The organism is Rufibacter immobilis (assembly GCF_003721565.1).
In the GTDB taxonomy this organism is placed as follows: Bacteria; Bacteroidota; Bacteroidia; order Cytophagales; family Hymenobacteraceae; genus Nibribacter; species Nibribacter immobilis.
The window spans coordinates 1-57,671 of record NZ_RJJE01000017.1; the positions used below are offsets into that span (position 1 = coordinate 1).

General features: G+C 52.5%; 45 protein-coding genes (1 of these 45 running past the window's edge). 28 read left to right on the plus strand and 17 right to left on the minus strand.

From position 1 onward, the window contains the following. Window positions 1-168: 168 nt before the first annotated feature. On the minus strand, window positions 169-1,521 hold the full coding sequence (gene purB, locus EFA69_RS12845) for an adenylosuccinate lyase (protein WP_123133533.1): 1,353 nt from the start codon (window positions 1,519-1,521) through the stop codon (window positions 169-171). Window positions 1,522-1,744: 223 nt separating this feature from the next. Here purB and EFA69_RS12850 point away from each other — a divergent pair, with 223 nt between their 5' ends. Continuing rightward, window positions 1,745-3,745, plus strand: a complete 2,001-nt coding sequence (locus EFA69_RS12850) for a biosynthetic peptidoglycan transglycosylase (RefSeq protein WP_123133534.1) — start codon at window positions 1,745-1,747, stop codon at window positions 3,743-3,745. Between the two features lie 269 nt (window positions 3,746-4,014). On the opposite strand, the gene EFA69_RS12855 is transcribed toward EFA69_RS12850, so the two are convergent. The 3 genes from EFA69_RS12855 to hemG form a co-directional block, all read right to left on the minus strand. Next, window positions 4,015-4,980: a TerC family protein gene (locus EFA69_RS12855; protein WP_123133535.1), complete on the minus strand. Its 966-nt coding sequence runs from the start codon at window positions 4,978-4,980 to the stop codon at window positions 4,015-4,017. Between the two features lie 192 nt (window positions 4,981-5,172). Next, window positions 5,173-5,904 (minus strand): polyprenol monophosphomannose synthase, encoded by a 732-nt coding sequence (locus EFA69_RS12860; protein WP_123133536.1) that lies wholly within the window; start codon window positions 5,902-5,904, stop codon window positions 5,173-5,175. A 24-nt stretch (window positions 5,905-5,928) separates the two neighbouring features. Further along, entirely contained in the window at window positions 5,929-7,269 is a 1,341-nt protein-coding gene (gene hemG, locus EFA69_RS12865) for a protoporphyrinogen oxidase (RefSeq protein ID WP_123133537.1), read from the minus strand. Window positions 7,270-7,442: 173 nt separating this feature from the next. Between hemG and EFA69_RS12870 the strand changes: the two genes are divergently transcribed. After that, window positions 7,443-7,937: a D-glycero-alpha-D-manno-heptose-1,7-bisphosphate 7-phosphatase gene (locus EFA69_RS12870; protein WP_317125632.1), complete on the plus strand. Its 495-nt coding sequence runs from the start codon at window positions 7,443-7,445 to the stop codon at window positions 7,935-7,937. A 408-nt stretch (window positions 7,938-8,345) separates the two neighbouring features. On the opposite strand, the gene EFA69_RS12875 is transcribed toward EFA69_RS12870, so the two are convergent. After that, window positions 8,346-9,746 carry a type III PLP-dependent enzyme domain-containing protein gene (locus EFA69_RS12875; RefSeq protein ID WP_123133538.1) on the minus strand — a complete coding sequence of 467 codons (1,401 nt, stop codon included), beginning with the start codon at window positions 9,744-9,746 and terminating at the stop codon, window positions 8,346-8,348. A gap of 85 nt (window positions 9,747-9,831) precedes the next feature. Between EFA69_RS12875 and EFA69_RS12880 the strand changes: the two genes are divergently transcribed. The 4 genes from EFA69_RS12880 to EFA69_RS12895 all read left to right on the plus strand — a co-directional run bounded on the left by EFA69_RS12880 (window position 9,832) and on the right by EFA69_RS12895 (window position 14,294). After that, the gene (locus tag EFA69_RS12880) at window positions 9,832-10,812 is read left to right on the plus strand and encodes an arginase (protein ID WP_123133539.1); all 981 of its coding nucleotides are present in this window, start codon (window positions 9,832-9,834) and stop codon (window positions 10,810-10,812) included. 5 nt (window positions 10,813-10,817) lie between these two features. Beyond that, on the plus strand, window positions 10,818-12,614 hold the full coding sequence (argS, locus tag EFA69_RS12885) for an arginine--tRNA ligase (protein WP_123133540.1): 1,797 nt from the start codon (window positions 10,818-10,820) through the stop codon (window positions 12,612-12,614). A 140-nt stretch (window positions 12,615-12,754) separates the two neighbouring features. Then, on the plus strand, window positions 12,755-13,345 hold the full coding sequence (locus EFA69_RS12890; protein ID WP_221175740.1) for a glutathione peroxidase: 591 nt from the start codon (window positions 12,755-12,757) through the stop codon (window positions 13,343-13,345). Between the two features lie 10 nt (window positions 13,346-13,355). Next, window positions 13,356-14,294: a 1,4-dihydroxy-2-naphthoate polyprenyltransferase gene (locus EFA69_RS12895; RefSeq protein WP_123133542.1), complete on the plus strand. Its 939-nt coding sequence runs from the start codon at window positions 13,356-13,358 to the stop codon at window positions 14,292-14,294. 83 nt (window positions 14,295-14,377) lie between these two features. On the opposite strand, the gene EFA69_RS12900 is transcribed toward EFA69_RS12895, so the two are convergent. Then, entirely contained in the window at window positions 14,378-15,661 is a 1,284-nt protein-coding gene (locus tag EFA69_RS12900) for a patatin-like phospholipase family protein (protein ID WP_123133543.1), read from the minus strand. A 444-nt stretch (window positions 15,662-16,105) separates the two neighbouring features. After that, window positions 16,106-17,602: a DEAD/DEAH box helicase gene (locus tag EFA69_RS12905; protein ID WP_245964573.1), complete on the minus strand. Its 1,497-nt coding sequence runs from the start codon at window positions 17,600-17,602 to the stop codon at window positions 16,106-16,108. Between the two features lie 599 nt (window positions 17,603-18,201). Here EFA69_RS12905 and EFA69_RS12910 point away from each other — a divergent pair. From EFA69_RS12910 to EFA69_RS12920, 3 genes are all read left to right on the plus strand, one after another. Continuing rightward, window positions 18,202-20,484 (plus strand): T9SS type A sorting domain-containing protein, encoded by a 2,283-nt coding sequence (locus EFA69_RS12910; protein WP_123133544.1) that lies wholly within the window; start codon window positions 18,202-18,204, stop codon window positions 20,482-20,484. 134 nt (window positions 20,485-20,618) lie between these two features. Beyond that, window positions 20,619-21,818: a CaiB/BaiF CoA transferase family protein gene (locus EFA69_RS12915; protein ID WP_123133545.1), complete on the plus strand. Its 1,200-nt coding sequence runs from the start codon at window positions 20,619-20,621 to the stop codon at window positions 21,816-21,818. A 102-nt stretch (window positions 21,819-21,920) separates the two neighbouring features. Continuing rightward, on the plus strand, window positions 21,921-22,610 hold the full coding sequence (locus EFA69_RS12920) for a hypothetical protein (protein ID WP_123133546.1): 690 nt from the start codon (window positions 21,921-21,923) through the stop codon (window positions 22,608-22,610). A 209-nt stretch (window positions 22,611-22,819) separates the two neighbouring features. Here EFA69_RS12920 and EFA69_RS12925 read toward each other — a convergent pair whose 3' ends face one another. Both EFA69_RS12925 and EFA69_RS12930 read right to left on the minus strand, forming a co-directional pair. Continuing rightward, the gene (locus EFA69_RS12925) at window positions 22,820-24,718 is read right to left on the minus strand and encodes an ABC-F family ATP-binding cassette domain-containing protein (protein ID WP_123133547.1); all 1,899 of its coding nucleotides are present in this window, start codon (window positions 24,716-24,718) and stop codon (window positions 22,820-22,822) included. A 137-nt stretch (window positions 24,719-24,855) separates the two neighbouring features. Further along, window positions 24,856-25,263: an SPW repeat domain-containing protein gene (locus tag EFA69_RS12930; protein ID WP_123133548.1), complete on the minus strand. Its 408-nt coding sequence runs from the start codon at window positions 25,261-25,263 to the stop codon at window positions 24,856-24,858. Window positions 25,264-25,421: 158 nt separating this feature from the next. Here EFA69_RS12930 and murI point away from each other — a divergent pair, with 158 nt between their 5' ends. The 4 genes from murI (at window position 25,422) to EFA69_RS12950 (ending at window position 28,938) form a co-directional block, all read left to right on the plus strand. Next, window positions 25,422-26,237, plus strand: coding sequence for a glutamate racemase (murI, locus tag EFA69_RS12935; RefSeq protein WP_123133549.1), 816 nt, complete (start codon window positions 25,422-25,424; stop codon window positions 26,235-26,237). An 88-nt stretch (window positions 26,238-26,325) separates the two neighbouring features. Then, on the plus strand, window positions 26,326-26,958 hold the full coding sequence (locus EFA69_RS12940; RefSeq protein WP_123133550.1) for a hypothetical protein: 633 nt from the start codon (window positions 26,326-26,328) through the stop codon (window positions 26,956-26,958). Window positions 26,959-27,062: 104 nt separating this feature from the next. Continuing rightward, complete coding sequence (locus tag EFA69_RS12945; RefSeq protein WP_123133551.1) at window positions 27,063-28,244, plus strand: glutathionylspermidine synthase family protein; 1,182 nt, start codon at window positions 27,063-27,065, stop codon at window positions 28,242-28,244. A 163-nt stretch (window positions 28,245-28,407) separates the two neighbouring features. Continuing rightward, window positions 28,408-28,938 carry a flavodoxin family protein gene (locus EFA69_RS12950; protein WP_123133552.1) on the plus strand — a complete coding sequence of 177 codons (531 nt, stop codon included), beginning with the start codon at window positions 28,408-28,410 and terminating at the stop codon, window positions 28,936-28,938. Here the strand turns inward: EFA69_RS12950 and EFA69_RS12955 are convergent. Beyond that, window positions 28,931-29,527, minus strand: a complete 597-nt coding sequence (locus EFA69_RS12955; protein WP_123133553.1) for a DUF1801 domain-containing protein — start codon at window positions 29,525-29,527, stop codon at window positions 28,931-28,933. The genes EFA69_RS12950 and EFA69_RS12955 overlap by 8 nt on opposite strands. 221 nt (window positions 29,528-29,748) lie before the next feature. On the opposite strand from EFA69_RS12955, the gene EFA69_RS12960 reads away from it, so the two are divergent. Then, complete coding sequence (locus tag EFA69_RS12960) at window positions 29,749-30,573, plus strand: sulfite exporter TauE/SafE family protein (protein WP_245964574.1); 825 nt, start codon at window positions 29,749-29,751, stop codon at window positions 30,571-30,573. A gap of 59 nt (window positions 30,574-30,632) precedes the next feature. Beyond that, window positions 30,633-32,045, plus strand: coding sequence for an MBL fold metallo-hydrolase (locus tag EFA69_RS12965; protein ID WP_123133555.1), 1,413 nt, complete (start codon window positions 30,633-30,635; stop codon window positions 32,043-32,045). A 71-nt stretch (window positions 32,046-32,116) separates the two neighbouring features. Here the strand turns inward: EFA69_RS12965 and EFA69_RS12970 are convergent, their stop codons facing one another. Next, window positions 32,117-32,551, minus strand: coding sequence for a DUF6640 family protein (locus tag EFA69_RS12970; protein ID WP_123133556.1), 435 nt, complete (start codon window positions 32,549-32,551; stop codon window positions 32,117-32,119). A gap of 206 nt (window positions 32,552-32,757) precedes the next feature. Between EFA69_RS12970 and EFA69_RS12975 the strand changes: the two genes are divergently transcribed. Together EFA69_RS12975 and EFA69_RS20310 are read left to right on the plus strand one after the other, a co-directional pair. Beyond that, entirely contained in the window at window positions 32,758-34,035 is a 1,278-nt protein-coding gene (locus EFA69_RS12975) for a replication-associated recombination protein A (protein ID WP_123133557.1), read from the plus strand. Between the two features lie 699 nt (window positions 34,036-34,734). Beyond that, on the plus strand, window positions 34,735-37,095 hold the full coding sequence (locus EFA69_RS20310; RefSeq protein WP_183906778.1) for a family 1 glycosylhydrolase: 2,361 nt from the start codon (window positions 34,735-34,737) through the stop codon (window positions 37,093-37,095). Between the two features lie 118 nt (window positions 37,096-37,213). On the opposite strand, the gene EFA69_RS12985 is transcribed toward EFA69_RS20310, so the two are convergent. Further along, a complete protein-coding gene (locus EFA69_RS12985) occupies window positions 37,214-37,798 on the minus strand; it encodes a hypothetical protein (protein WP_123133558.1) in 585 nt (194 codons plus the stop codon). A 185-nt stretch (window positions 37,799-37,983) separates the two neighbouring features. Here EFA69_RS12985 and sppA point away from each other — a divergent pair, with 185 nt between their 5' ends. Together sppA and EFA69_RS12995 are read left to right on the plus strand one after the other, a co-directional pair. Beyond that, the gene (gene sppA / locus EFA69_RS12990; protein ID WP_123133559.1) at window positions 37,984-39,756 is read left to right on the plus strand and encodes a signal peptide peptidase SppA; all 1,773 of its coding nucleotides are present in this window, start codon (window positions 37,984-37,986) and stop codon (window positions 39,754-39,756) included. A 180-nt stretch (window positions 39,757-39,936) separates the two neighbouring features. Then, window positions 39,937-40,755 carry a purine-nucleoside phosphorylase gene (locus tag EFA69_RS12995; RefSeq protein WP_123133560.1) on the plus strand — a complete coding sequence of 273 codons (819 nt, stop codon included), beginning with the start codon at window positions 39,937-39,939 and terminating at the stop codon, window positions 40,753-40,755. A gap of 560 nt (window positions 40,756-41,315) precedes the next feature. Here EFA69_RS12995 and EFA69_RS13000 read toward each other — a convergent pair. The 4 genes from EFA69_RS13000 to trxA form a co-directional block, all read right to left on the minus strand. Beyond that, window positions 41,316-42,161 (minus strand): DUF4249 domain-containing protein, encoded by an 846-nt coding sequence (locus EFA69_RS13000; protein WP_123133561.1) that lies wholly within the window; start codon window positions 42,159-42,161, stop codon window positions 41,316-41,318. Then, the gene (locus EFA69_RS13005) at window positions 42,161-44,512 is read right to left on the minus strand and encodes a TonB-dependent receptor (RefSeq protein WP_245964575.1); all 2,352 of its coding nucleotides are present in this window, start codon (window positions 44,510-44,512) and stop codon (window positions 42,161-42,163) included. The genes EFA69_RS13000 and EFA69_RS13005 overlap by 1 nt, the downstream gene beginning before the upstream one ends. A gap of 479 nt (window positions 44,513-44,991) precedes the next feature. Beyond that, window positions 44,992-46,857 (minus strand): M61 family metallopeptidase, encoded by a 1,866-nt coding sequence (locus EFA69_RS13015; protein WP_183906779.1) that lies wholly within the window; start codon window positions 46,855-46,857, stop codon window positions 44,992-44,994. 374 nt (window positions 46,858-47,231) lie between these two features. Beyond that, complete coding sequence (gene trxA / locus EFA69_RS13020) at window positions 47,232-47,540, minus strand: thioredoxin (RefSeq protein ID WP_123133563.1); 309 nt, start codon at window positions 47,538-47,540, stop codon at window positions 47,232-47,234. Window positions 47,541-47,702: 162 nt separating this feature from the next. On the opposite strand from trxA, the gene EFA69_RS13025 reads away from it, so the two are divergent. The 9 genes from EFA69_RS13025 (at window position 47,703) to EFA69_RS13070 (ending at window position 56,449) form a co-directional block, all read left to right on the plus strand. Further along, window positions 47,703-48,938 carry an alpha/beta fold hydrolase gene (locus tag EFA69_RS13025; RefSeq protein ID WP_123133564.1) on the plus strand — a complete coding sequence of 412 codons (1,236 nt, stop codon included), beginning with the start codon at window positions 47,703-47,705 and terminating at the stop codon, window positions 48,936-48,938. Window positions 48,939-49,199: 261 nt separating this feature from the next. Further along, a complete protein-coding gene (locus tag EFA69_RS13030; protein ID WP_123133565.1) occupies window positions 49,200-49,649 on the plus strand; it encodes a sterol desaturase family protein in 450 nt (149 codons plus the stop codon). Window positions 49,650-49,678: 29 nt separating this feature from the next. Then, complete coding sequence (locus tag EFA69_RS13035) at window positions 49,679-50,578, plus strand: MerR family transcriptional regulator (protein ID WP_123133566.1); 900 nt, start codon at window positions 49,679-49,681, stop codon at window positions 50,576-50,578. Window positions 50,579-50,886: 308 nt separating this feature from the next. Further along, window positions 50,887-51,402 carry an RNA polymerase sigma factor gene (locus EFA69_RS13040; protein WP_123133567.1) on the plus strand — a complete coding sequence of 172 codons (516 nt, stop codon included), beginning with the start codon at window positions 50,887-50,889 and terminating at the stop codon, window positions 51,400-51,402. 152 nt (window positions 51,403-51,554) lie between these two features. Then, window positions 51,555-53,069, plus strand: a complete 1,515-nt coding sequence (locus EFA69_RS13045; RefSeq protein WP_123133568.1) for a phytoene desaturase family protein — start codon at window positions 51,555-51,557, stop codon at window positions 53,067-53,069. After that, window positions 53,066-53,914: a phytoene/squalene synthase family protein gene (locus EFA69_RS13050; RefSeq protein WP_394342827.1), complete on the plus strand. Its 849-nt coding sequence runs from the start codon at window positions 53,066-53,068 to the stop codon at window positions 53,912-53,914. Before EFA69_RS13045 ends, EFA69_RS13050 begins: the two co-directional genes overlap by 4 nt. Further along, a complete protein-coding gene (locus tag EFA69_RS13055; protein ID WP_148041353.1) occupies window positions 53,914-54,444 on the plus strand; it encodes a hypothetical protein in 531 nt (176 codons plus the stop codon). Before EFA69_RS13050 ends, EFA69_RS13055 begins: the two co-directional genes overlap by 1 nt. A gap of 322 nt (window positions 54,445-54,766) precedes the next feature. Then, on the plus strand, window positions 54,767-55,612 hold the full coding sequence (locus EFA69_RS13065; RefSeq protein WP_123133571.1) for a 4-hydroxy-3-methylbut-2-enyl diphosphate reductase: 846 nt from the start codon (window positions 54,767-54,769) through the stop codon (window positions 55,610-55,612). A 174-nt stretch (window positions 55,613-55,786) separates the two neighbouring features. After that, the gene (locus EFA69_RS13070) at window positions 55,787-56,449 is read left to right on the plus strand and encodes a fatty acid desaturase (protein WP_123134823.1); all 663 of its coding nucleotides are present in this window, start codon (window positions 55,787-55,789) and stop codon (window positions 56,447-56,449) included. A 103-nt stretch (window positions 56,450-56,552) separates the two neighbouring features. On the opposite strand, the gene EFA69_RS13075 is transcribed toward EFA69_RS13070, so the two are convergent. Beyond that, window positions 56,553-57,671: the 3' portion of a M1 family aminopeptidase gene (locus EFA69_RS13075; protein ID WP_123133572.1), read on the minus strand. The gene runs 753 nt beyond the window's last position; the window shows 1,119 of its 1,872 coding nt (coding positions 754-1,872); its start codon lies beyond the right edge, outside the window — the gene reads right to left on this strand; it ends in the stop codon at window positions 56,553-56,555.

Here is a 57,671-nt window from a genome sequence, read left to right on the forward strand (position 1 = left end):
ACAGACGCCCACCCCTGGAGACAGCGGTGGGCGTCTCCCGTTTACAGCCAAGGGGGAAGGCAGTACCTCCCTACAACACCCCGCCAGGCAAGACATAGCCCTAACAAAGAAGGGCGGCACAATTAGATGTGCCGCCCTTCTTTGTTAGGACGATTAGTCTTGTGCTCCTCAATAAAGCATGATGCCTGTATAGTTGAAAGGAGTGATGGCTTTCAGCTCTTCTCGAACTTCATCTGTAACGGCTAAGGTCTCAATAAAAGACCTAATGGATTCCTTCGTTATTTTCTCATTAGTTCGGGTTAAGCCTTTAAGTGCTTCATAAGGTGCCGGGTATCCTTCCCGGCGAAGTACAGTTTGAATCGCCTCGGCCACTACTGCCCAGTTATCTTCTAGATCATGCTCTAAGGCAGCAATGTTCAATTGCAGCTTTCCTATTCCTTTCAATAGAGATTTCAAAGCAAGGAGGGAATGGGAAAGCGGTACCCCAATGTTTCGTAAAACAGTAGAATCTGTAAGATCTCTTTGCAATCTGGAGATGGGCAGTTTCTCAGACAGATAAGAGAATATTGCATTTGCCATACCTAAATTTCCTTCGGCATTTTCAAAGTCAATTGGGTTTACCTTATGGGGCATGGCAGACGAGCCTATTTCACCTTCTTTGATCTTTTGTTTGAAGTAACCCATAGAGATGTATTGCCATATATCTCTGGAGAAGTCTGTAAGAATTGTGTTGATGCGCTTTATACTATCAAACAAGGCTGCAAGATGATCATAGTGCTCTATCTGTGTCGTGACCTGACTTCTTTGCAATTGGAGCTTTTCCTTCAAGAATTGATTTCCAAATTCAACCCAATTAATTTCCGGATACGCCACATGATGGGCATTAAAGTTTCCGGTAGCGCCACCGAATTTTCCAGCAAAAGGAATTTGGTTAAGCAATAGCAGTTGCTGGTCCAGACGCTCAACAAAAACCTGTATCTCTTTGCCCAGACGGGTAGGGGAGGCTGGTTGTCCATGGGTATGGGCCAACATAGGAACCTCTTTCCACTCCATAGCTAATGAGCCTAATGCCTCTTTTATTTGAGTGAGCGTAGGCAAATATTGGTTCTGTAGCGCATGCTGTAACGATAGAGGAATAGCCGTGTTATTGATATCCTGAGAGGTAAGCCCAAAGTGAATGAATTCCTTTGAATCCCCTATACCTAATACTTCAAGTTTATCCTTAAGAAAGTATTCTACCGCTTTTACATCATGATTAGTTACTTTCTCCGTTTCCTTTATGGTTTGGGCATCTTCAGCGGAGAAATCTTCATAGATCTTACGCATAGCAGGGAATAAGCTGGCGTCAACCTCTTTCAGCTGAGGGAGAGGTAATTCACATAAGGAGATGAAGTATTCCACTTCTACCAGCACACGGTATTTGATAAGAGCAAATTCAGAGAAATATTCAGCAAATGGTGCCACTTGTGAACGGTAGCGGCCATCGATTGGCGAAATAGCAGTAAGGGCTGATAAATTCATAAGGTCAGATTTTATCCAAAGATATAAAGGAACATGAGAACCTCTAGGCACATTTAGAGAAGCAGCGGCCTAACAAGCTCTTAATACCTTAACTTTGGAGGGGAAGCTGCGTATTTATCCAGTTGCATCACTTGGTGGTTTTAATCTATCAGGGATTACATTAGTTTTGTAAGTTGGAATTTTATAGAATTCCTCAATAGTTTATAAACCTTAAGGAAGCGTTTTGTCTAAGATTAAAGATTTTTTTATCAGGAATAAGAAAAAGTTATGGATAGGCGTAGGAGTATTTGTTGCTCTCCTGTTGGTTTCTTTTGCTCTGTTCCTGCTTAACCGCGAACGTATACTCAAATTTGCGGTAGCCAAAATCATCCAGAAAGTTGAGAACAAGTACCCCGCTAAGCTACATATTGGACAAGCCAAGTTTCTTAACCTCAACACTGTACTTGTTACTGATATCTCACTTTTACCCAATGGTCAGCCTAAACTGCTACAGGTAGATACAGTGGCTGCCACGGTTAGCTTCAGGTCTCTGTTTCTCGGCCGCATGGTCTTTAAGCAATTTGATATGGCCAGTGGTATGATTACCGCTTACATGCAGGACAGTACAGACAATTTCTCCTTTCTGTACCGGAAGAAAGCCACCGGAGAGGCCGTAGATACCACGGCCAAAAACTCTAACTATGGTACCCTGCTGAACAGGCTCATAGAAACGGCTTTTGAGAACGTACCAGACGGAGTTAACTTCAGAAACTTAGGGGTGGTGTTCAAGAATGATGGGCGTACCATCAGCATGCATTTACCAACTATGGTAATAGAAGATGGCGGTATTGATGCCCGAATGACCATCAATACTGATTCTGTGACCAACACCATGTTTGTGCGGGGCGTTATAGATCCAGACAAATACTTGCTCTCTGCCAAAATGTACGGTGATAACGCCTCTGGCAGTATTGAGGTCCCGTACATAAAGCAAAAGTTTGGCGCCACCATGCGCTTTGATACCTTGAGCCTAAGTATTACAGACAAGGTCTTCAAGAATAATCAATTAACCATCAAGGGAGAGTCAAGTGCCTTCGGATTGGTGCTGAACCACCCTAAAATTGCGGATGAGAATGTGACGGTTCAGAATGGCGCTATGAAGTACGTGATCACTTTAGGCGACCATTATTATGCGCTGGAGCCTGAATCTGAAGTACGGATCAACAAAGCTATTTTCTACCCTGAACTCACCTATGAAACCCGTCCTAACCGCAAAATCGGTATCAAGATAGGGTCACCTGATATTCCGGCCAATGATCTGTTTGCGTCTATGCCTCCTGGTTTGTTTGACACTTTCCAAGGTGTGAAAGCGACCGGTACGTTTAAGTACCACATGGATTTCTATGTAGACATGGCTCAGGTAGACAGCCTCAAATTTGAATCGGATCTGGATGCCCAGAACTTACAGATCACTGATTTCGGACCGAATGACCTGCGTAAGCTCAACCAGGAGTTTACCCACACGGTGTATGAGCAGGGGAAAGTGGTGCGTACCTTCAAAGTAGGACCATCTAACCCCAATTTCACTCCCTTCAACCAGATTCCGCATTATCTCAAGTATGCCATCTTAACGGCGGAAGACCCTAGATTCTTCACACACAAAGGCTTCCATGAAGGGGCGTTCCGGCATTCTTTGATCACCAATATCAAAGAGAATTCGTTTGTGCGGGGCGGTAGTACAGTTTCTATGCAGTTGGTGAAAAACGCCTTTTTAACCAGAAAGAAGACCATTACCAGAAAGGTAGAGGAGGCGCTTATTGTGTGGATCATGGAAAACCTACGACTGACGCCTAAAGAGCGGATGTATGAAGTCTACCTGAATATCATAGAATGGGGACCCAATGTGTACGGCATCAAAGAAGCGGCCCGCTTTTATTTCTCAAAGGAACCTAGTCAGCTCACGCTGGAGGAATGCTTGTTCCTGGCCAGCATTGTGCCCAAACCCAAGCAGTACCGCACCTACTTCAATTCATACGGCGAGCTAAGGGCATATCCCAGGTACTTCTTCAAGCTGATTACCGGCAACATGCTGAAACGAGGGTTGATTTCTCCGTCAGAGCACGCCAGCGTTTCACCTTACGTGAATTTGAGCGGCCGGGCCGGGAGCTTCATCATAGCCAAACCAGATACCACCCAAATCATGGATACGCTAGAATTGGCCCCTATTGATTTGCTTGATTTCTAAAAAAGACCACCATCATAAAAACCAGCAGCGCTCCACCCTGAACAGGATGGAGCGCTGCTGGTTTTTATGATGGTGGTTTTGCTTCAATTTAGGAAAAAGAGCCTCTAAACAGATTGTCCAGTCAATGGCTGTCTGTGGCGGATGTAAGTTTTAGCTTCTTGCTCAACTTTGGTTTCTAGTTCCATACGTTACAAAAAGCGTCGGCCGTTTAGGGGCTGTTTTTGGAAAAACAGCCCCTAAACGGCCGACGCTTTTTCAATAGACAATGATTATGCTTGCGTTGAGTCTTCTTCCTGGTTAGGTAGTGGTACGGCCGGAGCGTCTTTTTTAGGGAACAACAGCGACAGGATAACCGATATCGCTAAGATAAACGCCACAACCCCCAAGGCAATGCGCATGTCTAGGTGAATCACGTCTGAGAGCACCAGCTTAAGCCCGATGAATACCAGAATAAGCGACAACCCGTAGTGCAGGTAGTGGAAGAGCTGCATAATGCCCGCCAACGCAAAATAGAGCGCCCGCAAACCCAGCAGGGCGAAAACGTTAGACGTGTACACAATAAACGGATCTTTAGAGATAGCCAGAATAGCCGGGATAGAGTCAGCGGCGAAGACAATGTCTGTGGTTTCCACCATGATCAGGACCAGGAACAACGGCGTGGCGAAGATGGTCTTGTCAATCTTCACAAAGAACTTGTCGCCATAGTGCCGGTTGGTCACGGGCATGTAGCGGCTCACGAACTTCACCACGGGGTTAGCCTCGGGGTCAATGTCATCATCGCCGGAGGAGAAGGCCATTTTAATACCCGTGAAGACCAGGAAACCGCCCAGGATGTAGATAATGAAGTGGAACTTAGCAATAAGCGTCACGCCCACCAGAATGAAGACTGCCCTAAAGAACAAGGCCCCCAGCACTCCCCAGAACAAGATCTTGTGCTGCACCGAGGAAGGCACCTTGAAGAAATTGAAGATAAGGATGAAGACAAACAGGTTGTCTACGCTCAGAGACTTCTCAATCAGATAAGCCGTCAGGAATTCCAGCGCTGGAGTGCTGCCTCGCCAGTAATAGATGCCCACGTTGAAGGCTAAGGATAAAGCAATCCAGAAGGCACTCCAAAGCAGCGCCTCTTTAATCTTGACCACGTGGCTTTTGCGGTGGAAGACAAAGAGGTCCAAGGCCAGCAGGATTAGGACGAAGGCGTTGAAGCCTATCCAGAATATGATGTCTGTTTTCAAAGCTGTAGGTGAATAGTGATGACAGAAAAGCTACTCTGTTAATAGGGCAAATTACCGCAGGCAGAGTACGCTCCTCCAGGATTAAAAGGGAAAGATACACAGGAACGGCGGCAAAACCATGAAAAAAGGCGCCGCTGCAAATCCGTTTAGCGGCTATTTTTCTGAAATAGGCCCCAAAACAGAACCAGGTTTTTATCTGTTGAACCGCCGGAAAAAGCTGGAGACCTTCATCTGGATGACTCCCAGAAAAGCTTCCCTAATAATGCCTTTGCTCATTTTAGACTGGCCTCTGGTTCTATCTGTGAAGATGATGGGTACTTCCTTGATCCTAAACCCGAACTTATAGGTCAGAAACTTCATCTCAATCTGGAAGGCATACCCAATAAAACGAATCTGGTCAAGGTTGATGGTTTCCAGTACCTGACGCGAGTAGCATTTAAAACCGGCGGTGGCGTCATGAATGGGCATGCCAGTAATGAGGCGCACATAGCGGCTGGCAAAATAGGAGAGGAGCACCCGGCTCATAGGCCAATTAACTACATTCACGCCGCTGCTGTAACGGCTGCCAATGGCCAGGTCATACCCATCCACCGCGCAGGCGTCATGGAGCTTTATAAGATCATCTGGGTTGTGGGAGAAATCAGCGTCCATCTCAAAGATGTACCGGTAGCCAGCGCGCAAGGCGTATTTAAACCCGTGGATGTAGGCGGTACCCAGCCCCAATTTGCCTTTGCGCTGCTCCAGGAAGAGCCGGTCAGGGAACTCAGCCTGCAGACGCATCACCGCTTGGGCTGTGCCGTCTGGCGAGTTATCATCTATGATGAGCAAGTGGAAAGGGTGTGGCAATGAGAAAACTTTCCGGATTATGGCTTCTATGTTCTCTATTTCATTGTAGGTCGGGATGACCACCACAGACTCTTTCATCCCCCAAATATAGGCGAAACGGCTTTATTGGAGGGAAGCCCGCTGGGAATATATTTTTTGGGCCAGCTGCTTGGCGTACCGTACACAGTCAGGCACCGCGGGGCCAGAGATCCAATTGGCGCAGGCGTACAGTTGCTCCTGCTCCATGAGCTGGGCCAGTTGGTGTACGTCTGTAATGAACATGTCTGCCTGGGGTAGCGCCTGCGGCCAATGGTGTAAATGCTGAAATACTGGGAGATTGGCAGAGATAGCGTAGTTCTCCTTGAGTTCTTCATGCACGCGCAGCAGAACTTCGGCCTCCGGCAGACAGGCGTTTTCGGCGGCCGCGCCACCTCCCACAAAAGAAGTGAACAGCACCTCATCATCTGGGCATATACGCGGAAATGAGGAACTGCTCCAGAAGGTGCCCATGCTGAACGGTTGCTCTTTCTGCGGATGCAGGGCCCCTAAACCATCCAGGGGAAATCCTACGGAGTGCTTCCTATAAGCAGTTTGCACCACCGCCATGGGCACGTAATTCACGTTGTGCAGAGCCGCCGCCAGGCCGGGAGTGGTAAAATCCAGGAGTTCTGCGGCGGCGTGCGCGGGCAGGGCAATGACCACGGCGTCAAATTCCTCATCGGCTAAGCCTTCAACATCATGTTCAATGCTCAAAAGGTATTTGCCTTTGGCCCGATGGATCATCTCCACTTTGTGGTCTACGTGCAGCGAGATCAGTTTAGAGGCAATGGCGTTGGGCAATGTCTGTAACCCCTGGAGCAGGGAGAAAACAGGCTTTTGGGGTAGTTCCTGCTCTAAATCCAAACCTCTCAGCACCGATCCGTGGGCTCTTTCCAGCTCCTTCAGATGGGGAAAGGTTTTCTCCAGCAACAGCTTCTCCGGGTCACCGGCAAAATGGCCTGCCACCAGAGGGTCTACCAGGTAATCTACCACCTCCTGCCCAAAACGCCGCCGAAAAAAGTTGCTCACTGTTTCCTCGGGGACTTCCTGCGCCGGAATGTTGGCCTCCTGCGTAATCTGGAGTTTGGTGCGCCAATGGAAGAACGAGTCTAAGATTAACTTGCGCGGCGAGGCGGGAAGCCGATGATAGCTGCCGTCTTTTTTGATGTAGCGGTCCTGGGTTTTAGTGGCGGGCCTGATGATTTCGTCTTCCAGCTTGAGTTCCTGTAACAGTTCCTGCAGTTCCTCATTCATGTGCAGGGAATGTGGACCCAGTTCCAGCTGGTAAGCCCCTTTTTTGGCGCTTTTGATGAGGCCCCCCACCTCGGGCTCACTTTCAAAAAGGTCATAGCGTACCCCTAGCTTCTGGAGATAGTAAGCCAATGCCAATCCGGATATTCCTGCTCCAATAATAGCGACGCGCATGGGGGACAATTTGTGTGCTGCCCCTTCGTACGCAAGAGCGGCCCCCGCGTTATACACGCATACCAGAGAAAATAGTCCAAAATTACGTTAAGGGCAAGAAATGCCGCTTAGGAATGGCTATTTTTGGGCCAATGGAAAAACAGAACCAGCCGTTAAAAAGGAAAGCCGTTTTTTTGGACCGAGATGGGGTCCTCAATGTGGAGCGCGGAGACTATACTTGGCGCCCCAGTGATTTTGAGGTAGAGGTCGGCGTGCCCGAGGCTTTGTCTCTCCTGAAGCAGAACGGGTACCTACTCATTGTCATTACCAACCAGGCCGGCATTGCCAAAGGTTTATACACCAAAGCCGATGTACTGGCCTGCCACGGCAAACTACAGCAAACCTGTGACAACGCCATAGACGCCATTTACATGGCCCCAGGGCATCCGTCTGTGTCTGAGTCTCTCTCTCGCAAGCCCAACAGTTTAATGCTGGAGCGGGCCATGGCCAAATACCGGTTAGACCCAAGCCAGTGCTGGTTCATTGGAGACCAACTGCGTGATGTGCAGGCGGCCCAGAAATGCAACATTCCCGCCGTGCTGGTGGGGCCATACCCGGTGGGCACGCACACGTATCAGCAGAAGAACCTGTTAGCCGCCGCCCAATGGCTCTTGGTACAGCAGAAGTAAGGACGGGAGGGCAAATCCATCTCCATTTAAAGCCGAAGTGCGTTTAGGGGCTCTTTTTCCAAAAACAGCCCCTAAACGCACTTCGGCTTTCCCTCTAAAATAGAAAGCCCCGGAAGAAGACTTCCGGGGCTTCAGATATATGCTATGGCAGAAGAACGTTATCCGTTCACTCTGTTGGTGGCAGGAGCCTTGGCAACGGCTTTCACCATCACTTTTTGCTCCACCGAGCGGTCAGATTTTTGAGAGTAGGCAGGGCAAGTAGATGATTTGCAAGATGCAAAGCCTAACACACAGATTGAAGCGAATAAGAAAAGGTTCTTCATATAGTTATTGTCCAACATTTGAGGTATTCTACTTCAAATCTACGATTTTAGTTTAGGATTGTGAGAGATTTGAAAGAAAAAAATCTCAATCCTTATAACCAAGTATTTGCAGCATAGAATCTACGTTCTGCTCCTCGGCAAAAACCCATGATTTCAGGCTTCCGTCTTCGGCACGGTCAATAATCACGTGCTTAGGTGCCGGAATAAGACAATGTTTGATGCCGCCGTAACCGCTCAGACTTTCCTGGTAGGCGCCCGTGTGGAAGAAGCCAATGTACTGGGGCTCTGGCTGCTCTTTCTGGATCTTGGGCAAGAACACCTGGAAGGAGTGCATCTCAGAGTTATAGTAGTCCTGGCTGTCGCAGGTGAGGCCACCAATGTTCAGGCGCTGGTAATCTTTGTCCCAGTTGTTGAGGGCCAGCAGGATGTAGCGCTGGTTCAGGGCCCAGGTGTCTGGCAGGTTGGTAATGAAAGAACCGTCAATCATGTACCAAAGCTCCTTGTCGTTCTGTAGCTTAGTATCCAGAATGGAGTAGATGTGCGCCCCGCTTTCGCCCACGGTGTAAATCCCGAACTCGGTGAAGATGTTGGGTTCCGCCACGCCTTCCTGCTTGCAGATACGCTGGATGGTACGCAGGATCTCCTCAATCATGTACCGGTAGTTGTAATCGAACTGGATAGACGTCTTGATGGGGAAACCGCCGCCAATGTCAATGGTGTCCAGTTCTGGGCACAGCTTCTTCATCTCACAGTACTTGTGCACAAAGCGGCTCAGCTCAGACCAGTAGTAAGACGTGTCTTTGATGCCCGTGTTGATGAAGTAGTGGAGCATCTTCAGCTTGAACTTGGGGTTGTTCTTGATCTTGCTCTCATACAGGCCCACCACGTCGTTGTAATTGATGCCCAGGCGCGAGGTGTAGAACTGGAACTTGGGCTCCTCGTCAGAGGCCAATCTGATGCCCAGTTGGCATTCGCCCTCCACAAACTGCTCGTAATGGTCAATCTCGCCCAAATGATCCAGCACCGGCGTCACGTTCTTGAAGCCGTCATTGATCATGGCTGTGATGTGGTTGCGGTACAGCTCGCGCTTAAAGCCGTTGCAGACCACAAACACGTCTTTATCTACCTTGCCTTTCTCATACAGCGCCCTGATGATGGGCATGTCATACGAAGACGAGGTTTCAATATGGATATCGTTTTTGAGCGCCTCCTGTAGCACAAAAGAGAAGTGGCTGGACTTGGTGCAGTAGCAGTAAGTGTACGTTCCCTGGTAATTCAGCTTCTCCATAGACTCCTTGAACAGGATTTTTGCCTTCTGGATTTGGGAGCTGATTTTAGGCAGATAGGTGAGGCGGAGCGGCGTGCCGTACTGCTTCACCAGATCCATCATAGGAATTCCGTTGAAAGAGAGTTCGTTATTGTGTACCGTGAATTCCTCTGTAGGAAAATCAAAGGTTTGGTGAATTAAGTCGGTGTATTTATCCATTAGAATGTTAAGGCTTACCCAATGCGGATAACGTGCGAAATTGCTTGTATTTTACCATCTTTGCAAAAACTAGGTTCTGTTTCGCATGAAAAAAATCAGACTCATAGAAGTAAAATCTGAACTGGGGGCGGGCACGCGCGGAGCTAGTTTGGGCGTTGATGCCCTCAAGATCGCCTGCCTCAACAAAGGGTCAGATTATTTCAAGAGATTCAACGCCGTGGAGGTGCCCAACTTCAATGAGGTCATGTTTGAGAAGAACCTGTTTCCGCATGCCAAGTACATTGACAGCATTCTGCAGACGTATAAACGCATCAGCAACACTGTAGAACAAACATTGGAGCTGGGAATGTTCCCGTTGGTGCTGGCCGGTGACCACTCTAACGCCGGCGGAACCATTGCCGGTCTTAAAGCCGCCTATCCAGACAAGACGCTGGGGGTGATCTGGGTAGACGCCCACGCCGACATCCATTCGCCCTACACCACCCCGTCTGGCAACATGCACGGCATGCCGCTGGCCGCCTCCCTCTCTGAAGATAACCTAGACTGCAAGGTCAATGAGCCAGACGCCCAGACCCTCTTCTTTTGGGAAGCGCTCAAGAAAGTGGGCACGGAGCAGCCTAAGATCAGGCATGAGCACATTGTCTACATTGTGACCCGCAGCTATGAGAAGCCCGAGGTGTACTTGTTTGACAAGCACAACATCAAGAACTTCACCTACCCAGAGGTAATGGCCAAAGGCACTGAGCAAGTAGCCCAGGAAGCCCTGCGCCGCCTCCAAGACTGTGACATGATCTACGTTTCCTTTGACGTGGACAGCCTGGACTCCAAATTCTCCAAAGGAACCGGCACTCCGGTAGAGGTAGGATTAAACGTGGCCCAGGCCAAGGATCTGTGCCACCACCTGGTAAGCCACCCCAAGGTGGTGTGCTTTGAGATGGTGGAGATCAACCCCACGCTGGATGCCGAGAATACCATGGCGCAAAACGCCTTTGAAATATTAGAATACACCACTGACGCGATTCAGAACCGTCTGGCCCAAGAGGGGCAGACCACGCCTACTGCTTAATACAGATGAAACAACTTGAGAACCAGATTGCCCAGGCGCTGAGCCAGGCCTTGCAAAATACTTTTCAGCATGCGCTCCCCGCAGAGCAAATCAACCTGCAGCCTACCCGCAAGGAGTTTGCCGGTACGTTTACCTTTGTCACTTTCCCGCTCACCAAAGCCCTGGGCAAAGGCCCGGAGCAGATAGGGCAGGCGCTGGGCGAAACCTTGACCCAGAACGCGCCGCAGGTGGCGGGCTATAACGTAGTCAAAGGTTTCCTCAACATTGAGATCAAAGACAGCGTGTGGCTGCAGCAGTTCGCGGAGCAGGTGAGCGGTTTTGAGGCAAATTCTGAAAAAACGGCTCCTAAACGCAAAGTGGTGGTAGAGTACTCTTCACCTAACACCAACAAGCCGCTGCACCTGGGCCACCTGCGCAACAACTTCCTGGGCTACTCCGTGGCCGAGATCCTGAAGGCCGCCGGATATGACGTAATCAAAGCCAACCTGGTGAACGACCGTGGTATCCACATCTGCAAGTCCATGATCGCCTATGAGAAGTTCGGGCAGGGCGAGACGCCGCAGAGCTCCGGCATTAAAGGCGACCACCTGGTGGGGAAATACTACGTGGAGTTCGACAAAGCCTATAAAAAAGAGATAGACGAACTGGTGGCGCAAGGCATGGACAAGGAGCAGGCCAAAAAGCAGGCTCCGCTCATGCTGGAAACCCAGAAAATGCTCCAGAAATGGGAACAGCATGACCCCGCTACCATTGCCTTGTGGGAAAAGATGAACGGCTGGGTGTACGAGGGCTTCAACGCCACCTATAAAAACATAGGCGTAGACTTTGACAAGTTCTACTATGAGTCTGGGACGTATCTGCTGGGCAAAGACCGCGTGGAGGAAGGCCTGGAGAAAGGCGTGTTCTTCAAAAAGCCCGATGGCTCGGTGTGGATTGACCTCACGGAGGAAGGCCTGGACGAGAAACTGGTGCTCCGTGCCGACGGCACTTCTGTCTACATCACGCAGGACCTCGGCACCGCCGAACTCAAATACCAGGATTTCCACTATGACCAGTCTGTGTACGTGGTGGCCGATGAGCAGAATTACCATTTCCAGGTGCTTAAGGCCATCCTGAAGAAACTACAGAAACCTTACGCCGACGGCATTTTCCACTTGTCTTACGGCATGGTAGACCTGCCCAGCGGCAAGATGAAGTCCCGGGAGGGAACCGTAGTGGACGCCGATGAACTGGTGCAGGAGATGATTGACACCGCCCGCCAGAAAACCGATGAACTGGGCAAGATTGACGGTTTTACGGCCGAGGAAGCGCAGCAACTCTACCACACGCTGGCCATGGGTGCGCTCAAGTACTTCCTGCTCAAGGTAGACCCTAAAAAGCGGATGCTCTTCAACCCAGAGGAGTCCATCGATTTCAAGGGAAATACCGGTCCGTTCATCCAGTACACGCACGCGCGCATTGCCGCCATCCAGCGTAAGGCGAATGAGTTGGGCATCAGTTCAGACAGCGTCTCTTTCACCGGCATGGAACTGCTGCACGAAACCGAGCGCGAAGCCCTGATTCTGTTGAACTACGCAGATTCTATCATTGACGAGGCCGCCCGTAACCATGCGCCGTCCATTATTGCGCAATACGCCTTTGACGTGGCCAAAGCCTACAACCGTTTCTATACCGAGGTGCCTATTTTCCAAGAGGCCAACGCGCAGGTGTTGAGCTTTAGAATTGCCTTGTCTGCCCAGGTGGCCAAAACCCTGAAGCGCATGATGGGGCTGTTGGGTATTGCCGTGCCGGAAAGAATGTAAAGACTTGCTTTCTGTTTCGGGGCTGTTTTTCCAAAAACGGCCCCGAAACAGAAAATCAGGCGCAGATGCGGCGGCTGTGTATATTTGAACAGAACAAAAACCTATAAAAGCGGTTAAGGAAACTATACCTATCTCACATTATGCAACAGTTTGTCAGTCTTATCTCGCTTACTTTACTGATGGCCTGCTCCACCACGCCGCCGGCCACTACACAACCGTCTACTTCAACGTCTACCACTATGAATGAAGCCACCACCTCTTCCATCTATGACATTCCGTTGTACACCATTGACGGAAAGCCCACCAGCCTGCAGCCCTACAAAGGCAAAAAGGTGCTTATTGTGAACGTGGCCTCTGAGTGCGGCTACACCCCCCAGTACGCCGACCTGGAGAAACTCCACAAACTGCACGGCGACAAAGTGGTGGTGCTGGGTTTCCCGGCTAATGACTTTGGCGGGCAGGAAAAAGGCTCCAACGAGGAAATTGCGCAGTTTTGCCAGAAGAACTTCGGGGTAACGTTCCCTATGTTCCAGAAGGCGTCTGTGGTAGGGGCAGAGCAGCAGCCGCTCTACAAATGGCTCACCAGCAAAGACGCCAACGGCAGCAACGCCTCGGCACCCACCTGGAATTTCTGCAAGTACCTCATCAGTGAAGACGGCAAAGTCCTCAAGTTTTACCCGTCCAAAGTTTCTCCTTTAAGCGAGGAGTTGCTGCGCGACATCAATAGCTAATCAGTTTTAAGTGAATTCAGGAAAAACGGCCCCTAAACGGCCAACGGCGGGAACGTGGGTCTCAGCTTTCAGGCTGCGCACGTTGCCGCTTTCTTTGTCTTGTATAGGAACCGGTGGTTTTCTGGCCGCCGCCGATCATCTCTCCCGGTGGCCGGTGCTGCTGCTTTGCGTGCTCACCACCTTGTTCCTCCAGATTCTGTCTAACCTGGCCAACGACTACGGCGACAGCAAACACGGCGCCGACAGCAAAGACCGCGAAGGGCCGCAGCGCGCGGTGCAGGCCGGGCAGATTTCGCCCACGCAAATGCGGGCGGCCATCATTGTCTTCAGTCTGCTCTCGCTGGTGTCTGGGGTGGGGCTGCTGTGGGTGGCGCTAGGTACTTCGGGCCTGTATCTGTTCCTGTTCTTCCTGGTGCTGGGCATAGGGGCTATCTGGGCGGCTATTGGCTATACCAACGGCGGCAAACCCTACGGCTACGCCGGATTGGGCGACATTTCGGTGTTTTTCTTCTTTGGGTGGGTTGGCGTGCTGGGGACCTATTTCCTGCAAACCGGCCGAATTTTCTCTGAATTACTGCTGCCGGCCTCCAGCCTGGGCTTTTTCTCCGCCGCGGTGCTCAACGTGAACAACATCAGGGACATGAAATCAGATGAACTGGCCGGCAAGCGCTCGGTGCCGGTCCGGTTGGGGGCGTTGCGGGCACGCAAGTACCATTGGTTTCTGCTGTACTCCGGGCTTCTCTGCGCCGCCGCCTTTGTGGTGCTGCGCGAAAACGCCACGCTCTGGCCCTGGCTTTTCCTGGGCTCAGTGCCGTTGCTCATGTACAACGGTAGGGAGGTGCAGCGCCGCCAGACCGCAACCCAGCTAGACCCGCTCCTGAAGCAGATGTCCCTCTCCACGCTGTGCTTTGTAGTGCTGCTGGGCATTGGGCTGCTACTGGACCGGTAGAAGTACACGCAGAAAATAGAAAGCCGTTTAGGGGCCGTTTTTTAGAAAACAGCCCCTAAACGGCTTTCATGTTTCAAGTATTTTCAGTTGGGGGTAGGGGCTAAGGGAAAGGAAGGCAGCGCCGAGGTGGCTCCTTTCCCCCTGATTTGTTTATACTTCTTCCAGTTGAAGGTCCGCAGGAAATCGGCGGCTCCCTGCACGCCAATCTCAAAGAGTTTCACCTTATCTGCGGTGCTCATGTTAAAGTCCAGCCAGTTGAGTTCATCGGTGGGCAGGCACTGCACCAGGTGCTTGTAGTCTGGGTTGCGCAGAATGAAATCAAAGTCATGCACCTGGCGGGCGGCGTCAAAAATAGCCACCACTAAATCAGTGATCTTGTGCACCGTTCTGGGCGACTGCCGGTCTACGCCCAGTTTCACCCCAAAGGTGGGGGCTGCCGGAATTTTGCCGTGTTCATGGAAGAGATCAATGGGGAAGTTAGACATGATGCCTCCGTCCACAAAAACTACCTCGTCCGGTACATTGCCGGTATAGCCCACTTGCCGCCAGCGGGCAAAGGCCTCGTCATCATAGGGGAGATTCTTTACCTTGTACGGGTGGAAAAACAGCGGGATGGACATAGAGGCCCGCACAAAGTCGGCGGGGTTAATTTCCTCCGGATTGGCCCAGTACATGTTGGCCATCTCCGGGAAAACCACCTTGGTTTGCGTGGTCACATCGGCAGCGATCAAGGCCAGGAACTCTGCCTTCCGGAAGTCATACAGGCGGTCTGTGTTGCGGAGCAGTAAGTTGCCCAAGCCTTCTTTGCGGCGCTCCCGCAGCTGGGCCAGAGTCTCAATCTTCTTCTTGGCCAGCAAGCTTTTTACCCACTGGTGAAACGCGTGGCCGGGATTAAGACCTAAATCTTCCCGGAAATTGTCCAGTACCTGCGTGGTTTTGAAAAGCTGGGTGTACCATTTTTTCTTGTGCAGGAGGGCATCCACAAAATCTTTGGCGTCAGCGTCGCCGTCCACAAATTGGTAGAAGTCCTGGCTGGACAGTTCCTCCAGCAGCCATTGGCTGGTTTTCTCGTTGCGTTTTCCGGCTGCCGCCATGAGCAGCGCGTTGATGGAGCCCGCCGAGGTACCGCCCAACTGTAGAAACCGGATACCCATTTCTTCCAGCGCATACACGTAACCCACCAACGCAATGCCCAGCATGCCGCCGCCCTCCATGACCAGGTCCACGTATTGGTGCCCTTCGGGGTCAATCACATCAGAGAATTCCTTGCCTTTGAGATCGGCTTTAAGCTGGGCCAGAATCGCCTTTACCCGGCCGTTGTTGCTGGTGAATTCCCGCATCTGCGGTGTGGTTCTGTTTACTGCCATGATCTGATTTTTGAGAAGGTTTACCGTTGGGGAGAGGAAGCACTTTCATTCTTTCAGGCGTTGCATTCGCCTGCGGCGGAATCACTGGAAGAGATGATCTTGAAGGGGAAGACCATCGCCTTAAGGTCATTTGAGCCTGTGTTTCTACGCTGAAGAAGGCGAAGGAACAGAAAAGCAACTTCTGGGAACAGACACCATAAAAGCGGAAGGTAGGCAGTGTAACAGTGCGGGCAGCAGTTCTGTCAACCAGCCGGAGGGCCGGTGCCGGAGGGTAGATGTAGTAACCTAAGTTAAATTAATTACAGGAAGAAGCAAAATTATTCTACTACATTGAGAATAGACGTTTAGTGGAAAAGCATTTGCTTGTAATGCAACGAGGGCGTTTAGAGCCTGTTTTTGGAAAAACAGGCTCTAAACGCCCTCGCAAATAATAATCAGAAAAGCTTATTCCGCAGCGGTAGCGGCTGGGGAAGTTGGCTGGCCGCCCTCAGCGGGTTTGCGGTTGGCGGGTTTCTTACGGCGTTTTTTCTTGCGCTTTATTTCCTCGCCTTCGGCTCTGGGGGGCTGCGGCTGTCCTTCGGTTTTGGGAGGTCTGGGAGCGGTTGTACCCTCTGTGGTAGGTGCAGCCGATTTCTCCCCACTGGGTTTGCCGTCTCTTCTTCTGTTCTGGCTGCGGTCACGGTTGCCTTCTCTCCTAGGGCCTTCGCCTCTAGCGCCTTCGGGTCTGCCGCCTCTTCTGGCAGGGGTTGTGCCTCTGCCGCCGCGTCCGCCTCTTCTGCTGTTGCCAACCGGATCAAAGGCCGGGCCTTCGCCTACGTCTTCGGGGAGGGGAAGCTTAGGGAGTTCACGCTCAATCAGTTTCTCGATTTTTACCAGACGTTCCTGGTCCTGTTCGTTCACGAAGGTGATGGCCATGCCGTCTGCTCCGGCCCGGGCCGTACGACCAATGCGGTGCACATAATCTTCCGCGTCCTGGGGTACATCAAAGTTCACCACGTGGCTGATGTTATCTACGTCAATTCCTCTGGACATAACGTCTGTGGCTACCAGTACCTGCAATTGTTTGTTGCGGAACTTCTGAAGGGTTGCCTCACGCTCATCCTGGGTCCGGTCAGAACTGATGCCTTCGGCCTGGAATCCCATTTTCTGTAGAGAGCGCACAATGTCATTCACCGCGTTCTTCCGCGAAGTGAACAGGATCATGGTCTGTATCTGGGCGTCTTTAAGGATGTGTTGCAGTACTTTCAGCTTTTGGCTGTCATAAACCAGATAGATACGCTGGTCTATGTTGGCCGCCGGTTTAGAGATTGAGAGGCTGATCTCCTCTGGCTCCTGTAAGATCTGCTTGGCGAAGGTGCGGATCTTGGGCGGCATGGTAGCCGAGAAAAGCAAGGTCTGGCGCTCTTTGGGCAACTGGGAGATAATCTTCATGAGATCATCCATGAAGCCCATGTCCAACATCTTATCGGCTTCGTCCAGAATAAGGTACTTGAGTTGGTCCAGCTTCACGTAGCCCATCTGCATGTGGGCAATGAGTCGGCCCGGGGTGGCGATAATGATGTCTGCCCCGCTGGTAAGGGCTTTCTTCTGCTGGTCCCAGTTTTGGGCGTTGTTGCCCCCGTAAATAGCAATAGAGGTAGCGCCGGTAAAATAGCTGAGGCCTTCTACCTGGTCATCTATCTGTTTGGCCAGTTCGCGGGTGGGTACTAAAATCAGAGTACTGGTGAAATCATACTTCGCCTCTGAGATTCTGCTCAGGGTGGGCACCAGAAAGGCAGCGGTTTTACCGGTTCCGGTCTGGGCACAGGCAATTAAATCTTTAGACTCTAAGATATGCGGAATGGCCTGGGCTTGTATGGGAGTGGCCTGCTTGTAGCCCATAGACCAAATGCCTTCCAGCAGGTCGGGTTGCAGGTTAAAATCGTCAAAAGTTACGCTCATGGTTCTGTGTTTTCATGTAGGCCAACGCATAAACGCTTGTCGCTTTGGCACAACGGTTTGTAAAGATAGCTTTTTCTGCCCATCTGTACCCTGACTTTTATCAGGCAGAGGGAGGAGATACGTTAAAATCCAGTTAAAGTAATATAGTGAGTCTAAAGATTAAGATTGTACTATATAACAGGTTTTAGATGCTAGGGTTGCATGTATGTTTAGTAAGAATGCAAAAACCTAAAAGCCCTTGTTTAGGTAAAAATAGTTATTTGGGGCTTTTTAAGCGGTTGTTATTGTTGTGTAATTGTGTTTAAATAAGAATGTGTTAGTAAGATTTATTAAAAATACAATTGTTTGTAACCGTTCAGCTAAGGTGTCGTTAAAGTCTATATAGCTAGAAAATAGCATATAAATAAGTTGTAGAACTTTTACTAAGATAAAAATATGAAACTAACTGTACTTTCCTCTCTTTTAAAGTCTGATTAAGATAGTGTTGTAGTCCCCAAAGCTACCCATATATTCTCTCTCCTCCGCGCCATCCCTATTTAGTAGGGGTATAGAACAACTACGTCTTCTTACAATACCATTCAGAGTCTAATTTCCTAATCATGAAAAGAACTATACTTTCATGGGCGAGCACCCTCATGCTTCTACTTTTTGTTTTAGTAACACAAGCGCAAGCCCAAGGCATAGCAGCCGTCGCTAACTCCAAAGACAAATCCTTGCAGGTAAAATACTCTGGTGCCACCACTAAAGATGTGGCCCCGGGTTTGGTGAAACTAAGCTTCACTGTATCTGCCCAAGGCAAAAATGACAAAAACCTTGAAACCATCTTCTTTGAACTACCTGCCGGGGCCGGGGCCATCTCTCCTGTTGGGGCTTATCAGTCAAAGGGAAAGAAATACAAAGTGGAAGCCGCGGTGAAAGCACCATTCCATGCCATCCGGTTTACAGCAGTGGGCGGTAAAAAAGAGAAAAGTAAAAAGAAAGTAAAAGAAGAGACTTTCTCTTACGTGTTGAGCGAGGCAGAATTCGCTTCTATGTCTAGCATCAAAGTTCGGGTGAAATCAAATTCCGGAACCAAAGATGTGACCGTTCCACTTAACAAAAACAAAAGAACCGGTGCTGCTGACGTAACTACCCTTGCCACCTGTACTACTCCGCTTCCGGTGATCAGTGGAAGCCCAGACCTTTGCCCTGGTGAGATTGTGAAGTTCGCCATCAAAGAGAACATGGACTACCAAAACATTCAGTGGTCTGTGCCTACCGTAGGATCTGACGGAAAACCTTCCAACTGGGAAATTCTTTCCGTAACCGGTAAATACAATAACGTTCTTGAGGTAAGAGTAGGAGATGTGTCTGGTACCGTTTATGCCAGCGTAGATGTAGCTAACTGCGGTACCAAAGTAGTAAGTAAAGCTACTTACATTGGTGATGAAATTCCAGTGACCATTAGTGTGGTGAACGGTACTCAAACTGGTAAAGAAGAATTCAATACCGGTGACGTGATGGTCTTCAACGCCAATGCCAACCAGAACAGAGACAAGAGAGAGTACATCTACGATTGGGAAGTACCAGTAGGCTGGACCATTGTTTCTGGCCAGGGAACAAACCAATTGATCGTGATTGCCGGCGCTGTAGAAGGATTTGTGGAACTGAACGTGAAAAGCAGGTCTGACAGAGAGCTGAGATACTGCGGACTGGGTTACGCTTACGTAGAGGTGATTCAGGAGCCAAAAGAAGGCTGTCCTAAACCAGATATTGACGTAGACGCCCCAGAAGAAGTATGCGATGACTCTGAAAACGTGTACAGATTTGCGGTAACCAATCCAGACCCCAATAAGAAAGTCAAATACCAGTTCTTCTTACCAGATGAGTTCCAGGTTGTAGCCAGCGGTTACGGATGGGTAGACATCAAAGTAAACAACGCCAAAGCTGACTCTACTTTATTTGTGACCATTGTAGCGGTAAATGCAAACAACTGCGGTGCTGAAGCCATCTGTATCCCGGTTGATGTGAAAGATTGCCCAACCGGACCATGTGAGAAGCCAGTAGTTAGCTTAGTAGCGCCAGATACCATCTGTAACTTAGCCGACGAGCCGACCACCATTAGAGTAGCGCAGACGCAGCCAGGAGTAACTTACACATTCAATGTACCGGAAGGTTTCTTAGTGATAGAGGAAGGTCCTGACTTTGTAACCGTGGTAGCGGTGTTTGATGAAGAACAGCTTGGTCAGCCGCAGACGATCTCAGTGACTGCCCGCAATGAATGTGGTGTCACTACGGCACAAGAGACACTGATAGTAGCAGACTGCGGAAACGGTAACCCGCTGCCAGTGACCTTGACCAGATTTGAAGGAGTATCTCGGAACGGATCTGTGGAACTTGCCTGGAGCACGGCCTCAGAAATCAACAACGACCGCTTTGAGATTGAGCGTAGCACCAACGGTAAAGACTTCGTGAAAGTAGGCGAGGTAAAAGGAATGGGTAACTCTTCTGCTCTGGTAGATTACACTTACTCAGACCGCAACACAACCTCCGGTACCGTGTACTACCGCCTGAGACAAGTAGACTATGACGCCGCCTTTGAATACTCTAAAGTGATTGCGGTAAGCCACGTAGCCACTGCCTCTAGCGCCTCGGCCATCAGCCTGTACCCTAACCCGGTAAATGATGGAAACCTGACCGTCCGCTTTGAGGAACTGGTGAAAGGCCACGCCACCATCCGCCTGGTAGACTTGAACGGTAGAGTGTTGCACACCCAGGAGTTGAGCAGCGTAGATTCTGAAGTAGCCATGAACCTGAGTGGCCTGAATCTGAGAGCAGGTATCTACATGATCTCTGTCACTGCCAACGGCCGCAACACTACCCAGCGGATTATGATTAGATAACTAGGATTTGGATTGATAGGAAGATAAACAGGCAGCGACCCATGGTCGCTGCCTGTTTTTTATGCTATACTATATAAGAGTGGTTTCCAATTCTCTGGTTTTTGCCCATTTTTGGAAAAACAGCCGCTAAACGCATGAATGCAAACCAAGGTCTTTTCCATGATGTACTTGTAGTGGAGCTCGCCAGTGTGCTGGCTGGGCCCAGTGTGGGGCAGTTCTTCGCAGAAATGGGAGCCACGGTTCTTAAGGTAGAGAACATCAAAACCCGCGGTGACGTGACCCGAAGCTGGAAAGTATCATCAGAACCTGCGGAGGACACGGTGTCCGCGTACTTTTCGGCGGCTAACTGGGGAAAGAAGTCACTGTGCGTAGACCTTTCGGTACCCAGGGTGCAGGCAATGGTGCATCAGATCATCGGTCAGGCAGATATTGTGCTGGTGAGCTTCAAACCCGGCGATGCCGAAAAACTGCGGATGGACTACAAAACTCTGGCGCAGCTGAACCCCCGGTTGCTCTACGGGCACATTACCGGCTACGGAAGTGGTGAGCCCCGTGCCGGGTATGATGCCGTGCTCCAGGCCGAAGCCGGTTTTATGTTCCTGAACGGCGAGAAAGACGGCGGCCCGCTAAAGATGCCGGTAGCTTTGATCGATCTCATGGCCGCCCACCAGTTGAAAGAAGGGGTGTTAGCTGCCTTGTATAGCCGCGAGAAAACCGGTAAAGGGCAGTATCTGGAAGTATCTTTGCTGCGGGCGGCGGTGGCGTCTTTGGCTAACCAAGCCACTAACTATCTGGTGGCTGGTTCTGCTCCGGTGCGTATGGGTTCTGAGCACCCCAATATTATGCCCTACGGAACGGTGTTCAAAACCGCCGACCAGAAAGAATTGGTGCTGGCCATTGGGGATGACCGGCAGTTTCAGGCGCTTTGTGGCCTTCTGGGGAAGCCGGAGTTGGCGCAGGAGCCTGCCTACAAAACGAACCGTCAACGGGTGAAGCATAGGGGGGAGCTTAATGAAGAGTTGGCCAAGCTCATATCAGGGCATGAGCGGGAAACTTTGTTGCAGGCGCTCATAGATCACCATGTGCCGGCGGGGGCGGTTAACACCGTGCCGGAGGCATTGGCCCAGCCTTTGGCGCAACCGCAATTATTTTCTCTGGAAGCGGTTGCAGGGGCGGGGGTGCGGCAGGTGGCTTTTGATGGCCCGGCTGTGCCGGCATTGGCGCTGGCTCCGCCGCCGGTTTTGGGTCAGCATACCCATGAAATCTTGCAGAAAATGGCAGGCGTGACGGAACAGGAGCTGGAGGAAATGATCCAGGCAGGTTTGATCCTGTAGACTTCGGGTAGAAAATGATAACTAAAACGTGCCGCCAAGGGTACTATAAAGAATACCTCCTGCCGCTGGCGCAGAAAGCATGTTCCACGAAACAAGCGTACTATGGAAGACAGAGAAGACCGTATTGAAACCATCTTTGAGGGGTTAAGACAAAAGTCAACCACCAAACAGGCTATTTTCAGAAACACCAAATCTATTTTTGAGCAGCTCAGAAACAGTTCCATAGAACTGGTGGAAAACTTGAAGCAACGGATCACGGAGGTAGACTCCAACGTTGTGATTGAATACCGCAGCATCAATGAGTTTGAGTTTCATATTAAGTTCTCCGGCGATTTACTCGTGTTTGTCATGCACTCCAACGTGATCACCCTGCCAGAAGACCATGAGTTGATGAAGAGCAGTTACGTGGAGGAGGATTTCAGGCGGCGGTTCTTTGGGCATATTATGGCGTACAACTTCATGGCAGATTCCATCAAGTACAACCGCCTCAATGACCCCGGGTATTTGTTAGGCCGAGTTCTTATTAATATAGAGAACCACTTCTATCTGGAAGGCGTGAAGCAGCTGGACCTCAACTATAATGACATGGCCCGCAACGCGATCAATGAGAAGACCTTGCGGCTGTTTATAGAAAGCGCCATGATTGCCAGCGTAAACAATGACCTAATGGCGCCAGACGTAGACGAAATCAGGAAGATTACCGTGAAGCAGAAGCTGGAGGAGCAGCAAGTGAGTACACCGCAGAAAGTAGGCTTCTCGTTCAGCTACCAACGCAAGCCAAATGTTTATTAGGAAACTTGCCCTTATATAAGCCTGTAAGCCAGAGCGCCCGGTTAGATATGTTCTAACCGGGCGCTCTGGCTTACAGGGTGATCCTGATTGACTTGGCTAAAACTGAATGCCTCCTGTTTAGGGGCTCTTTTTCTAAAATCAAAGCCAAACTAGTTCTGGTCATTATTCTTGGTTTTGCGCTGTTTCAGGAAAAAGAGCCCCTAAACGCATTAGATAATCTCGGCTAGTTCCAGCCAGCGCTCTGTCTTGGTTTCCACAGCGTTGTTGATCTCCTGAATGCGCTGGGCAAGTTCGGCTAAGCGCGTGTGGCTGGCGTCGCCGGAGTTCATTTCAAGGGTTACAGATTCTTTTTCGGCTTCCAGTTCCTCAATCTCTTTCTCCAGGCGTTCGTATTCCTGCTTTTCCTTGAAGGAGGCCTTGCGTTTTGGAGTAGTGTCTTGGCTGGGAGCTGGTGAAGGAGCGGCAACCGCGGCGGGAACGGGTTTGGTTGCTGCTTTGGTTTCTTCCTGCGCTTTGAAGCTTTCGCGCTCTTTGGCCCACTCGCGGTAGTCTGTGTAATTGCCCGGGAAGTCGCGCAGGTGGCCGTTTTCCTCAAACACGAACAGGTGCTCCACCAGACGGTCCATGAAATAGCGGTCGTGGGAAACAATGAGCAGGGAGCCCCCGAAGTTGAGCAGGAAGTCCTCCAGAATATTCAGCGTCTGGATGTCCAGGTCATTGGTGGGTTCATCCAGAATCAGGAAGTTGGGGTTCTTGATGAGTACGCGCAGCAGTTGCAGCCGGCGTTTTTCGCCGCCGCTCAGTTTGCTTACAAATGTGTACTGCTGGGCCGGCGGAAACTGGAAATGCTGTAAAAACTGGCTGGCGGTAATGACCTCGCCGTTGCCGGTTTCCACTACCTCGGCCACTTCTTTTACCACGTCAATTACCCGCTGGTCTTCATTGAAGGTGAGTTCGCTCTGGGTGTAGTAGCCAAAGACGGTGGTTTGCCCGGCAATGATCTCGCCGCTGTCTGGGGCCAGACGGCCGGTGAGCATGTTCAGGAAAGTGGTTTTGCCCGCGCCATTGGGGCCCACAATGCCCACGCGGTCTTTCTTCCGGAAGACGTAGCTGAAATCATCCAGCACCACTTTCTCCCCGAAACGCTTGCTCAGGTGGTCAATTTCCAGAATCTGATTTCCCTGCCGGGTGCTCTTCACTGATAGCTCCAGCTGGGTGCGGGTGTCTTTCTGGCTGGCTTTGTCCTTGATGTCATAGAAGGCGTCTATCCTGGATTTAGACTTGGTGCCGCGCGCTTTGGGCTGGCGGCGCATCCACTCCAGTTCCTTTTTCATGAGCTGACGGGCCTTGCCAATCTCGGCGGCGTTGGCTTCTTCCTGCTCGGCTTTTTTCTCTACGTAATAGCTGTAGTTGCCTTTGTAGGTGTACAGCTGGCCGCGGTCCAGTTCAGCAATTTCGTTGGCTACCTGGTCCAGGAAGTAGCGGTCGTGGGTAACCATGAGCAGAGTAGTCTGTTCGGTGGTGAGCAGGTTTTCAAACCATTCTATGGTTTCCAGGTCCAGGTGGTTGGTAGGCTCATCCAGAATCAGCAGGTCGGGTTCTTCAATCAGGACGCGGGCCATGGCCACCCGTTTTTTCTGCCCGCCCGACAGGTGCTCTACCTTGGCCTCCAGGTTCTGTATGCCCAGTCGGCCCAGGATTTGTTTCGTGCGCACTTCGTATTCCCAGGCGTGCAGGGTTTCCATGCGCTCCATTACCCGCTGCATTTTGCTGTCTGAGGTGTTAGGGTCGGCAATACAGGCTTCATAGTCACGGATAGCGTCCAGAACTTCAGACTGACCGGAGAAAATGGCTTCCTGCACGGTGGCGCCGGCCGGAAACTCGGGCTGTTGCCATAAATAACCTACCCGCAGTCCTTTTCTGAGGCTCACGGTGCCGTTGTCTGGCGGCATGGTGCCGGCCAGAATTTGCAGTAAAGTGGTTTTCCCGGCTCCGTTGGCGCCAATGAGCGCCACGCGCTGCCCGCGGTTAATGCCAAAGGTCAGGTTCTGGAAAAGCCAGCGGTCGCCGAAGCTTTTAGAGATAGAGTCTGCTGATAGGTAATTCATGCCGCAAAGGTACGCAAAGTGAAAGGCGGAAACTACACCCTGTCAAAGGATAAGGAAAGGTACGGACACAAAAAAGCCGGGATGCTGGCCCCGGCTTTTCTGCGCTGTCTTTAACTTAAAAAAATGAAGGGTTTCCCTTAATGGGTGTGGCCATGGTTCATGCTGTTGCCTCTGTACGGCTGACGGGTTACGGCACCATGCTCAGGAACTACGCGGGTCATCATGGCTTGCAGAAGAATCACGATACCCACTAACAGGTGAGGCAAGTACACATAATCATCAAAATTAAAGATCCACGGTGAAGCGGCCAGGAAAATACCTATCAGGTAGTCCATGTTCAAGTGCATATTGGCAGACATGGCTCTGAATACGCCTACTTCCCAGTTGGTCATTAAGTTCTGTAACAAGATCATAGCACCTACTATAATAGGAACCCAGGTTTCTGCACCGCCGCGGTCAAAACCAAGAATGAACGGGGCTGCAATCAAGATAATACCCACCAGATAATCCATTATCCCGTGGGCGCGGGTTGATAATACTTTCATTTTTATTCCTCCTATTTTAGTTTCAACTTGTAGGCTCTTTTACGCCTCTGTGTAGCCTTTGTTTCAGGTAAAGTACATTTTGATTTTGTATTTTATAAATATGGGTATTTTTACGGAGGGTGTAGGATGACCTATTTAAAGGTAAGACAAGAACAGGAATGGAAGCGGAAAAGCAGAACAGGCCCATAGGCGTCTTTGATAGCGGAATTGGCGGTTTAACAGTAGCTAAAGCCATAAAAGGGCATTTGCCGAAGGAACAGTTGGTGTATTTTGGAGACACCGCCCACCTGCCGTACGGCGATAAATCAACGGCTGCTATCCAAGCCTATTCAGTGAAAATATGCGATCTGTTAATTAAGCAGAATTGTAAAATAATTTTGATTGCGTGCAATTCCGCTTCGGCGGCGGCCTATGAATTGGTGCGGGAATACGTAGGCAGCAAGGCGCATGTCCTCAATGTGATTGACCCGGTGGTCAGCTATGTGGCCGAGAAGTTTGCGGGCAAAACCGTGGGGCTCATTGGTACCAAACAGACGGTGCACTCCAATGTGTACCGCAAGAAGATTGACGCGCTGGGGCAGGGCATTACCCTCAAGTCATTGGCTACGCCGCTGCTGGCCCCCATGATTGAGGAAGGTTTCTTCAACAACACAATCTCTGAGAGCGTGATTCAGACCTACCTCTCTGACCCGGTGCTGCAAGACATTGAAGCCCTCATCCTGGGCTGCACCCATTATCCATTGATCAAAGAGCAGATTCATGCCTTCTACAAAGGGAAGGTGGAAGTGTTGGATGCCTCAGAGCTGGTGGCCCAGCATGTGGGGCAGGTACTGGAGCAAAAGCAGTTGGGGGCCACCGCCTTGAAAGGCGAGCCGCATTTTTACGTGTCTGATTACACCGTTTCGTTTGAGGCGTCTACCCAGTTGTTCTTCCGGCAGAAAGTGCATCTGGAGCATTACCCGCTGTGGGAATAGTGTCTTTGCCGTTCGTCTTTTTGCAGAACCGCTGGTTTTCGTCTATTTTTATAAAAACAAGCTCTAAACGGCTTCGTACCCTCTACATATGAAAAAGCGTTATTTCCTTATTGGTGATTTCTCGCGCAACGTTTTGTTGGTGAGCGCCGCCGCCTGCCTTGGCCTAACTTCCTGCTCAGATAACCGCTCGGCCCAAAATGAAGCCTCCACCGAGTGGAATGCCGGGGAAAGTGCCCCCCAATACAGCCAGGGCGTGATCACGGAGATGACCGAGGTAAGCCCCGACAACTGGAAGATCACCGATGAGCGTCCGGCTGGCGCGGGACAGGTCATGGCTATCCTCAAACACAACGACGGCAAGGTGGACACGCTGCAAGGGCTGGAACTGGAGCGCCGCATGCAGGAGTACACGCAGGCCAATCCGCACAACGGCACCGGGTTCAGCATGATGAACGTGCTCATGTGGAGCGGCATTGGCTATATGGCCGGGCGCATGCTCTCGCCAAACCCCGCGTACTACGCCAACCCCAATACTATCCAGCGCAACGAAGCCTGGCGGCAGCAAACCACCGCCGAACGCAGCAGAGGCGCCCAGGCCTTTAGAAACACCACCGGCACGTACAGCCGTCCGGCCACCTCCTCGGGCAACGTCCGTTCCACCCGCCCCACCAACAGTCGTTCCGGCACCTTCGGGGGCAGATCGGGTGGTTTTGGTGGTTGATCTAACATAAAATTACCTTTGCGTTTAGCGGCCGTTTTTCCAAAAAAGGCCGCTAAACGTTTTCCTTTCAATCAAACTCTTTCACTTTCTAACCAATACAACCCATGCCAGAGCAACCATTCCCCATCAACCTCATGCCCCACCACGGCAATGTGAACAATATGGTGCGCCAGATGGGCTGGGGATGGGTGGTGGAGGAAGAGTGCCAGACCTACCTTTCCGGCGAGGCCGTGGTGCTGCCCCAGGCAGAGGCCGATGATCTTCTGGAGGCCGCTTCCTCTCTGTACCAGATGATGGTGGAAGCCGTGCCCGAAGGATTGCCCGATGATTTCCTGCGGAAGCTGGGCATTCCGGAGCGGCTGTGGCGCGCGGCCCGTCACTCCTGGGAAGACGAGCGTCACTGGCACATTTACGGCCGTTTTGACCTGGCCCAGACCCCGGAGGGAGTGAAACTGCTGGAGTTCAACGCCGACACCGCCACCTCCATTCCGGAGACGGCCGTAGTGCAATGGGCTAGTCTGGCGGCGGCGGGCAAAAACGAGAGCCAGCAGGCCAACGGCTTGTATGAGGCGCTGGTGGAGCAGTTCAAAACCTGGCAAGGACTCAACCCTGAGCTGGAACCGGCCCTATTGTTGGTGTACCTGGGCGGCAGCAAGGAAGATTACACCAACTGCGAAGTACTCGCTGAAGCCGCCCGCGAAGCCGGTTTTGAGACGCACATCAGCCCGGTGGAGGAAATGGAAGTGTCTACCCTGGGTGCCGAGCGCGGTATCTGGGCGCAGGTGGAGGCCGAGCAGTGGCGGCGCTTCCCGTTCCTGTTCAAACTGGTGCCCTGGGAGCTATTCGCCGAGCTGGAGCCGGAACTGTGCACCGATGTGGTGGACCTTCAGTTCAGCCGCAGCGTGATCATTGCCAACCCGGCCTACGCGCTTATTTTCCAGAGCAAAGGCTTCCTGGCCTGGCTGTGGCAGCAGTTCCCGTACCACCCGCTGCTGCTGCGCACCGAGTTCCAGGCGTTTGAGGGAAAGGCGGTGGAGAAACCCATCTTCGGCCGCGAAGGCCAGAACATTCAGGTGCGGGAGAACACAGACGTAGCCTCTACCTCCGGCGAATACCAGAACCAACCCCATATATACCAGGCCTGGGCCGAACTGCCGCAGGATGCGCAGGGCTACCGTTACCAAGCCGGCGTTTTCTGGGCGGGCGAAGGCAGCGCCATCGGGTTCCGGCGCGAGCGGGGCATCATCACCAATCTTTCTCAGTTTGTGGCCCACGTGGTGGAGTAGGAGCATTCCTCCTTGCCGCTGCTGAAGGAGGGGTTTGCGTTTAGCGGCTCTTTTTTCAGAATTTGGCCCAAACTGGATTTCAGGCGTTTGATTCAATCCTGCCTGCAAGGCAGCAGGTGCCGATCATGATCACGTTGCACCTGTCCTTCCAACAAGAAACGTAATGGCTGCGCAACCGCTCATCCTTCTGGCCAGTGCCCGCCAAGACAGCGACACCCGGCGCTTCGTGCAGGAAGTGTTCAAAGACACGTCCCATCATCTGCTGGACCTGCTGGACTACCACGTAGCGCCCTATCGCTATGAGAACGACTACCCGAGCGGGGACGAGTTCCGGAAGGTAGTAGACCAAATGCGGCAACACCAGGTGATCGTGCTGGCCACGCCGGTCTATTGGTATGCCATGAGCGGGCTCCTGAAAAACCTCTTCGACCGATTCACAGACTTGGTGACGGTGCAAAAGTCAGAGGGACGGAAATTACAGGGAAAAACCATTTTCCTGCTGGCGGTAGGCGCCGATGCAGAATTACCCGACGGCTTTGAAGTGCCCTTCAAACTAACCGCCAAATACCTGAACATGCGCTACGGCAGCAGCCTCTACAGCTCCACTGAAGAAGTGGAAACTAGCCTTTACCACCCGGGCAACCACCGGGAATTCCTGCGTGAGATAGAAGACGCGTTAAAGGAGGTTAACTGAATTTCTTTCCTTCAGAAATGCGCTCCACAGTTTTCTGGAGACGGCTGGTGCGGGTTTCTGCGCGTTTGGCCTCGGTCACCCAGCGCACGTATTCTTTGCGGTGCGTGTAAGCCATCTTCTCAAAGTTCTCCAATTGCCCGGCCTGGGTTAAGGCTTGCTTCAGATCATCGGGAAGGTCAATGGTGTTGCGTTCCGCAGATTTGGCGGCCGTGCCGGGTTTTAGTTGGGTGGCCGCTTTGAGGTATTCTACAAGCAGCGGTTCCTGCACCTGTGAGGCCTCCGTGAACTTGACGCTGCGCATGGCCTTGGCGTCTTGGCTGCTGGTAAACAGTTGGTGCGGGTCTGGGAGCAAGGCGCCCTGCATGAAAGACAGGTTCACGTGCTGCTTAAACACCCCAATGGCGCAGACCATACCAGCGCCCGGCTTCTCATACACGGGCGCGTTCCATTTCCAGCTGGGCTTCAGTTCTGGGTCGGCGGTGGCGATGGCCTGGCGTATCTTGGCGCAGATGGGCTGGGCAAAGGCCGGGGCATTGGCGAAAAATGCTTCTATCTTCTCTTCAGATTGGGCTGGGGTAAGGGTGGCCATGGTGTTGCGCGGGTCTGTTGGTTTCCGTTTTGGCCTTAATTTAAGAAAAAGAGCCGCTAAACCGAAAAACCGGTCACTTCTGCTCTTTTCTCCGCGCGTCACAGATAAACAACTTCATTTCATCACGATACCCGTCCTGTTTTGGGTCAGATTCCGGAAAAACGGCCGCTAAACGCAAGTGTGACTTTTATCACTGTGTAGGCTTGGGTAAAGTTCTACCTTTGTCTTCACAAAGCGAGAAAATGGAAATACTGGGCTACATGATGGCATTGCTGATAGGGCTCTCCCTGGGGCTCACCGGCAGCGGAGGGTCTATTCTCACAGTGCCCATTCTGGTATACCTCATGGGGCTTAACCCGGTACTGGCCACTTCCTATTCGCTGTTTGTGGTGGGCGCCACCAGCACGGTGGGCGGGGTACGATTTTTCCGGCGAGGGTTGGTGCACGTGAAAGCGCTGCTGCTGTTCGGGTTGCCATCGCTGCTCACCATTTACGTGACCCGGGTGTTCCTGCTTCCGGCTTTGCCGGAGGTGCTGCTGCGGGCGGGACGGGTGATCATCACCAAAGAGATGTTTGTGATGGTGCTCTTCTCGCTGCTCATGGTGGCGGCGGCCTACAGCATGGTACGGAGCGGCTCCCCAAAGGCGAAAACGGCAGAGAGAATGGGCGAGGCCCGAAGCGTGCGCTACGGCTGGGTTTTGGCGCAGGCGCTGCTGGTGGGGCTCATCTCGGGGCTGGTGGGGGCCGGCGGCGGTTTCCTCATCATTCCGGCGCTGGTGCTCTTCCTGCGCCTGGACATGAAAATGGCCGTGGGTACCTCATTGGTCTTGATTGCGGGCAACTCCCTGGTGGGTTTCCTGGGCGATATGCTTCACTACACCATCAACTGGACGTTCCTGCTCACGTTCTCGGCCTTGTCGGTGTCGGGGATTTACCTGGGCTCGGCCTTCGCCCATAAAATTGACAGTCAGGCCCTCAAGCGGGGCTTCGGCTGGTTTATCTTGGTCATGGGAGTGTTCATTCTGTTCAAGGAGATTTTCCTGTAGGCAGAAGTGCATCCACAGCCAATTGTAAGGAATAAACAAAAACACGTAAGTTTAAGGATATGAAAGTAGAACAGATTTATACCGGTTGCCTGGCGCAGGGCGCTTACTATATTGAAAGCGACGGCGAGGCGGCCATCATAGACCCTTTGCGGGAAATAAAGCCGTATCTGGAGAAAGCCCAGCAAGATGGGGCGCAAATCAAATATGTGCTGGAAACCCACTTTCACGCCGATTTCGTGAGTGGGCACGTAGATCTGGCCAAGGCCTCCGGTGCTAAAATAGTCTTCGGGGCGGCAGCCCAGCCTACCTTTGAGGCATATCTGGCCCAGGACGGCGAGGAACTGCACGTGGGGAAGGTCACCATCAAGGTGCTGCACACGCCGGGCCACACCATGGAGTCAGTGACGTATCTCTTGAAGGATGAGCAGGGCCAGGACTACGCGCTGTTCACCGGCGACACCCTCTTCATTGGCGATGTGGGCCGCCCAGACCTGGCCGCCAAATCTGACCTCACGCAGGAGCAACTGGCGGGTTACCTCTTTGACTCGCTCCGCACCAAGATTATGCCGCTGGCCGATGACGTGCTGGTGTACCCCGCCCATGGGGCCGGATCTGCCTGTGGCAAGAACATGAGCAAGGAGACGTATGACACGCTGGGCCACCAGAAGCAAACGAACTACGCCCTCCGCGCCAACATGACCAAAGAGGAATTCATTAAGGAAGTAACCGATGGCCTGTTGCCGCCTCCCGGCTATTTCCCGCTCAACGTGCAACTGAACAAGCAAGGCTACTCCAGCATTGACCAGGTCCTGAACCAGGGCCTCCGCGCGCTGTCGCCCAACGCTTTTGAAACTCTGGTGAACGAGACCGGTGCCCTGGTGCTGGACACGCGCAAAGCGGCAGATTTCTCCAAAGGGCATGTTCCCAACGCCATCAACATTGGCATAGACGGGAGCTTCGCGCCGTGGGTGGGCGAGTTGATCCCAGACATTCAGCAGCCCATTGTGTTCATTTCTGACGCGGGGCGTGAGGAAGAGGTAGTGACGCGCCTGGCGCGGGTGGGCTATGACAATACCTTAGGGTATCTGGAAGGCGGATTGGCGGCGTGGCAGCAGGCCGGTAAAGAAACAGAGACCTTACCTTCCATCTCGGCGCATGAGTTTGCCCAGCGTCTCAAAGAAGAACCGCAGCCCGTGGTGGTAGACGTCAGGAAACCGAGTGAATTCACCGCCGAGCACGTGGAGGGAGCCCTCAATTTCCCGCTCAGTTCCCTGAACCAGCACCTGGCCCAAATCCCGAAGGAGCAGCCCGTGTACGTGCATTGCGCCGGAGGGTACCGCTCCATGGTAGCCGCGTCCATCCTCAAGGCCAGAGGCTTTGACAATCTCATTGACGTGGCAGGCGGGTTCAAAGCCATCTCTGAGACTGATACGCCCCGCACCGCTTTCGTTTGCCCGTCTACGCTGAAATAAGTCTTGATTTCCTGTTATTCCCGTTTAGGGGCTGTTTTTCCAAAATCGGCCCCTAAACGGGAATTTTGTTTTCAGGCCTTCGGGGTGTCTTCCTTCTGGGCCAGCCAGTAGCCTAGTCCGGCGGTGGCCAGCATGAGGAGGGAGAAAGGGCCTTCGTTCAGCTTGAGTTTGCCCACCGTGGGGATTTTCTCCGGGAACTCCGCGTCCATTCCCTTGGCCCCTGGAAACGCGAAACTGCCGGCCTGGGCAAGAAAGAACGAGGCGGGTAACAAGGCGCCCATTTTCAGGTGCAGCGCCCGGTCACCGTCTTTTTTCTGGAGCAGGTACAGGCTGCCAGCGCCTAGCATTGAACCCAGCAGAATGGTCATGGCATCATGGAATTTGGCGTGGGGAGTCCAGCGGGGGTTGAACAGGTGAGTTTTGTTCCAGTCCATCAAGAAGCCACCCACGGTGGTGAAAGCGGCTACTCCGGTAAGGAGCCAGCGGCCGGTTGCTGCGTTTTTCATCTTTTCTGGGGTTAGTACGGGTACTGCCTTAGAAACTACGGGAGCGCAGGCAAGCGGTTGGGCGGGCTATCCTGTAGGGTACTTTGGTTAGAGCGATTAGGGGCCCTTTTCTCAAATCAGGTGAAAAACAGTCAGGGAAAGAGAGTAAATTAGCCTTTTGTTTGGGCCTCTCGCGCAGAGGTCCTCGTCCTTTACCCTTGAATGCCATGTTTCAGTCTACCAAAGCGCCTTTGCCCGAGCGCATGCGCCCGCACAACCTGGATCAATACGCCGGCCAGAAGCATCTGGTAGGGCCAAAGGGGGTGCTGCGCCGCTACATTGAAGCCGGTATGGTGCCCTCCATGATCTTCTGGGGGCCGCCCGGCGTAGGCAAAACCACCCTGGCTAACATTATTGCCGGTCACCTCAAAGTACCGTTCGTGGCCATGAGCGCCATCAATGCCGGGGTGAAGGATGTGCGCGAGGTCATTGACCAGGCCCGCAAACGCCAGGGCACGGTGCTGTTCATAGATGAGATCCATCGGTTCAACAAATCTCAGCAAGATGCGCTGCTGGGCGCGGTAGAGAAAGGTACGGTGACTTTGATTGGCGCTACCACTGAGAACCCTTCTTTTGAGGTAATTCCGGCCTTGCTCTCGCGCTGCCAGGTGTACGTGCTCAAGTCCTTGGAGAAAGCCGAGCTGATAGAGCTCGTGCAGAAGGCCTTAACTGAAGACGAGGTGCTGAAGAAGCGCGACATAGAGGTGCAGGAATACGAGGCGCTGCTCACCATCTCGGGCGGCGATGCCCGCAAGCTGCTCAACCTGCTGGAGATCGTGATTGACGGCAGCGGCAACCCAGGAAGCAAATTGATCATCACCAATGACGCGGTAAAGCAGATTGCCCAGCAGAACCTGGCCCTCTATGACAAAGGCGGCGAGGCGCACTATGACATCATCTCGGCGTTTATCAAGTCCATGCGCGGCTCAGATCCCAACGCCACCGTGTACTGGCTGGCCCGCATGATTGAAGGCGGCGAAGACCCCAAATTCATTGCCCGGCGCATGCTCATCATGGCCAGTGAAGACATAGGCAACGCCAACCCCACGGCTATGATCATGGCCAGCGAGTGTTTCCAGGCGGTGACGGTGATTGGCTACCCTGAGTGTGACATCATCCTGTCGCAGACGGCTATTTATCTGGCTACTTCGCCCAAGAGCAACGCGGCCTACAAAGCCATTCGGGCGGCCCGCGCCTACGTGCGGGAGCAGGGCAGTCCGCCGGTGCCGCTGCATCTGCGCAATGCGCCCACCAAACTCATGAAAGAGATAGGCTACGGCCAGGAATACAAATACGCCCATGACTACGAAGGCAACTTTGCAGCCCAGAACTTCCTGCCCGATGAATTGAAAGGCACCGTCTTCTTCAACCCCGGCAACAACGCCCGCGAAAACGAGATGCGCAAAAACCTCCGCAACCAGTGGGAGGGGTGGTACCGATATTAAGGCATTTGGGGTTTTCCTACATGTGGAGCGGGCGAGGTCGGTTTACACCTGTTTTGGAAAAATAACTCTCTAAATAGCACATACACTTACTTACCTTAGATGAGCGAGGTTTGTCCTTCAGAATTGAATCTTTATATCTGGGAGCCTCGCGGCCGTGGGGTAGCCATTGCCTCAGAATATGCTTATTCCTGTCTGCAAAGTTGCTAATGATGGGCTGGATGAGTCTTGGAAGCTCATCTGTGTGTTGGTCTTTTGCTATCTGTTCTGTAGCTACGACAGTAGTTTTGGATCTATTGCATGTCTTCTCTTGGTTCCTCCAAATTAGCGGACGTTAGGCGGGTACCACTTCCCGAAATGGATGAAGAGGCTCTATGCTTCCAATGTCAAAAAAACAGCAGAAATACGCGGCTGAAGGGACTAATTCTGAGGTGGTCTCCGGCAAATACTGGTTTTTCAGGTATAGATACCTGTCTTTCTCCCTCTCTTAAACTATAGGTATAGCCCCGCGTAAATTTCCAACCTGCAGTTGGCTCAGGCACGCTGTAGGTGAGAAATTTAACTAAATCTATAGGGCAAGAAGAGTGTGCAGCTGCCTCTTTGCAGAATTTTTACCAATAGTTCTGCCAGAGATGGGACATCTACAGGTTTATTCTTTCCTAAAGATTAACCTGTAGCCGTTCTAGCCTCAACGTAAGCTATATGGAGAGAAGCGAAAACCATAACTTGGGTTACCCAGAGGTTTGGGCCGGAGTGGAATGTACCGTGAACAGGGTAGGAGACGAGTACCTAGACCAGATGCAGCTGAACGGGCACGCCCTTCGGGAAGATGACATAGCCTTGTTTGGCTCTATTGGGGTAAGCAAGATGCGGTACCCCTTGCTATGGGAATTGACGGCCCCCAATGGTCCCGCCACTGCCGACTGGAGCTGGGGCGACCGCCGGCTGAAACTGTTACAGGAGCACAAGATCACCCCCATCATTGGTTTAGTGCACCACGGCAGCGGTCCCCGGCACACCAACTTAGCTGATCCAGCCTTTGCCGAAGGGGTTGCTGAATATGCCCGGGCGGTGGCAGAGCGCTATCCGTGGCTGGAATATTTTACCCCGGTCAATAAGCCTTTGACCACGGCCAGGTTCAGCGGCCTGTACGGCGTGTGGTACCCGCATGGCAGAGACGGCAAAACGTTTGGCTTAACTCTGTTGCATCAATGCAAGGCCACCGTGCTGGCCATGCGCGCCATTAGGGAAGTGATTCCTAACGCCAAATTGGTGCAGACCGAAGACCTTGGCAAAACTTACAGTACCCCCTTGCTGGCCTACCAGGCTGCTCTGGACAATGATCGCCGGTGGGTAAGTTTAGACCTGCTTACGGGTACACTCACACCGGAGCACTCCATGTGGAAATACTTCGTAGACTGCGGCATCCCGGAAGAAGACCTGCAGTGGTTCAGAGATAATCCCTGTCCGCCAGATATCATTGGTATTAACCATTATCCCACCAGTGAGCGCTATTTAGACGAAAACCTGGCGGCCTATCCGGAGTGGTCGCACGGCGGCAACGGGATTCATGCGTACGCAGACGTGGAAGCTCTGCGGGTGAAAACCCAGAATCCGGCTGGTTTGTATTCGGGGCACAAGGTGCTGCTGCGGGAAACCTGGGAGCGCTATGGTTTGCCCATTTCCGTTACTGAAGTCCATATTTGCGGGGCCCGTGAGGAACAGATCCAGTGGTTCAAGCACGTGTGGGATTCCTGCACTGAGTTGAAGCGTACCGGAGTAGCTATAGTAGGAGTAGCTGCCTGGTCTCTGCTGGGCACTTTTGACTGGGTGAACCTGGTGACCCGCGCCGATGGCTTTTATGAACCGGGGGTGTTTGATGTGCGGAGCCCTAAGCCCAGACCAACTGCCTTGGCCAAAATGCTGACCCAGTTGGCGCAGGGAAAGGAGTATGCCCACCCTCTGTTCCAGCTGCCCGGCTGGTGGCAACGCCCAGACCGCTACTTCTATCCGTTCACAGATGAAACCAAGGCAGAACATGCAGACCTCTTCCTGAGAAGAGAGGAAAGCCGGTTTGGGCGGGGCACCAAGGCGGTCTGGCGCCTGAATTGGAACCCTATCTATGAAACAGACACCATTCCAGACGGTGACGTCCTCACTGAGCAGCAGGTACACCATCTGGAAAACACCACCAGGCCCATCCTGATCACCGGAGCCACCGGTACCTTGGGAAGCGCCTTTGCCCGTATTTGCGGCGACCGCCATATTCCGTACCGCCTGGTGAGCCGGAAACAGATGAACATTACAGATCCGTTCTCCATTGAGCGGGCCATGAACTACTATAACCCTTGGGCGGTGATCAATGCCGCTGGGTATGTGAAAATAGACGAGGCAGAAGCAGAAGAAGAGTCTTGCCACTTGGTAAATAGCCATGGAGCCATGTTACTGGCGGCTACCTGCCAGAAACGGGGAGTGCAATACCTTACTTTCTCCTCAGATTTAGTGTTTGACGGGTTACAGCAACAGCCGTACACTGAAAGCGATGAAGTAAATCCTTTGAATGTCTACGGCAAGAGTAAAGCGCAGGCCGAGAAGTATGTGCTGGACATGCACCCACAGGCTTTGGTGGTGCGCACCAGCTCGTTCTTCGGGCCTTGGGACGATTTCAATTTCCTGACTCTGATGGTAACGCAACTTGCCCAGGGAAACACGTTTCTGGCTCCCGAAGACATTATCATTTCCCCCACCTATGCCCCAGATCTGGTAAACGCCTGCCTGGACTTACTTGTGGATGAAGAATCCGGCATCTGGCACCTGACCAACGAGGGCGAAATCTCCTGGGCCGGGCTGGCACGTAAAACAGCTGAACTAGCCGGTCTGGATCCTAAGTTGATTCAGGGGTTTTCGGCGAATGAACTGCAAGGGCAGCAAGCCCTTAGGCCCCGCTACAGTGCCTTGAGCAGCGAGCGCGGCCAGCTCCTTCCTGCGTTGGAAGATGCCTTGCTCCGTTACACCAACCGCATGAAATGGGCTAAGCGAATTGCCGTGGGTGTTTCTTCCTGAGAGGCTGCTGGTGGTCAGGTTTCCGTTTAGGGGCTGTTTCTCCAAAAAGAGCCCCTAAACGGAAGTTCCTCTCCAATGGCACATCATTCCATTTTCGAATCTCCACATCAACAGATCTTCAAATCTTCTCCTTGAGCCAATATCGAACGCCAAAAGACAAACTCATGATGTCTGGGTAGCCCGGCACGAAGGAAACAGAGAAGTCGGTGCGGTCTGAGAGGCGGTAGTTGTACTCAAATTCGCCGGCGTACCAGATCATCTTGTATTGCCACTTGTCCTCGGGGTCGCCCCCGAAGAAAGACGTAGACACGTTGTAGCCCTCCAACTCAGACCAATTGCGGCGGTACACCAGCGTGGGGCCAATGCCGCCGTTGAGCGAGTGGCGGCCCAGCGTAAACACCACGCCCCGCAGCCCCAGATGGGTGAACCCCGCGAAACGCAGGGCGCAATCGGCGTAAAAGGCTTGGATCGCTTTCACAGAGAACTTGTCTGGCACAATGAAATGCTCGTAGCCCACGCTGGCGCCTATGTTCAGGACCAGGTATCCCTTGCCGTCGGGGTTCAGGGGCATCAACTCGGCATTGTCATCGCCTTTGGGGTGCAGCGTGAGCCCGAAATATTTGAAATTCACGTTCCGTCTGTGCTGCGCCTGCGCCCAGGAACACCCCAGGAAGAGAAGCGTAAGGAGTATCCAGTTCTTCATGTGTGCTTTTATACGGCAGATTGTATTTTTGGCTTTCACCAAGACCTGTATCTGAAGGGCTACAAACCGCTCGTGGGGCAAGGCCCGAAAAACAGAATGCGGCGAGGCTGTAAGTATTCTGCCGCCCCTGCGACTAATAGCACCAAATAGCCCGGGTCTGGCCCGGACAGTTTCAAAACCTATCTATGCGACAATTCTTTAAATTCGTGCTGGCCACTCTGGTTGGCTTGTTTCTGTTCATGATTCTGGGCTTCGTGCTCGTGCTGGGGATTGCCGGCTTGGTTGCCTCTTCCGGTGACACCGTGACCATTGCCGAAGGCTCCGTGCTGGAGATAAAACTGAGCCAACCCATCACGGAGCGCTCACCCCAGGACCCTCTTGCGGAACTGGGCTTTGGCGGAGTAATCGGGTCACAGGGCATTGGCCTGGATGAGATCAAAGCCTCCATCAAAAAAGCGAAATCCGACGACAACATAAAAGGCATTTTCCTGAACCTTGATTTGCTGCAGGCCGGTATGGCCAGCGTGGAGGAAATCAGGAACGAGCTGCTGGACTTCAAGAAATCCAAGAAGTTTGTGGTGGCCTACAGCGAGCTCTCCACCGAGAAAGCCTACTACCTGGCCTCCGTAGCCGACCGGTTCTACCTCAACCCGCAGGGCACCCTGGAGTTCAACGGTCTCAGCTCTGAGGTCATGTTCTTCAAAGGCACCCTGGAGAAACTGGACCTGCAGCCGTACATCTTCAAAGTAGGTGAGTACAAAAGCGCCGTGGAGCCGTTCCTGCTGGACAAAATGAGCGACCCCAGCCGCGAGCAGACCCAGTCTTTCCTGAACTCGCTGAATAACTTCATGCTCCAGAAGATTTCACAGGCCCGCAAGAAGAGTTTTGCGGAGGTGAAGAACATCTCAGACTCCATGTTGGTGCACAACGCCGATGATGCCCTGCGCCTGGGACTGGTCACCCACCTGGGCTATTATGATGAAGCCACTGATTTCATGAAAACCAAAGCCGGGGTGAAAAAGGACAAAGAACTGAAACTGGTGAACCTAGGCACCTACAGGAAAGCGGCAGACCCAGAGAAACCAGAAGGCTCGTCTTCCAATAAAATAGCCGTGATCTATGCCTCCGGCGATATTGTGACCGGCGAAGGCGGGAACGAATCCATTGGCGGCAAGGGCATGTCAGAAGCCATCAGAAAGGCGCGGCTGGACAAGAACGTGAAGGCGGTGGTGCTGCGCATCAACTCGCCGGGCGGCAGCTCTCTGGCCTCAGACGTGATCTGGCGTGAGGTGATGCTCACCAAGAAAGTGAAGCCCATCATTGCCTCCATGTCTGATGTGGCCGCCTCCGGGGGCTATTACATTGCCATGGCCTGTGATACCATTGTTGCGCACCCTACCACCATTACCGGCAGCATTGGCGTGTTTGGTATGCTGGTGAACTCAGAGAACTTCCTCAAAAACAAGCTGGGCATCACTACAGACCGTGTGAACACGGGTAAGTTCTCAGACATCCCTACCGTAACCAGAGCCATGACCCCTTATGAGAAAATGCACATCCAGCGCGAGGTAGACCGCATTTACGAGGACTTCACCACCAAAGCGGCCCAATCCAGAAACATGCCGGTGGCCGAACTGAAGAAAGTAGCTTCTGGCCGTGTATGGTCGGGTTTGGAGGCGAAGGAGCGTGGGCTGGTAGACGTGTTGGGCAGTCTGGAAGACGCCATTGCCATTGCCGCCCGCAAAGCCAAACTGAAGGAAGGCGATTACCGCCTGCGCCAGTTGCCGGTGCAGAAATCCTTCATGCAGACCCTGCTGTCAGACACGGAGACCCAACTCAAGACTTATTCCATGCAGAAAGAACTGGGGCCGCTGTTCCCGTATTACCAGCAGTACAAGCAGGTAATGCAGATGCAGGGCGTGCAGGCACGTATGCCGTTTGAGCTGGAGATTCAATAATAAATCAGCACATTTCCTCTGGAAAAGACTGCCGTAAGGCGGTCTTTTCCGTTTTATACGGAGGCGGCTTTTCGGCTTCCTTAGATTTTTTTCCGAGATTGCCGCCATTTCTCACGTACCTGTTTAGGGGCTCTTTTTCTGAAAACAGGCCCAAAACAGGAACCAAGTTTACGAAAGACGATGATTCAATACCTGCAAGAAGCCGCCGCGTTTATCCGCCAGCAGACGGACCAGTTTACTCCAGATTTCGGGATTGTGTTAGGGACCGGCCTGGGCGCCCTGGTACAGGACATTAAGGTGGCGCACAGCCTAGACTACGCAGACATTCCGCATTTCCCGGTGTCTACCGTAGAGAGCCACTCCGGCAAACTGATTTTCGGGGAGCTGGGCGGCCGTAGGGTGGTGGTCATGCAGGGGCGTTTCCACTACTATGAAGGCTACACCATGGAACAGGTGGTGTTCCCTATCCGGGTCATGAAGTTGCTGGGCATCCAGAAGCTGTTCGTCAGCAATGCCGCCGGTGGCCTCAACGAGGAATTCAACACCTCAGACCTGATGGTGATCACAGACCACATTAACCTACAGCCCACCAACCCGCTCATCGGGAAGAACATAGACGAACTGGGGCCGCGTTTCCCAGACATGAGCGAACCGTATGACCAGCATCTGGTGCAGCAGGCCCTGGATGTATCGCAGCAGCATAACCTCCAGGTGAGAACCGGGGTGTATGTGAGCGTGCCCGGCCCCATGCTGGAAACCAAAGCCGAATACCGTTACCTCAGCACCATTGGCGCCGATGCCGTGGGCATGAGCACCGTGCCCGAAGTGATTGCCGCCGTGCACATGGGCCTGCCGGTCTTCGCCGTTTCCGTCATCACCGACCTGTGTGTGCCGGGTAAAATCAAGAAAGTTGTGCTGCTGGATATTCTGGAGGCCGCCGCCAAAGCCGAGCCCAACATGACCTTGCTCATCACTGAGTTGATTAAGCGGCAAGCGTAGCTGCCGTTTAGCGGCTCTTTTTTCGGAATTTGCCTCAAACCAGAGGTAGCATTGTCATGAACCAGCAGAAGCGGGTCCTTTTAATCAGGGGCGTTTCTGCTGGTTTTTTTGTGGTTGCCGTTGGCTGATGCCTTGGCTGTGGCGTTTGTCTATGGGTTTAATGGCTGTAGTGTTTCATCTTTTCTGGTAAGCGCTCACGGCCGCGGGGCCCCGTCTTCCCCTCTCGCACTGCCCTTGTGGCCATGTAATGCAGCTTCCTCTTAGCTCTTACTTTTCTTTGGCCACAAGCGAGGCGCTCGAAGGAAAGACTGGAAATGGTGCGTTTAGCAGCGGCAGTTCTTACTGGAGGCTGTTTCAGATTCTTTAGAAGAGAACATATATCATTGGAGACTGGCGCGAGTCTCCAGACTCATGCCTCCGGATGAGGGGGAGTCTCCAGACTACCCTCGCTGCCACGCAGCGAAAACGGGATGGCAAAGTCCAATAGGAGCAGAGTAAATTGACGAGGAATCAGCTCCTGTTTAGGGGCTGTTTTTGGAAAAAGAGCCTCTAAACAGGAATTACTTGATGATGATGCGTTTGGTCTCGTAGTTGAGGAAAGTGAACACGCCAAAGCCGCCGGCTACGGTAGACTGAATATTTACCGGTTGCGCGAAGGGGTTGCCGTTGGCGCGGCGGGCATCTTCTACGCTGGAGATGAAATTGTAGTAGTTCTCCTCTACGTGGAACAGCTTGATGTCCAGGATGTCGTTGCGGTCAAAGCGGTAGGTGGTGGTGTAGCTGATCTTCTTGCCGTTTCGCAGCCGGTCGTTGACCTCCGCGTCCATTTCGCTGTCTATGCCGTTGGCCGAGCTGTCTTTCTTATGGGTCAGGAGCCGGTAAAAGTTCTTCATAGCAGGGTCATCCTGCCACCTGATGAGCAAATATGCCTCCTGGGTCTGCGCGGGCTTGTCGTTGAACTTATAGCCCACGCTGTCAAAAGGGACGGTGGGGAGTACGGTGGTGGTACCAGTGAGCCGGCGGCCTTGTTTGTCGGTGACCTGAAGGGTGAACACATCGCCAGGCACGGCGCGCACCCGGCGGCGGTTGAAGTGGGTGTACACCTTCTGGTTTTTTGTGTCTACCGACACTGAGTCTTTGAGCGTGATGGGAGCCTCGTTGTTTTTGGTGATGGTGACCGTGGCACCCGCCACAATGGTGGCCTGGGGTGCATCAAAATACCCCGCCGATTCTGACAGCGCCAGACGCAGGGGCTGTCCGTTCTCCAGGTAGCATTCCACCACCAGCTGTGGCGGCAGAACAGGTAACTTCACCTCAATCTCCTGCTCCATGTCACAAGCGGAAACCAAACCGGCTGCCAGCAGCAGAAGGAACAGAAAAGCGCGCAAGGAAGGAAAGGTTGTCATCAGAATTTAAAGTTATAGGTCACGGACGGGATCACGGGGAACAGCGACACCTGTTTGGCCACAAAACCGGTGATCAGGTCAGAATCTTCCTCCTGTAGGGTTTCAAAATACACGAAGTAGGGGTTGCGGCGGTTATAGGCATTGTACACGCTGAAGGTAAGGTCTGAGCTGCCGCGTTTGGGCCGCAGTTTCAGCACCAAGCCCAGGTCCAGGCGGTGATAAGCCGCCAGCCGGAACGAGTTCCTTTCTGGGTAAACCGGGATCACGGTGTAATCTTCGCCGGGCACATCCTGGAAAATGAAGCGCTGTACGGGCAGTGAAAAAGCGTTGCCTGTGCCGTACACAAACGTGGCGGTGGCGCTCACGCGTTTGCTCACCTCCTGGATGGCCACAATGGAAAGGTCGTGGCGGCGGTCAAAGCGGGTGGGGAAGGTCTTGCCGTTGTTGATGTCTGGGAACGTGCGGTTGCTCCAGGAGAGGGTGTAGCCAATCCAGCCGGTGGTTTTGCCGTCTTTCTTCTCCACGTAAAACTCCTGCCCGTAGCTCTCGCCGGAACCAAACACAAACTCCTGTTCCAGCTCGTTGTTCCCAAAAATCTGGGCTCCGTCGCGCAGGTCCAGCTGGTGGTTCATCTTCTTGTAATAAGCCTCGGTACTGAACAGATATTTGTCTTTGTAAAGCTTGGTGAGGCCCAGCGTATACTGGTCTGAGCGCTGCGGCCGTACGCCGGGGCTGGAGGGATACCAGATGTCGGTGGGGAGGGAGGCCCCGGAGTTGGAGATGAGGTGCACGTATTGGTACATGCGGGTGTAATTGCCCTTGAGCGTGAGCGTTTCAGAGAGGCGGTAACTGGCGGCGGCCCGGGGCTCCAGACCCAGAAAGTTTTTGCCGCCGTTCACAAAGCCAGACAGGCGCAAGCCGTAGCTCAGGGTGAATGAGGGGCTGAAGGTCCAGTCATCAGACACGTAGGCGCCGTATTCCTGGCCGGTGTAGGTGTTGCCCGCATTCTCGTTCACAGATCCGTCCTGGCTCGTGGATTCCAGACGGCCCACCGTGAAGGTATGGTCTGTGATGGCCCCGCCAAACCGCAGGTGGTGTTTGTCTGAGGCGATGTACTCAAAATCTGATTTCAGGCTGAAGTCTGTGATGTTGGAGGTGAGGCTGAACGAGTAAATGTCCAGTTGGTTCTGGATCTGGTACTCATAGTTAGACGCTGAGAAGGTGGTGTTCACGAAGAACCGGGGCGAAAACTGGTGCATCCAACGGGCCGAGGCCACCCGGTTGCCCCAGTTGAAGTTGAAATTGAAGTTCTCGTCATCGAATTTGAAATAATCGCGGCCGTAGTAGCCGCTGAAGAACAGACGGTCGTTGGGGCCCAGGTCAAACGTGGCTTTGGCGTTGAAATCGTAGAAGTAATAGTCGGGGATGGGGCTCCAGTCCGGGTCGTTTTCCTTGCCTTTGTTGATCATGCGCGTGAACACATCCACGTACGTGCGGCGCCCCGAAATGAGAAAGGATGATTTGTCTTTCTGGATAGGGCCTTCCACAGTGAGGCGCGACGCGATGAGGCCAATGCCGCCGCTTACGTCAGTTTCCTTCCGGTTGCCTTCGCGCAGCTTTACGTCCAGCACGCTGGAGAGCCGCCCCCCAAACTGCGCCGGAAAGCCGCCTTTGTACAGCTCCACGCCCCGCACCGCATCTGGGTTGAACACACTGAAAAACCCGAACAGGTGGCTGGGGTTGTAGACCAGGGCATCGTCCAGGAGAACCAGGTTCTGGTCAGAGCTGCCGCCGCGCACAAACAGGCCGCTGCTGCCCTCGCCGCCGCTCTGTATGCCGGGTTTAAGCTGTAAGGTTTTGATGATGTCCACTTCGCCAAACAAAGCCGGCAAGAGTTTCGCCTCACGCGAGGAAAGCGTTTCCATGCTCATCTGGGGAGTGGAAAGCCGTTCCTGAAAAGTGTTGCGCTGGGCCTCCACCACTACTTCCTTTAGTTGGCTGGCGCTTTCCTGCAATTCAACGTTCAGGCGGGTGTTCCGCCGGAGGGTGATTTCTCTGGTCAATGTCTCAAACCCGAGGTAAGAGAACTGAATCTGGTAGGTGCCCGGCACTAGCGTAAGGGTGTACACGCCGTTGGTGTTGGTTTCCACGCCGTTGGTAGTACCCGCCACCGCCACACTGGCCCCAATCAAAACTTCCCCTGAAGCCGCCGAGCGGAGCGTTCCGGTAAGGGAAACCCGGTCCTGCGCCTTGGCCTGTAGCCCCGGTAACAGCAGCAGGAACAGAAAAAACAGGAAGAAATGCCTACACGCTGGCCACGGGGTATGGGTATGTTGGGTCTGGAAGTGCACGCTTGAGAAGGTCAGATTTAAACCATAACGCCTAAACCCTCCATTTGTTTTTACGGAATGAAGGGGGTAGGCTGCTGTGTTTCAGCTTTCTTTAAGGTGGGCGGTACTTGTTAGCAGGAAGATAGTAAAAATATGCCAGAGAAGGCAGCGGGTAGAAGCCATCACGTAAAGTCTCCGCCTTCTGTGTTCTAAACTATTTGCCTAACCAAGGAGCGGTGCGTTTAGGAGCCGTTTTTGAAAAAGGAGCCGCTAAACGCAAGAACTATGGCAAGAGCATCAGAACATAATAAGGGTATTCATATAGAATGCGATAACCAAGAACAGTTTAAAAGGAAAACCCTGCGTTTAAGGGCCGTTTTTCTGAAAACAGCCCCTAAACGCAGGGTAGATCTGTTGCTCATTCTTAATGGTGAACCCCACTTGCCAGGGGCGAACGGAGGATCATATCAATAACTAAGCAGTCTGCAGATACTTTACTTCTACAGGTTGGAATACAGCCAGGCCTGTCTCAGGGCCAGTTGCGCAGGCGTGGCGTTAGGGTCTGGGGTGAGCAAATGCGAGACCGTTTCATCTGCGGCCACCAGGTTCGCCTTCAGCTCTACCGGTTTCACGGTGCCGCTGGCATCTTTGCGGCCCACCACTATGGTGAGCGGGCTGCCTTCCTTGCCGTGGAGCACGTGCTTGTTGATGAGTTCAGTGGCGTTGCTCAGCTTCACGTCTTCGCCGTTGATCTGCCAGAGCTGGTCACCGGCTTTGTAGCCCATCTGCCTCCCAAAGGAGTTGAGGTTCTCGGTGCTGGCAATGATGAGGTGGCCCGAGGCCTGGTCATAGCCAATGGTAGGCTTGCCCAGGGAAATGCGCTTCTGCAATCCGCTCGGTTTATAGGTAATGCCCACTTTCTGGAACAGCTCTGCGTACGGCAGTTGCTCCGCGCCCTCCACGTATCTCTTGAAGAAATCTCTGATCTCGGGGTAGGTAAGGGCGGTGATTTTGTCAAACAGCTCCTCGTCCTTGAACGACTTGTCTTTGCCGTAGGTCTGGCTCAGGTCATTCATGAGGTTCCGGATGCCGTATTTGCCGCCAGAAAGCTCGCGCAGCCTGATGTCCAGGGCCATGCCAATGAGCGCGCCTTTCTGGTACACGTTGCCGTACTGCTTTTCGTGCTTGTCCAGGGCGCCCAGGCTCAGCTCGGTGAAGGCCAGGGCATCATTGTACTGCTGCTGGGAAGCCACAATCTTGCTGCGCAGCTCAGAAAGGAAATCAGGGAGTTCTTTCAGACGCTGGTTTACCTGCACGTGGTGCGCGAAGTACTCGGTTACGCCTTCGTACATCCAGAGGTGCTTAGACATCTTGGGGTTGCTGAAATCAAAGTTCCCGATCTCCTCTGAGTGGATGTTGAGCGGCGTCACAATGTGGAAGAACTCGTGGGCGGCAATATTCCGCACCTGTTCGGCCAGCATGGACGGCGGCATCTCCGGGAAGTAATACACAGAGGAGTAGGAGTGCTCCAGCGCGCCGTAAGAGCCGGTGCGGTTCTGCTTGTTGTCTATGTAAATGAGGAAGGCGTATTTGTCTACCGGCAGCTTGCCGCCCAGGTAGTTTTTCTGCGCTTCCAGAATGGTCTGGATGCCCTGCGCCAGGTTTTTGGAGCGGGCCCCACCGCCGCCGGCGTAGGTAGAGATGAGCACCTCGGCGTTGCCTACTTTGAGCATGGCCGTGTCTGGGCGGCTGTAGAGCATGGGCGCGTCTACCAGGTCATTGTAGTTCTGGAGCAGGTACGTGTCTGAGGTGGCCGTGGAATTGGTGGTTCTGAGCGGCGTGGCCCCGTAGAAATCCTGCGGCTTGGTCACCGTGATCTGGTAAGGCTCCTTGGAACGGTTGGCGAAATACCCGAAGAACCCGTGCGTGTTGATCAGGAACACTTTGCCTTCCTCAATGTCTGTGGCGGCGGGCTCAAACACGATGTCCTCTTTCTTGGGGGTGTCCCAGGTGTCGTCTACCAGGTAGGTGAGGCGGGCCAGTTTCTTGGCTTTCTTGATCTTCCAGGTGTTCTGGTCCAGGCGCTCCACGCTCAGTTTCTTGCCTTTCTTGTCATAGGCCGCAAACTCAGACACAAACTTCCCGAAGTCATACACCGCGTACGTGCCCGGCACCATCTTTGGCATGTGGTAGAGCACTTCGTCCTCTTTGAAGTCTGGGGTGATGAGGGTCACTTGCAGTTTGTCGTCCTTCACCTGCGTGAGGTCCAGGGAGAATCTGTAGGTGGGGGTGGCATTGTTCTGCGCCAGCAGGGGGGAGTGCAGGAGGGCGGCGAACGCCAGGGCCGCCAGTGATTTTTTGAACATAGGAGTTAAATAACTGAGATTGCTAAGAAAACGAAAGTTATTGGGTTTAGGTACCTGCGCCGGCAGAAACCTTACGGCAGATTTTGGCCCAAAAAACGATAGCCTTCCCTGTTGGTCGGGCGCGGGGGCAAAAACTTACACCTTGTCCTGTATTGATTTGTAGTATGGACGGCAAAAGTTTGGGTTTAGGGGCCGTTTTTCCGGAATCAGGCCTAAACCGGAAGTGAGCGCACCCACTTGTTTTCTGCCGCACCAACCGCTGACTCAAATCAGTTTGGGAGTTACCGGAAATTTTATGGGCGGCCGTTTCCTTTGATTGCGTTTAGGGGCTCTTTTTTCAAAAACAGCCCCTAAACGCGTAGAGAAGATGCGTGCTACGGCAGATGCTGTTTTACCACCTGGCTCAGATGTTGGGCCGGTACCACCCCAGACTGCCGCCAGAGCTGCTTGCCCTGGTGGAAGAGCAGGAGCGTAGGAATGCCCTGCACCCGGTACTGCTGCGCCACCGCGGGGTTCTTGTCTACGTCAATCTTAATCACCTTCAGTTTCCCCTCGTACTGTTGCGCCACCTGTTGCAGAATGGGGGCCATGGTTTTGCAGGGGCCGCACCAATCGGCGTAAAAGTCTACCAGCACCGGCATGCCCGGGCTGTTGATGAGTTCCTGAAAAGATTTCTTAGGCATGGTCTTGGCTACGATTGTTCTAGGCAAGTATACGGAAAAAGCCAATTCTTAGTGATAAGCCCCCCGTACAACCAGTAAGGCGATTAGGGGCTCTTTTTTCAAAACAGAGCCTGAAGCAGGCGGTTGACCAGGAACTTATCCTGGGGATAGATCCTTTTTTATATGAAACTCACCAAAGACTTTATTCCCTTGAAAACTATATTTTTATCAATGCTGCTGGCCATGACCTCGTGGTTTTCCTCCTGTAAGGAATCTGAGGTACTGGAGGAAAAGCAGGTGCTGGAAACCCAGAAAGACCATCTGGTCTCGGCGGAGAAATTGACCACCATTCCGGCGGCCGGTTTGCGCGAAGTGGCCGTGTCTAACGGGCAGCCGCAGCTGGCCCAAATGGTCAAGTTTGATGTAGACGTGTACCGCCTGGTGTACCTGACCCAGTACAACGGGCAGGAGATCCAGGCCTCGGGGCTGATGGTGGTGCCGCTGAAGTTGACCCAGCCGGCGCCTATCCTGAGCGCCCACCACGGCACCACCTTTGACCAGAAGTACGCGCCCAGCAATTTCCAGCTCAGTTCCTTAACGGGTTTTGAGGCCTTCGGCGCAGCCGGTTACTTAACCCTGGTCCCCGACTTTATTGGCTACGGTAGCTCCAAGCACATTCTGCACCCGTACTATGATGTGCAGCACTCAGGTTTGGCGGTGGTAGACATGATTAAGGCGGGCAAATCTTTTTTCCAGAAGAACAACGTGAAGGCTTCTGACCAGCTTTTTCTGGCCGGTTATTCAGAAGGGGGCTACGTGACGTTGGCGGCCCAGAAAGAGATAGAGGAGAACCCGGAACACGGCCTGGCCGTCACGGCCAGCGGAGCCGGGGCCGGGGGCTATGATCTGGAAGGCATGTTGGGCCGCGTGGTATCTGGCGAGCCTTACGACTATCCGGCTAATTTGGCGTTTATTTTGCAGGCCTACAACAAGGCCTACAACTGGAACCGCCCCCTCACCGACTTCTTTCAGGAGCCCAACGCCACCCGCATTCAGGAACTGATAGATGGCACGCGCACCAGCGGTTCCATCAACTCGGCGCTGTCCAAAGACCCGGCCAAGCTGTTCAACCCCACTTTCCTGGCCGGCCTACGGGGCGATGGGGAACAGGCCCTGAAAGAGGCGTTGAAAAAAAACAGTCTGAAAAACTTCGTGCCTAAGAGCCCTACCAGAATGTACCACGGCACCGCAGATCCTATGGTGCCGTTTGAGAATTCCCAAGCCACGTATGATGCCATGAAAGCCGCGGGAGCAACCAACGTTAAGTTTATTCCCATCAAAGGCGGCACCCACTTCAGCAGCCTGGAGCCCATGATCAAAGACCTGATTCCCTGGATGGAAGGTCTGCGAAACCAGTAATTAAGAGTTAATTGCGGAAATCCCCGCCTCTTCAGAGGCGGGGATTTTTTGTGCCTTTGCATGTGCCAGTTGTTTCCCGGTTAAGTGGGTTGAGCGTGTGCATTTGGCTGAGAGGGTGTTGCTAGGTGATGTTTTCCCGTTTTTACCTTACCTTACAAGGCCAGGCTGCGTAGAAAGCAGCAAAAAGCAGTGCGCAGAGAACTGTTGAGAGTTACTTCCCCAAACATTTAAACAATTGGCCAGGCTTCTGGTTAAGAGAGTATGCTGACGAACGCGGCGATAGTAATAGGAACCTTTGTGATCATGGAGCTGGTGGCGTGGGCGGTGCACAAGTATGTGTTACACGGTTTTCTGTGGAGCATTCACAAGTCACACCACACGCGGCATAACCACCCCTTTGAGCTGAACGATGTCTCGTTTGCGTTCTACGGGGTAATTGCGGCACTCTGCTTTATCTACGGCTCTGAGAACATGGACTACCGGTTCTGGATAGGGACAGGCATCTCGCTGTATGGCGCGGCCTACTTCCTGGTGCATGATCTGTTCATCCACAGGCGGCTCAAGCTGTTTGGGAAAACCAGAAGCACCTACCTCCGGGCCTTGGATATTGCCCACAAAGTGCACCACAAAACCAGAGGCAGAGACGGCTCAGAGTCGTTCGGTATGCTGTGGGTGCATCCTAAATTCTTTCGTATCGCCCGGAAGCGTTAACTTTACGTTTCGTTTCTAAACTCTCTCCTGTGGCGCATTACTCTATTAAAGAGTTAGAGCATTTGTCTGGTATCAAAGCCCATACGCTTCGTATCTGGGAGCAGCGGTACCAACTGCTCAACCCAAAACGTACCCAGACCAACATTAGGTATTATGACGATGCCGACCTTAAAAGTCTGCTCAACGTGGCGCTGCTGTACCAGGAGGGATACAAAATCTCCAAGATTGCCCAGCTTCCCCCGGAACAGGTAGCCCATGAAGTCCTGAAAGTAACCCAGGCCGAATTGGGCAAAGACCAGTACATGAGCCAGCTCATCATAGCCATGGTGGAGCTGGACGAAAGCCTGTTTGAGCGGGTCCTGAGCCGGGCCGTGCTGCAACTGGGGTTCCCAGTGGCGGTGCAGCAGGTGGTTTATCCGTTCCTGAACAAAATTGGGCTTCTCTGGCAGACCAACAACATCACACCTGCGCATGAGCATTTCATGAGCCAGTTGATCAGGCAGAAAATGCTGGTAGCCATAGATGCCCAACAACTGCAACACGCGCCGGGAGCGCCTAAAGTCCTGCTGTATTTGCCTGAAGGGGAACTGCATGAGCTTTCCTTGCTGTACATGCACTACCAGTTCAGGGCCTTCGGATTCAAGACGTTGTACCTGGGGCAGCATTTGCCGCTGTCAGATCTGGTGAAGGCTGCTGAGCAGTACCAGCCAGACTACCTGTGCTCTGTGTTTACCACCACCCCCTCCAGAACAGAAGCGGAAGAGTATCTCTCCACCTTGCTGGAGCAGCTTCCAGGAGTGGAACTGCTGGTGAGTGGTTTTATCTTGCAGCCGTTCCAGGGGCAGTTGCCCACCCGGGTGCACTACTTCCGGGAACTCATGGACTATGAAAATTGGCTAACCGCCCGGGCAGCGGCCGTCACCAATTAGCTCTCCACTTCTAAAAAGCCTTGCCTGCGTTTAGGGGCTGTTTTTCCAAAAACGGCCTCTAAACGCAGGCAAGGCTTTTTTAGCACCTTCCTAAAGGGCTAGAAAAGACCGCTTGTTCCTAAGTTAAAATTACTCAGTTCAATAAAGGTCATTCCTCTTGTTGCCCTGCTTAGGGTTCAATGATGCTCCATGGGTTTCTGTGTTGATTATTTTGTTTAATCATCCAAAAAATATCTTAAGCATTTATAGCTAAATAAAATTTGATATCGTAATATTGTTTAACGTTTACTTGATAAACATTAAACAAAATGACAGCACTCGAATTTACCTCCGTTGTAGAGCACATGGCGCCAACGCTTCGTCCGGCTGCGTATAATCTAACCCGCGATTCTGATGACGCGAAGGATTTAGTGCAAGAGACCCTCCTCAAGGCTTTCGTGAACCGCAATAAGTTTAAAGCCGGTACCAACCTCAAGGCCTGGCTGTACACCATCATGCGGAACACGTTTATCAACCATTATAACAAAGTTACCAAGCGCACCAGTAGCATAGACACCGCTGACTTGATTCAACTCAAGCCGTCTGATGACCGCATTGTGACGCTTAACCGGGCATCTGGCGCGTTTGCGCTGCAAGACATTCATGCGGCTATTGATAAATTACCGGAAGACCTGCGCGCGCCTTTCATGATGTACTATATAGGGTACAAGTACTTGGAGATTGCGGATAAACTGGAATTGCCCATTGGTACCGTAAAGAACCGTATCCACTTGGCCCGTAAAGAGTTGAAGCAGGAATTAAAAGCCTACGCCTACGCAGACTAACAAGTGTTCAGCTTTTTTGGCGTGATCTACGTAGGGCATGGCTGTACAGTAGGTAGATTGAGCCAAAAAACGTACTTTGTTTCTACAACGGTTTCCTTTTTCTCTACAAGTTCAGTATCTGTTCACACGCAACCCTTTGAAGCACCTGTTTTATGCAACATCATGTACCCGGTAAAAAAGTTATTGTCATAGGTGCCGGTTTTGCCGGCTTAGCCGCCGCCGCCAGCTTGGCCCAAGCGGGTTACCAGGTAACGCTGTTGGAGAAAAATGAGGTGGCAGGAGGGAGGGCTCGCGTATTTGAGGCCGAAGGCTTCACATTTGACATGGGTCCCAGCTGGTACTGGATGCCAGACGTGTTTGAGCAGTACTTCCAGAAGTTTGGGAAAACCACCGCAGATTACTATGACCTGAAACGGCTAGATCCCTCTTACCAGGTGCTGTATGCTCCCCAGGACGTAATGGAACTGCCCGCGGCTATGCCTCAGTTGGAAGCCCTGTTTGAGTCGCTGGAGCCGGGTTCTGCCGCAAAACTCCGGGACTTCCTGAAACAGGCCGCCTATAAGTATGAAGTAGGCATCAATAACCTGGTGTACAAACCCAGCCGGTCTTTCACAGAGTTTATAGACATGAAGCTGCTGGTAGATGTGCTGCGGTTAGATGTGTTTCAGTCCATGCACAAGCACGTACGCAAATATTTTAAGCACCCGCGGCTTATCCAGCTCATGGAGTTCCCTATTCTGTTTCTGGGCGCATTGCCGCAGAATACTCCGGCCTTGTATAGCCTCATGAATTACGCAGACATGAGCCTGGGTACCTGGTATCCCATGGGCGGCATGCACAAGATTGTAGAAGGCATGGTGGCGCTGGCCAAAGAGCAGGGCGTAGAGATAAGACTGGGTGAAGAAGTAAAGAAACTGGAGCTGAACAGCGACCACATCACCCAGGTCATCACCACCCAAGGAAGCTATGAAGCAGATATAGTGATAGGTGGTTCTGACTATCATCATATAGAAACCCAACTGTTGCCCCCTGCTTTCCGTACTTATACTGACAAATACTGGGACAGCCGGGTAATGGCTCCGTCCTCTTTGATCTTCTTCCTGGGCATAGACAAGAAACTGGAAGGACTGCGCCACCACAACTTATTTTTCGATGAAGATTTCGGTCCGCACGCTCATGAAATCTATACGGAACCGGCCTGGCCTAAAAAGCCTCTGTTCTACGTTTCTGTTCCGTCCAAGACAGACGCAACGGTAGCCCCGGAAGGGAAGGAGAATGTATTTATCTTGATCCCCGTGGCACCCGGGCTACAGGATTCTGAGCAGGTACGGGAGCATTATTACCAGATGGTGATGGAGCGGCTGGAGAAGATTACCGGGCAGGAAATCAGAACGCAGGTGCTGTACAAGCGGAGCTACGCGCACCAGGATTTTATCAAAGATTACCACGCGTTCAAAGGGAACGCCTATGGCTTGGCCAACACCTTGCTGCAAACGGCAATACTCAAGCCCAGCCTCAAAAGTAAGAAAGTCCGCAACCTGTTTTATACTGGGCAATTAACCGTACCGGGGCCAGGAGTGCCGCCTTCGCTCATTTCGGGGCAAGTAGTGGCCGCAGAGGTTGTGAAAGAATTTGCCTTACAGGAAACCAGTTTACCCGTTGTATGATGACTTCCCCCATGAGTCTTTTTGATACCACCACCTTGGAGTGCAGCAAACTCATTACGCAGCGCTACAGCACCTCCTTTACGCTAGGCATCAAAACGCTGCACCCGCGGTTTCATGATCCCATCTACGCCATCTATGGGTTTGTGCGCTTCGCCGATGAGATTGTGGATACCTTCCACACCCACGACAAGGCAGGGCTGCTGGAGCGTTTCCGGCAGGAAACTTACCAGGCGCTGGAAGAGAAGATAAGCCTGAATCCGGTGCTGCACGCTTTCCAGCTGGTGGTGCACCGGTACCACGTTGACCGTACCTACATAGATGCCTTCCTGCACAGCATGGAGATGGACCTGGAAGACTATGTGTATGACTGTGACCTCTATAAGGAATACATCTACGGCTCTGCCGAAGTGGTGGGGCTCATGTGCCTGCGCGTGTTCTGCGAAGGAAACGAAGAGCTTTTTGAGCGTCTGAAAGAACCAGCCTGCGCGTTGGGGGCGGCCTTCCAGAAAGTGAATTTTCTCAGAGACATCCGCAGCGATTTCCATGACCGGGGGCGCGTCTATTTCCCCAAAGTGGATTTCCTCAAGTTCTGTAACCAGGACAAAGAAGAGATAGAGGCAGACATCCAAGCCGATTTTGACCGGGCTTACCAAGGCATCCTGGGTCTTCCCAAGGGCGCGCGGCTGGGGGTTTATCTGGCGTATATCTATTATTTGAAACTTTTTAAGAAGATAAAGGGGCTTCCGGCTGCCCATATTTTGGCAGAACGCGTAAGAGTGCCTGATAATACGAAACTGGCTTTGCTGCTTAGTTCGTATATTAGGTTTCAGTTTAATACCATCTAATGCAGTTACTCGCTTTCCTTCTTTCGCTTTGCTTTTTACTGGTCCCTTTGGGCCAGAAAACAGACCCATATGCGCACAGTGCCTTGTTGAACTATTACCAGACAGCGGCGAAAGATGAAAAAGTAGCCGAGGAGTTCCACGGGCTGATGGAGAAATACCGCGGAAAGGATCCATTAAAGCTGGGGTATAAGGCCGTTTCCAACGCCATCATGGCCAAGCATGTCTGGAGCCCGTACACCAAACTGAAGTTTCTCCGCACGTCGTCAGAGGTGTTTGAGCAGGCGGTGGCTTTGGATACCCAGGATCCCGAAGTGCGTTTTCTGCGCTTCACCATTGAGAACTCTATCCCCCGGTACCTGAATATGAGCGGGCATCTGGCTGAAGACAAGAAAGTATTCATGGCGGCTATTCTGCGGTACCCGCGCTCCAACATGCCGGTAGAGTCTATCAAGATCATGCGCGATTATCTGCTCCGGAAAGATTTAGTCACCGGCGAGGAAAGGCATCGGGTTGAAAACTTGAATCTATGACATACAACTACTATCTGTTTTTAATACTTGTTCTGCTTTTCTTTCCGCTAGTGCTGTTCTTTCACCGGCGGGTTCATTCTTTCCAAAAGTGCCTCCGCAGGGTGGAGCCGGTTCAACGGCGGCAAACAGTGGGATTAAGGCACTTTTGGTTTTCAATTCTAACTTCTCTGTGGGCGGTCTTCTTGCGTTGGGGCCGCAGTTACGTCGTTTTCTACCAGAATATCAGATATTCCGTGCTTTTGCTGCTGATGTTTCCTGCGATGCTCCCACAAAAAGCGGCGGTTCGGGCAAACAAACCGGCGATTGAATTTGTTTAGTAGTCATGCGTCAGCTACAGGTACATATCGATCCGAATTCAGGCTTTTGCTTTGGGGTAATCTACGCCATCCAGATGGCTGAGGACCTATTGGAGGAACAGGGTTACCTGTACTGCCTGGGCGACATTGTGCACAATGACGAGGAAGTGGAGCGTTTGCAAAACAAAGGCCTGCGCATCATCAACTATGACACGCTGGGTACCCTGCGCGACGAGGCCGTCCTCATTAGGGCCCACGGCGAACCGCCCTCTACATACCAGACGGCCATGGAGAACAACCTCACCCTGATTGATGCTTCCTGCCCGGTGGTACTCAAATTGCAGAACCGCATCAAAACCTCTTTTGACAAGAAAGAGCAGATCTTTATCTACGGAAAGCACGGCCACGCCGAAGTACTGGGGCTGCTGGGCCAGACCAATAACCAAGCGGTGGTTTTTGAGAACATGGAGGAACTGCTGCGGCATGAGCTTCCCCAGAACATTACGCTCTACAGCCAGACTACCAAAAGCACCGATAATTTCTACCGCATTAAGCATGAGCTGGAGAGCCGCGGCTATTCTGTAGCTGCCAATGATACTATCTGCCGCCAGGTTTCCAACCGGGATAAGGAGCTACGCCGTTTCGCCCAGCAATATGATAAAGTGGTGTTCGTGTCCGGGACCAAATCATCTAACGGGCGGGTGCTGTACCAGGTCTGCAAAGACACCAACCCCAATACGTATTTTGTCTCCAAGGTAGAGGAACTGCAGCCCGGTTGGTTTGAAGACGGAAACAGAATTGGTATTTGCGGGGCCACCTCCACGCCCATGTGGCTGATGCAGGAAGTACGAGATGCGCTACTGGCGTTTTAAAGTGCGTTTAGCGGCTCTTTTTCCAGAATTTGGCCTAAACTGTGGCGGTGCACCTGAGGCCAACGGAAGCAGAACGCGCTCGTTTTCGTACATTGGCAGGGAGGGAAAGAAAAAGAATCTGTTTTGACTCAATTTTTGCAGAAATATACCGGTATCATCATCGCGTTCGCCATTATGGCGGCCTGGGGAAGTACGCTCTGGTTGCTGCTGCACTGGCAGGTAGATCTCAAATCTGTGCTCATCTATCTGGCCGTGTTACTGATGATGCACCTCTACACCGGGCTGTTCATCACGGCCCATGATGCCATGCACGGGGTGGTGGCGCCGGGGAACAAGAAACTGAACACCTTCATAGGAACGGTTACCGCGGGCTTGTTCGCCTATAATTACTACGGAAGGCTGTACCCCAAACACCACCAACACCACCGCCACGTAGCCACCGACCAAGACCCCGACTACCATGGCGGGAATTTTTTCCTCTGGTTTCTGAGTTTCGCCCGGCAATACATTACCGTATGGCAGATCTTGCTCATGGCGGGGACTTACCATCTGCTGCAACACTGGTTTCCGTTGGAGAACATCATTCTGTTCTGGATGCTGCCGGCCGTGCTGGCTACTTTTCAGCTGTTTTACTTCGGGACGTACCTGCCGCACCGGGGTGAGCATGAACCAGGGAACAGACACAGATCAGGGACCCAGCGCCGCAACCATGTCTGGGCTTTTTTAAGCTGCTATTTCTTCGGGTACCACTATGAGCACCATGACAAACCCTACCTGCCCTGGTGGAAACTGTACCAGGAGAAAGACCGCCTCCTGAAAGAAAATGAACGCGTTTAGAGGCTGTTTTTGGAAAAAGAGCCCCTAAACGTAAATTCCCCGGAAAAGCGAGCAGCAGCTCAGCCCTTCCGGGGAATTTACGTTTAGGGAATCGTGCCAGATTCTATTTCACCTCATACACGTTGTCTCTGGGGTTGGTGTCTGGGATGTAGGTGCCTTTGAGTTCCAGCTTTTTCACGGCTTTGGTAGGGGTGAACTCCACCTGTACCGTGGTATTGCCTTTCTCCCACACAGAGATATCCCGTTTTACTTTGCTGGTAGTATTGTCTGCGTACGTGATGTTCAGCTCTACGGGAACTGGCTTGGTGCCTTTGGCTTCCACGGTTACCTGGTATTGAGTACCGTTTTTCTGCACGTGGGCAATGGCCAGATCAGGAATGCCGTCGTCAAAGAACCAGCGTTTCCAGAACCAGTTGAGGTTGCGGCCGGCCCCGGCATTCATGGAGTTGAAGAAGTCCCAGGGCAGCGGGTGCTTGCCGTTCCAGTTCCGGATGTAGGTGTGCAGCGCCTTGGTGAACAGCTCATTGCCCAGCATTTCCTTCACATAAAGATACCCGAAGGCGGGTTTAGGGTAGGAGTTCAGGTAAAATGCTGCCCCCGTCTGTTGCGTGGAGAGCGTAGTGATAGGCAAATCAACCTCCGTGCCTGCCATCATAGAGTAGGGCTGCACGCCGTAATCGTCTACCAGTTTGGGTTCAATGATGGAGGAGATGATCCACTCCCCAATGGTGGCCCAGCCTTCGTCCATCCAGCCGTACTTGGTTTCATTGGTACCCATGTAGAACGGGAACATAGTGTGAAAGATCTCATGGTCGGTGAGGGTGATGGCGTCTTCGCGGGTGGCCACCGGGTTGTCATTCACCATCATGGGGTATTCCATTTGGTCCAGGCCGTCAAAGATGGTTTCATGCGAGTAAGGGAAAGGCCACTTGGGAAACGTGTAGCTCATGGCCTCCACAGTTTTGCGCGCGAAATGGATCACCTCCTCAAAGTCTTTGTGCGCCGGGTTGAAAGCCACATCTACGCGGGTACGGCGTTTGGTAGCGGGATCTACCACTAAGCTGGTGGCGTTCCAGAGATAATGGTCAGACGTGGCGAAGGCGAAATCCACCACATTTTTGGCCTCAAACTTCCAAGTGTTCTGGGTGTTTTTGGCGGTGATGTCGCGGCGCTTGAGGTCTGTGCTGTCAATGATGGCAACAATGGCGTCTTTCTTCTCGGC

Coding starts and splice junctions, on each gene's coding strand:
- purB (WP_123133533.1), bottom strand. CDS start 1,521: ATGAATTTATCAGCCCTTACTGCTATTTCGCCAATCGATGGCCGCTAC.
- EFA69_RS12860 (WP_123133536.1), bottom strand. CDS start 5,904: ATGAAAGAGTCTGTGGTGGTCATCCCGACCTACAATGAAATAGAGAAC.
- hemG (WP_123133537.1), bottom strand. CDS start 7,269: ATGCGCGTCGCTATTATTGGAGCAGGAATATCCGGATTGGCATTGGCT.
- EFA69_RS12875 (WP_123133538.1), bottom strand. CDS start 9,746: ATGGATAAATACACCGACTTAATTCACCAAACCTTTGATTTTCCTACA.
- EFA69_RS12880 (WP_123133539.1), top strand. CDS start 9,832: ATGAAAAAAATCAGACTCATAGAAGTAAAATCTGAACTGGGGGCGGGC.
- argS (WP_123133540.1), top strand. CDS start 10,818: ATGAAACAACTTGAGAACCAGATTGCCCAGGCGCTGAGCCAGGCCTTG.
- EFA69_RS12890 (WP_221175740.1), top strand. CDS start 12,755: ATGCAACAGTTTGTCAGTCTTATCTCGCTTACTTTACTGATGGCCTGC.
- EFA69_RS12900 (WP_123133543.1), bottom strand. CDS start 15,661: ATGGCAGTAAACAGAACCACACCGCAGATGCGGGAATTCACCAGCAAC.
- EFA69_RS12905 (WP_245964573.1), bottom strand. CDS start 17,602: ATGAGCGTAACTTTTGACGATTTTAACCTGCAACCCGACCTGCTGGAA.
- EFA69_RS12910 (WP_123133544.1), top strand. CDS start 18,202: ATGAAAAGAACTATACTTTCATGGGCGAGCACCCTCATGCTTCTACTT.
- EFA69_RS12915 (WP_123133545.1), top strand. CDS start 20,619: ATGAATGCAAACCAAGGTCTTTTCCATGATGTACTTGTAGTGGAGCTC.
- EFA69_RS12920 (WP_123133546.1), top strand. CDS start 21,921: ATGGAAGACAGAGAAGACCGTATTGAAACCATCTTTGAGGGGTTAAGA.
- EFA69_RS12925 (WP_123133547.1), bottom strand. CDS start 24,718: ATGAATTACCTATCAGCAGACTCTATCTCTAAAAGCTTCGGCGACCGC.
- EFA69_RS12930 (WP_123133548.1), bottom strand. CDS start 25,263: ATGAAAGTATTATCAACCCGCGCCCACGGGATAATGGATTATCTGGTG.
- murI (WP_123133549.1), top strand. CDS start 25,422: ATGGAAGCGGAAAAGCAGAACAGGCCCATAGGCGTCTTTGATAGCGGA.
- EFA69_RS12940 (WP_123133550.1), top strand. CDS start 26,326: ATGAAAAAGCGTTATTTCCTTATTGGTGATTTCTCGCGCAACGTTTTG.
- EFA69_RS12945 (WP_123133551.1), top strand. CDS start 27,063: ATGCCAGAGCAACCATTCCCCATCAACCTCATGCCCCACCACGGCAAT.
- EFA69_RS12950 (WP_123133552.1), top strand. CDS start 28,408: ATGGCTGCGCAACCGCTCATCCTTCTGGCCAGTGCCCGCCAAGACAGC.
- EFA69_RS12955 (WP_123133553.1), bottom strand. CDS start 29,527: ATGGCCACCCTTACCCCAGCCCAATCTGAAGAGAAGATAGAAGCATTT.
- EFA69_RS12965 (WP_123133555.1), top strand. CDS start 30,633: ATGAAAGTAGAACAGATTTATACCGGTTGCCTGGCGCAGGGCGCTTAC.
- EFA69_RS12970 (WP_123133556.1), bottom strand. CDS start 32,551: ATGAAAAACGCAGCAACCGGCCGCTGGCTCCTTACCGGAGTAGCCGCT.
- EFA69_RS12975 (WP_123133557.1), top strand. CDS start 32,758: ATGTTTCAGTCTACCAAAGCGCCTTTGCCCGAGCGCATGCGCCCGCAC.
- EFA69_RS20310 (WP_183906778.1), top strand. CDS start 34,735: ATGGAGAGAAGCGAAAACCATAACTTGGGTTACCCAGAGGTTTGGGCC.
- EFA69_RS12985 (WP_123133558.1), bottom strand. CDS start 37,798: ATGAAGAACTGGATACTCCTTACGCTTCTCTTCCTGGGGTGTTCCTGG.
- sppA (WP_123133559.1), top strand. CDS start 37,984: ATGCGACAATTCTTTAAATTCGTGCTGGCCACTCTGGTTGGCTTGTTT.
- EFA69_RS12995 (WP_123133560.1), top strand. CDS start 39,937: ATGATTCAATACCTGCAAGAAGCCGCCGCGTTTATCCGCCAGCAGACG.
- EFA69_RS13000 (WP_123133561.1), bottom strand. CDS start 42,161: ATGACAACCTTTCCTTCCTTGCGCGCTTTTCTGTTCCTTCTGCTGCTG.
- EFA69_RS13015 (WP_183906779.1), bottom strand. CDS start 46,857: ATGTTCAAAAAATCACTGGCGGCCCTGGCGTTCGCCGCCCTCCTGCAC.
- trxA (WP_123133563.1), bottom strand. CDS start 47,540: ATGCCTAAGAAATCTTTTCAGGAACTCATCAACAGCCCGGGCATGCCG.
- EFA69_RS13025 (WP_123133564.1), top strand. CDS start 47,703: ATGAAACTCACCAAAGACTTTATTCCCTTGAAAACTATATTTTTATCA.
- EFA69_RS13030 (WP_123133565.1), top strand. CDS start 49,200: ATGCTGACGAACGCGGCGATAGTAATAGGAACCTTTGTGATCATGGAG.
- EFA69_RS13040 (WP_123133567.1), top strand. CDS start 50,887: ATGACAGCACTCGAATTTACCTCCGTTGTAGAGCACATGGCGCCAACG.
- EFA69_RS13045 (WP_123133568.1), top strand. CDS start 51,555: ATGCAACATCATGTACCCGGTAAAAAAGTTATTGTCATAGGTGCCGGT.
- EFA69_RS13050 (WP_394342827.1), top strand. CDS start 53,066: ATGATGACTTCCCCCATGAGTCTTTTTGATACCACCACCTTGGAGTGC.
- EFA69_RS13055 (WP_148041353.1), top strand. CDS start 53,914: ATGCAGTTACTCGCTTTCCTTCTTTCGCTTTGCTTTTTACTGGTCCCT.
- EFA69_RS13065 (WP_123133571.1), top strand. CDS start 54,767: ATGCGTCAGCTACAGGTACATATCGATCCGAATTCAGGCTTTTGCTTT.
- EFA69_RS13070 (WP_123134823.1), top strand. CDS start 55,787: ATGGCGGCCTGGGGAAGTACGCTCTGGTTGCTGCTGCACTGGCAGGTA.